This window comes from Gordonia crocea (assembly GCF_009932435.1).
In the GTDB taxonomy this organism is placed as follows: domain Bacteria; phylum Actinomycetota; class Actinomycetes; order Mycobacteriales; family Mycobacteriaceae; genus Gordonia; species Gordonia crocea.
The window spans coordinates 1,299,313-1,356,146 of sequence record NZ_BJOU01000001.1 but is presented as its reverse complement, the minus strand read 5'-3'; the positions used below and the strand labels follow the sequence as shown (position 1 = coordinate 1,356,146).

Genomic DNA, 56,834 nt, shown 5'->3' with positions numbered 1-56,834 from the left:
GGGCGGCGCCGACGAGGACGGCCAGCAGCGCCCGGGGCAGTCGGCCGTCGGTGGCATCGGTGACCGCGAGCGCGTCGAATCCCGTGCCGCGGCCGAGGAGGACGTCCCACACGGTGCCGGGGGCGACGTCGCGCGCGCCGACGAACAGGCTGGCCCAGGCCAACAGCGCCAAGAGGACCAGCGACCCGACCAGGCAGGCGGTCAGCACGCCGCCGCCGAGACGCCGACGGGGAGCATGCACGGGCGCCGCAGCGGTCGCGGTCACCGCGCTCCCGCTTGGCGCACCGCGGCGATCAGGTCGTCGATGGTCGGCGACTGGGCGATCGTCTCGAAGTCCAGGCCGGCCGCGCCGGCGGTCCGCCATTTGTCCAACAGCGCCATGAGCTGCAGCGAGTCGATCCCGCTGTCGGCGAGCATGATCCCGCCGGACAGTGCCGCCGGATCGATCATCAGCTTGTCGGCGATGTCGGCGAGCAGGTGATCGGCCACGAGCGGATCGGCGGGTGCCTCGTCGGCGGGTGTCTCGGCCTCCCCTGCCGCGTCCACGCGCTGATCCTTCTTGCTGATCTTGCCCACCGCGGTCGTCGGGAACTCGTCGACGATGAAAACGTCGTCGGGGATCTTGAACCGGGCCAGCCCCGCCTCGCGCAGGAAGCCGCGCAGGGCGAACTCGCCGGGCACCTCCCCGGCGTCGGCGGCGGCCGTGGCCGGGATGACGTAGGCGACGGTGCGCTCGCCGAGTCGGTCGTCGGGCACCCCCACCAGCGAGGCGTCGCGCACCGCGGGATGCGTCAGCAGCACGCCTTCCACCTCGCTCGGGGCGATCTTCTCCCCCGCCCGGTTGATCTGGTCCTTGTCCCGCCCGACGACGGTCAGGTAGCCCTGCGCGTCACGGACCACCCGGTCGCCGGTGCAGTAGAAGCCGTCGGCGGTGAAAGACTCCGGCGCCCCCCCGCCCCAGTACCCGCGGATCGTGTACGGCCCGCGGGTCTGCAGGCTGCCCTCTTGGCCGGGCGGCAGTTCGTCGCCGTTGGCGTCGACGACCCGGATCTCGTCGTCGGGGCTGATCGGACGCCCCTGGGTGGAGACGATCCGCTCGAAGTCGTCGTCGAGGCGGGTGTAGTTGACCAGGCCCTCGGCCATGCCGAACACCTGCTGCAGCGTCACCCGGGGAAACAGGTCGGGGACGCGGCGCGCCACCGGCTCGGCCAGCTTGGCCCCGCCGACCTGCAGGACCCGCAGCGAGGAGACGTCGTGGCGGCCGGCCTCGGGCGAGTCGAGCCACGCCGTCACCAGCGGCGGCACCACCGACACGCCGGTGATGGCGTGCTCGGCGATCGCCGACAGCACCGTCCGGGCATCGGTGGACCCGACCATGACGATCCGCGCACCGGCGTACAGCGCGCCGAGGATGCCGGGCGAACTCATGGTGAAGTTGTGGCTGGCCGGCAGCACGACACCGAAGACCGAGGACTCGTCGAGGCCGCAGATGACCGCCGACTCGCGCACCGAGTACAAGTAGTCGTCGTGGGTGCGGCCGATCATCTTCGGCGCCCCCGTCGTGCCGCCAGACAGTTGCAGGAAAGCGATGTCCGACGGGGCGCCCGAGCGGCCGGTCGACGCCGTGTTCGACGATCGGATGGCAGCCAGCGGATCGGGCCGGCCGAGCTCGGCGACGACGGTGGCGAAGGGGCGCCCGTCCCCGGTGCTCGGACGCGCCCCGGCCAGCTGCTCGGCGTGGGCGCGGTAGTCGGTGCCGCCGAAGGCGTCGACGGTCAGGAAGGCCGCGGCATCGGAACGGGTGGCGAGGTCCTCGATCTCGATCGCGCTGTGGCTCGCCAGCGCGAAGACCGGGAGCACCCCGGCGTCGAACAACGCGAACAGCACCTCGACGTACTCGACGACGTTGGGGAACTGGACCACCGCGCGGTCTCCCGCGCGCAGGCCGTGCTTTTCGATCAGGCCGTTGGCCACCCGCCGCGATCCGTCGAGCAGGTCGGCATAGGACAGCGTCCGCCGGTCGTCGAGCACCGCCACCGAATCCGGGTGCGCCGCAGCCGACTCGGCGAGCATGTCGGCGTGCGTCTGCCCGATCCAATAGCCTGCCGCGCGATACCGTTCTGCCACCTCAGGGGGATATCCAGCCACGAGCCGATCCTAGTCCATAGGCTAACCTAAGCTTCTGACGCCACCCGACCCGGAAGCGACCGCCTTGCACGAGCAACTCACCGCCGCCCAGCTCGCCGTGTGGTTCGCCCAGCAGCAAGTCGCCGACGCCCCGGTGTACCAGTGCGCCGAGCGGATCGACATCATCGGCGACTTCGACCCCGCCCGTTTCGCGGCGGTCCTCGCCGACTGCCTGGGTCAGGTCCCCGCACTCAACATGCGCTACGCCGACGAGGGCGACGGGCCCCGCGCGCTGCCCGAGCCGCGCGTCCACGACGTGGTCGTCGGCGACTCCGCCGACCTCGACTCCGGCAATGTCGATGAGGCGATCGCGGCCACGATGACCACCGCGCCGATCGGCAATTCCATTTCCGGCGACCAGCTCTCCGGCCAACAGATCCTGCGCCTGGGCGACGAGCACCACGTGTGGCTCACCCGCATCCACCACATCGGCGTCGACGGCTACTCGTTCGCCCGACTGCTGCGCTGGGTCGCCGAGTGCTACACCGCCGACCTCGGCGGCGACCCCCGGCCGTCGTCGCCGTTCGCCCTGCCCGACCGCACCGCGGCGACCGCCGACGAAGCCGACGCGGCGTTCTGGGCCGACTATGTCGACACCGCCCGGCCCCCGACGGTGTCGCAGACCGAACCGGCACTGGCCCACGAGCGGGGGTTGCGGATCCGCTACACGCTGGCACCCCGCACATCGGCGACCGACCGCGGCTGGACCGAGTCCCTGATGGCGACCCTGGCCTGTTATGTCTCCGCCCTGTCCGGCGAGTCGGCGGTCACCCTGGGCGTGCCGTGGGCGAACCGCCCCTTGGGCGCCCCGGTCACGATCGAGCCGGCCGTCAACATCCTGCCGTTGCGCCTGTCTGTGTCGCCGACGATGACGATCGACGACCTCGTCGGCGAGGTCGCCGCCCAACTGCGCGAGGTGCGGCCCCACGTCGGCCACCGAGCCGACTGGTTGCGCCGCGAACTCGGCCTGGTCGGCGCCGACACCCCGCTGTACGGGCCGAGTGCGAACCTGAAGTTCTTCACCCCGCAGCTGCGTTTCGGCGCAGCCACCGGGACGGTCACCAACATCGCGATGGGACCGGTCGACGACCTGACCCTGACCGGGTCCCCGCAGCCCGACGGCGGATTCGTCCTCGAGGTGGAGGCGAACCCGGCGCGCTACCTCCCCGCGGAGGCCCACGCCCACGGCGAACGCCTGCGCGACCTGCTGACCCGGGTCGGCGAGCTGCCCGGCGACACCCCCGTGGGGTCGCTGGCCGTGGCGACGGCCGCCGAGGCCGACCGCGAGATCGTCGGGCTCAACCAGACCGCCGAACCCGCCCTGGTCGAGGAGGCGTCCACCACCACGTTGAGCCACCTGCTCGCCGAAGCCGCGATCGAGCACCGCGACCGCACCGCCCTGGTCTGGGACGGGGGCGCCCTGACCTATCAGGAGCTGCGGATCACCGTCGGCGATCTCGCCACCGCGCTGCGCGACCGGGGCGTCGGGCGCGGCAGCGTCGTCGCGCTGCAACTGCCGCGGTCGCCGGAAACGGTGTGCGGCCTGCTCGCCGCGCTCGAGTGCGGGGCGGCCTACCTGCCGATCGACCCGACGCTCCCGCAGGCACGGGTCGACGACATGCTGGCCGACGCGCAGGCGCGGGTGCTGCTCACCCCGACCGTCGGTGACGGCGCCGATTGGCGCGTCGGAGATCTGGCGCTGACCGTCACCGCCCTCGACGGCACCCCGGGACCGGCGCAGGCGCCGACCCCGCGCGACGGCGCCTACATCATCTTCACCTCCGGGTCGACCGGGCGCCCCAAGGGCGTCGTCATCGAGCACCGCAGCATCGTCAACCGGCTGCGGTGGATGGACGACACCTTCGGCCTGCGCCCCGACGACCGGGTCGTGCAGAAGACCCCCTACTCCTTCGACGTGTCGGTGTGGGAGTTCTTCTGGCCGCTGATCCGCGGCGCGACGCTGGTCCTGGCCACGCCGGGACTCGAGCGCGACAGCGCCGGCCTCGCCGCCGAGTTCGCCGCCCACGGCATCACCGTGTGCCACTTCGTGCCGTCGGCCCTGGCCGCCTTCCTCGCCGCCGAGCCGTCCGCGGCCGACCTCACCGCGCTGCGCCTGATCGTCTGCTCCGGCGAGGCACTGGGACCGGAAGTCCTGCGCCGCGGCCACGAACTCCTGCCGGATGTGCTGATCGACAACCTGTATGGGCCCACCGAGGCCGCGGTGGACGTCACCGAGTGGGCACCGGGCGCCGACTGGGACGGCACTGCGGTGCCCATCGGGTCGCCGATCGCCAACACGCAGGTCTACGTCCTGGACAAGGCCTTACGCCCGCAGCCGCCCGGATCCGTCGGCGAACTGTATCTGGCCGGGATCCAGCTGGCCCGCGGCTATCTGCACCGCCCCGGCCTCACCGCGACCCGGTTCGTCGCGAACCCGTTCGCCGACGGGGAGCGGATGTATGCCACCGGTGACCTCGTCCACCGCGACGACGAGGGCCGCCTGCGCTACGTCGGACGCGTCGACGACCAGGTGAAGGTTCGCGGCCGGCGCATCGAACTCGGCGAGATCCAGGCGGCGCTGGCCGACCTGCCCGTCGTCGACCAGGCCGTCGTGGTGACCCGCGACGTCCCCACCGGCAACGGGACCTCGACGGTCATCGTGGGGTACGTGGTCGCCGCCGGCGACGCCGAGCCCGACCGCTTCGAGCTGCGTGAGCGACTCTCCCGGCGGCTGCCGCCGTACATGGTCCCCGACGCCGTCGAGGTGCTCGACGCGATCCCGATGACGCGCAACGGCAAACTCGACCGTCGTCGACTGCCCGATCCACATCTGGGTTCGGACACCGTCACCGCGCCGCGCTCCCCCGCCGAGATGGCGATCGAACCGCTGTTCGCGGCCGCCCTGGGCGTCGACGAGGTCTCGGTCACCGACAGCTTCTTCGATCTCGGCGGCACCTCGCTGACCGCATCGGCACTCGCGGCACGCTGCACCGAGGTACTCGGCACCGCGGTGGGCGTCGCCGACCTGTTCGCCGCCCCCTCGGTCGCCGAACTCGCCGCCCGCCTGGCCGGCGGCGAATCGGTAGATCCGTTCGGCCGGCTGCTCACCCTGCGTGCCGGCGACTCCGGGACCGCCCCGGTGTTCGCCATCCACCCGGCCGGCGGGTTGGGCTGGTGCTACGCCGGATTGCTGCCCTTCCTGCCCCGCGAGACCGGTTTGCACGCCCTGCAGGCCGGCTTCACCGGGGAGCTGCCCGCGTCGCTCACCGACGTCGCCCGCGACTACCTCGACACCATCGAGCAGGTGGCGCCCGACGGTCCGCTACGGCTGCTGGGCTGGTCGGTCGGCGGGGTCATCGCCCACGAGATCGCCGCCCAGGCCGCCAGCCGCGGGCGCCGCGTCGCCCAACTCGTCCTCCTCGACGCCTACCCGAGCGAGTGCTGGGCCGACCAGCCCCCGGCCACCCCCGCCGAAGTCCGGCGCGCCCTGCTGATCATGGCCGGGGCGGATTCGACCGCCGATCTCGACACCGACGACGACGTCCTGGTCGCGCTGCGCGACCACCACGCCGCGCTGGGCAGCCTGACCCTCGACGAGGTCCGGCGCATCACCGACGTCGTCGGCCATTTCGCCGCGCTGATGCGCACCCACCGGACCGGCCGCGTCGACGGCGACCTGGCACACTTCGCCGCCGCGCACAGCGCCGAAGACTTCCTCCCGCCGAGCGCCTGGGAACCGCACGTCACCGGCGAAGTCCACTACACCGACCTGCCGGTCAACCACCCCGGCATGGTCGCGCCGGAATCGTTGGCCGTGGTCGCCGCCGCCGCGGAGGACCAGCGGTGACTCCGAGCACCGACGCGCTCCGGTCCCGACTCCTCGCCGGGCCGGCCGACGACGATCCGGCGCTGATCGCCGAGCTCGCCGCGCACGGCACCCCGCTGGTCACCGACGACCCGGACGATCCCGACGCCCAGCGCGTGCTGCTCGCCTTCGTCGCACCGCCCGACAGCGCCGGCGTGTACGCCTGGGCCAACCGGCTCACCGACGGGCCGCGCGAGGCCCACGGGCAACTGCGCCGGTGGGGCGACACCGACCTGTGGTTCACCGAGATCACCGTGCCCCGCGGGACGATGGCGACCTACCGCATCTACCCCTACGCCGCCGACGACCCCCATCTGCGCGACGGCGCCCTGGTGTATTCGCGCACCGTCGCCGCCGCCGCGGTCAGCGACCCGGGCAACGACCAGGCCGCGTCGCCCTTCGGATCGGTGTTGCGCACCGACGGCGCACCCGACCTCGCCGTCTGGCACCGCCCCGCCCCGGCAGAACCGGCGGCGCGCGGAAGCATCGGCGACGGCCCCGAGGCCACCGGGTGGCGGTTGACCGCACCGGTGGGCGGCGGAAGCGGACCGACGCGGATCGTCGTGCTGTTCGACGGACAGAACTGGTTGGACCGGATCGGCCTGGCCACGCGCCTGGCCGAAGCCGTCGGCGAGGACGACGGCCCGATCGCCCTCCTCGGCATCGACTCGCCCGCCGAGGCCTCGGCCCGGATGCGCCTGCTCGGTCCGAACCGCGACTTCCTGGCCACCGTCGTCGACGATGTCCTGCCCCGGGCGCGCCACGCCCTCGGCGTTGCCGACAGCACCACTGTTTGGGCAGGTCAAAGCCTCGGCGCCGTGTCGACGCTGGCCGTCGTGCGCTGGTTCCCCGACGTCGTCGACGAGGTGCTCGCGTATTCTCCGTCGATGTGGTGGAAACCCGGCATCACCGCTCGCCCGGCCGAGTGGGACCCGCAGCGGTGCTGGTTGACCGAGGAATTGGCCGACGCCCAACCGCGGCCGGTTCGCCTGGCCGTGGGCCGCAACGAGCACCTGCTCGTCGAGCCGGTGGACAGACTGGCCGGTCAACTCCGCACCGCGGGGTGGCCGGTGACCCTGCGCAGATTCGACGGCGGTCACGACATCGCCTGGTGGGCACATCTGCTCGTCGACGATCTCACGACGCCGATCGGCCGGGCAGAGATCGAAGCGGTGGAGCAGTGAAAGGCAGTGCAGCAATGAGGTTCGCAACCCCGATCGCCGGCCTGGTGGCCGGCCTCCTCCTCGCCACCGGCCTCACGGCCTGCGGCGACGATTCACCGGTGGTCCCGGCCGACGGACGCTCCTACACCGACGCCGCCCACCGGACGGTGGTCATCCCCAAGAACCCGAAACGGGTGATCACCCTGGCCGAGGGGGCCCTCGACTCGGCCCTGGCCCTCGGCGTCACCCCGATCGGTTCCACGGCCGGGCGCGGGCAGCTGGGTATCCCGGGCTACCTCGCCACTGCCGCGAAGGACAGTGCCATCCCCATCGTGGCGTCGACCCGGGCCCCCAACCTCGGACAGATCCTCAAACTGCGGCCCGACCTCATCGTCGTCGACGACACGACCGGGTCGCGCAACAGCATCGACGACCTGGCGAAGATCGCGCCGACGGTCTTCGTCGCCAAGTACACCCAGGGCTGGCAGAAGTACTTCGCCGCGATGGCCGCCATCCTCGACCGGCCGGAACAGCACAAGCACGTCGTCGGCGACATCGACCGGCAGCTCGACCAGACCGCCGAGCGCGTGGCCGCCGCGCCGGGCGCCAAGCCGCTCACCGCGAGCGTCGTGCGGTGGTCGACCGAGGGCCCGACCATCGTCGGCGGCAACTCGCTGTCGAGTTGGGTGCTCAACCGGGTCGGGATGAAGCGCCCGCCCGCGCAGGCGAAGATCGACTCGGCCAACCGTGCGGGGAACAAGGTCAGCATGGAAAACCTCGATCTGATCGACGCCGACTACATCTTCTTCGGCGTGCTCGGGAACATCGACCAGGCGAGCCAGGAGTTGGCAGCCGCGCGGCTCAAGCCCGGGTTCGCCGCGCTGCGCGCCACCAAGGCCGGCCACGTCTACCCCGTCGACGGCACGCCGTGGACCAGCGGCACCGGTCCGCTGGGCGTCGAGGCCATCCTCCGCGACATCAGCAGCGCCTTCCGCTAGGCGCCCCGCCATTCCCGATCGGAGACCCGTGTCCATTCCACCGATAAGCCCGTACCGGCTGAGCGACGTCGTGCCCCGGAGCCACCCTCGGCTCGACTGGAAGGTCGACCCCGCCCGAGCGGTGTTGCTCATCCACGACATGCAGAACTACTTCGTGGACGTCTACGAGGCCGGCACCGAACCGTTGGCCACGGTGGTGCCGACCATCGTCGGGCTGCGCGACGCCTGCGACGCGGCCGACGTGCCGGTCGTGCTGACGGCCCAGCCGCCGAATCAGCACCCGTCGCGCCGCGGCCTGCTGACCGATCGGTGGGGGCCGGGGATCGCCACCGAGGAACAGGCGCAGGTCATCGAACCGCTGGCCGCCCGTCCCGGGGACATCACCGTGGTGAAGTGGCGCTACTCGGCCTTCGCCCGCACCGATCTGCGGTCGCTGATGGCCCACACCGGGCGCGACCAGCTCATCATCACCGGCATCTACGCGCACATCGGCTGCCTGCTCACCGCAGCCGACGCCTTCATGCAGGACATCCAGGTGTTCTTCGTCTCCGACGGCGTCGCCGACTTCAGCGCCCCCTTCCACGCCGGCGCCGTCGACTACGTCAACAACACGTGCGGGATCGTGCTCTCCGCCGACGAGGTGACCCGCGGACTCAAGGCCGATGGCTGAGGCGTCGCTGGCCGGCAAGCGCGCGCTGATCACCGGCGTGGCCGGCGGTATCGGCTCGGCGGTGGCGCAGGCCTTCGCCGACGCGGGGGCGCGCCTGGTGCTCACCGACATCGACCCCGCGGTGACCACGGTGGCCGATCGCCTCGGCGCCGCGTCCAGCGTTGCCGACCTCGCCGACCGCTCCGCCGTCGCCCGGCTGGTGGAATCGGCGCCGCGGTTGCTGGACGGAGAGCTGACCACGGTGGTCCACGTCGGCGCCGCCCTGGCCACCGGGACGCTCGCCGCCGTCGACGACGACGAGTGGGACCGGCTGGTCGCGGTGAACCTGACCGGCACGATGGCCCTGATCCGCGCGGCGACGGGCGTGCTCGCCGACGGGGGATCGCTCACCGTCGTCTCCTCCAACTCCGCGGCGACCCCGCGCGTCGGGCTGGGAGCCTACGGCGCGACGAAGGCCGCGGTGACCAGTCTGGTGCGCAGCGCCGGGCTCGAGTTGGCCCCGCGCGGCATCCGCTGCAACGTCATCACGCCGGGCTCCACCGACACCCCGATGCTGCGCGGGATGTGGCCCGATTCCGCGCCCGCGCAGGACAGCGCCGCGGCGGTGATCGCGGGCACCCCCGAGGACTTCCGCCTCGGCATCCCGCTGGGCCGGCTGGCCCAGCCGGAAGACATCGCCGCGTCGGCGGTCTTCCTCGCCTCCGACGCCGCGCGGCACATCACGCTGCACGATCTGCGCGTCGACGGCGGCGCCACCCTCGACCAGTAGCCCCGTCGACTGGGCCCTTCTTTTCGCCGACTGGGCCCTCATCCCCGCCGACTGGGCCCTTCATTTCGCCGAGTGGGCCCTCATCCCCGCCGAGTGGGCCCTGATTCTCGTCGAGTGGGCCCTGATTCTCGTCGAGTGGGCCCTCACCGCGTCGGTCCGACGACCTATCCACCATGTCCGAATTGATAGCGTGGCGGGGTGAAGTACGCCGTCATCATCGTCATCGCGCTACTGCTGATCATCACCGTCGCCGTCGTGTTCAACGTGCTCAGCGCCCGCGCCGCGCGCCAGGCCGAGGCTGACGCGTTGCGCAACCGGACGTACCGTCCTGGTGACCCGTTTTCCACCGCCGACGACGATGCGGTGCGCGGCGACCCCCGTCAGCTCAAGCCCGCCGACCTCGTCGACATCCGGGGCACCACCTATGCGGTTCGCGGCGTCATCCGCTTCACCCAGGACGGGTACAACTGGATCGAGGCCCACCTGGACACCGGAACCGGGCTGCGCGGGTGGCTCTCCGTCGAGGACGACCCCGACCTCGAGGTGGTGCTGTGGACCGAGCTCTCCGGCGTCATCTTGACCCCCGGCCCCGCGTCGGTGGAGTTCGAAGGCCGCCGCTACCTCCACGACGAAGACGGCTCGGCGCGCTTCACCTCCGCGGGCACCACCGGGGTGGCGAGCAGCGGAACCATGCGCTACCACGACTACCAGGCCGGGGACGCACGCTTCTCCTTTGAGGACTATGGCTCCGGGTGGGAGGCGGCCCGCGGCGAGGTCCTCGCCCGCAGCGAGTTCCGCATCTACCCGTCGACCCCGGCACCCGAGGGCCCGCGGTGAGCGATCCCCTCGAGTTGGGCGGTGCCTTCGTCGATACCCGTGCCGCCGACTTGGCGTTGAGTCTCGACGTCGACGACCAGCCCGCCTTGGCCACCCGTACGGCGCGGTTGGGGGTCTTCGACATCGAACTGCGCCTCCTCGGGGCCAGTCACCAGGTCGTCGTGAACGGCGCCGGCGGGCCGCTGCGCGAGACGGTTGCCTGCCTGCCCGGCGTTGATCCGTTCCTACCCGCGCAGTGGTCGCGCGACGACTATGCCTTTCGCGCCGACGTCTCCACCCACAACGACGAGGCGCTGACCACCCTCATCAAGCACCTCGGCCACCAGATCGACGCCGCGGACCGGCGATCGGTGGGCTTGATCGGCTGTTATCCGGGTCGGCCGCTCGCCGTCACCGCCATCCGGGCGACGCTCGACCTCGCGCAACCGGTTCTGCGCTGGGAGACGTGGCACACCTACCCCCAGGCCGGTGAAATCGTCTATACGACGAGCACCCTGTCCCAGTCGTCCGGAGACCGCCCCTGATGACCACGCCACCGTTCCCGCCGTTTCCGCCACCGCCGTTCCCACCCGACGACGACGGTCGCGGCGATGGCCTCCGGCGGGCCCGCAACTGGATCATCGGCATCATCTGCGTGCTCACCGTCGGCGCACTGGCGACGACCTGTGCGATCGACGGCGGGTTCCGCGGCCGCGACGCCCGGGCCTACGTGCAGAAGACCTATCAGCGCAACGCCGCCCTCGACGAGGGGAACGTCGTCGCCTATGTGGCCAACGCCGATCCGAAATCGGTGTCCGACGCGATCACGACGGAGGAGCGCCCCACCGATCGGCGCACCGGCGCAACCCAGGTCGGCAACATCGCCGGGTCGACGTTCCTGCAGTATCCGGACTACCTCATCGGCGTTTTCCCCTACGGGGCCGACAAGTCTCGGGTGATGGTCAGCAAGGACTACCGCACCGGGTACAACCACTATCACAGCTACGTCGGCAGCTATTGGGTGCCGACTCCGCACTACTCCGGCCGCGGGAACAGCTACCGCGGCGGCGGTAGTGGCGCCGGCAAATAGACCGATCCACGACGAGACGAGGAACAACCCATGACGACGCAGTTCGCCGACAACCTGATCGCCGCCAGCTCCTACTCGGCGGTGGGCATCACGGCCATGGCCGTCGGATTCGTGGTGCTCGACCTGTTGACGCCGGGAAACCTGCGCGCGCAGGTGTGGGTGGACCGCAACCGCAATGCCGCCACCCTCGTCGGATCCAACCTGGCCAGCGTCGCGATTATCGTCGTGGCAGCGATCATCGCCAGCGAGGGCGGACTGGCCCGCGGGCTGCTCTACACCGCGGCGTACAGCGTTCTGGGCCTGGTGGCGATGGCGGTCACCTTCGGGCTGCTCACCCTGGTGACGCCCGGCAGGATCGGCGACGCGTTGATGGACACCGAACCCAACCCCGCGGTTCGCGTCCACGCGGTCCTCCACATCGCGGCTGCGTGCATCATTGCTGCCTCCATCCTCTGACGCCGAAACGCCGACGACGACCAGGTCCACCGGTCGTCGCCGGGTTGCGCGTGCCGCACTGCTCGCCGTCGTCTTCGTCTGTGCCGCATGCGGTTTGGTGTACGAGCTCGCCCTGGTGTCGCTGGGTTCGTACCTGATCGGCAATACCGCCACCCAGGCGTCGATCGTGCTCGCGGTCATGGTCTTCGCGATGGGTGTCGGGTCGTTGGCGGCCAAACCGTTGCAGCACCGCCCGGTGGTGTGGTTCGCCGCCGTCGAGCTGACACTCGCCCTACTCGGCGGACTCTCGGTCATGGCGCTCTACGCGGCGTTCGCCTACCTGTCGCTGTACACCGCGGCCCTGGTCGTCGTCGCCTTCATCCTCGGTCTGTTGATCGGCGCAGAGATCCCCCTGCTGATGGTGCTGTTGCAACGGATTCGACGCCAAGACGCCGGATCGGCCGTCGCCGACCTGTTCGCCGCGGACTACATCGGCGCCCTCCTCGGCGGCCTGGCATTCCCATTCCTGCTACTCCCGGTGTTCGGCCAGCTTCGCGGGGCGATCGTCGTCGGACTCGTGAACGCCGTCGCGGGTCTCCTCCTGGTGCTGGTCTTGTTCCGGCGCGACCTGTCCCGTCGTGGCGCCACCGCGGTCGGCCTGGGCGCGACCGCGGTCATCGCGATCCTGGTGGCCGCCTTCGCCTATTCGACGACCTTCGAGATCACCGCTCGCCAAGCCCTGTATCGCGATCCGATCGTCGTGGCCCAGCAGACGAAGTATCAGGACATCGTGATGACCGCCAGCCGCACCCGGGGCGGCGAGGAGGACATCCGACTGTTCCTCAACGGGGACCTCCAGTTCGCCTCGGCCGACGAGTACCGGTACCACGAGGCGCTGGTCCACCCGGTGATGGCCGCGCACCCGAGGCGCGTGCTGATCCTCGGTGCCGGCGACGGATTAGCCCTGCGCGAGGTGCTGACCTATCCCACCGAATCGATCACCCTCGTCGAACTCGACCCGACGATGATCGAGTTGGCACGCACCGATCCGCGGCTCACGCGCCTCAACCGCGGTTCGATGAACGACCCGCGCGCACGGGTGGTGGCCGCCGATGCCTTCCACTGGCTGCGCCACACCGACGAGAAGTTCGACGCCGTCGTCGTCGACATGCCCGACCCGGATGAGACCGCGACGGCCAAGCTCTACTCCACCGAGTTCTACGCGCTGGTCTCCGCACACCTGGCACCCGGCGGAACCATGGCCATCCAAGCCGGTTCGCCGTACTTCGCGCCCCGGTCGTTCTGGTGCATCGGCGCAACCCTGGCCGACGCGGGGCTGCAGACACTGCCGTATCACGTCGACGTGCCGTCGTTCGGGGACTGGGGCTTCTTCCTGGCCGCGCGCGGTCGGCCCGTGCTCCGCGTGAATCCGACGACGACAACCCGCTTCCTCACCGACGACGAACTCCGCGCCGCAGCGGTCTTCCCGCGCGACCGCCCACCGTTGGCCATGCCGCCGTCGACGCTCATGGACCCGCGGATCCTGCGCTACGCACAGGGCGAGTGGAAGCAGTACTAGGGCCCACTCGACGGATTTGAGGGCCCACTCGACGGATTTGAGGGCCCACTCGACGGATTTGAGGGCCCACTCGACGGATTTGAGGGCCCACTCGACGGATTTGAGGGCCCACTCGGCGGACCGGCAGATCAGTACGCGGAGATCTGGACCGACATCCCCGGGTCGGTGGCGACGGTCAACGGCGACGGCGGGGCGCCGCCGGCGATGACGTGGGCGCCCAGCGTCGCGATCATCACCCCGTTGTCGGTACACAACCGCGGCTTGGGCACCCGCAGCGTGATCCCCTCGGCGTCGCACCGCTCCTGCGCCAGCGATCGGATGCGCGAGTTCGCGGTGGCCCCGCCGCCCAACACCAGGGTCGAGACGTCGAAATCCCGGCAGGCCCGGATCGCCTTCATGGTGAGCACGTCGGCGACGGCCTCCTGGAACGACGCGGCGACGTCGGCCATCGGCACCGGCTCGCCGCGGCGCTCGCACCCCTCGACATACCGGGCGACGGCGGTCTTCAACCCGCTGAACGAGAAGTCGTACCGGGCGTCGCGCGGACCGGTCATGCCGCGCGGGAAGGCGATCGCGGCCAGATCGCCGCCGTCGGCCAGCCGGTCGATCGCGGGCCCGCCCGGGTACCCCAGGCCGAGCAGCCGGGCGACCTTGTCGAAGGCCTCCCCCGCCGCATCGTCGACGGTGGTGCCCAGTTCCTCGATCGGTTCGCCCAGATCGCTCACCCGCAGCAGGTGGGTGTGCCCACCGGAAACCAGCAGGGCGATACACGGCGGCATCGGGCCGTGCTCCAACGTGTCGACGGCGACGTGCCCGCCCAGGTGGTTGACCGCATACAGCGGGACGTCCCAGGCCAGGGCGTAGGCCTTGGCCGCGGCCACGCCGACGAGCAGCGCCCCGGCCAGCCCCGGGCCGATCGTCACCGCGATCGCGTCGGGCTTCTCGATACCGGCGGCGGCGAGGGCGCGGCGCATCGTCGGCACCATCGCCTCCAGGTGCGCCCGCGATGCCACCTCGGGCACCACGCCGCCGTAGCGGGCATGTTCGGCCACCGACGAGGCGACCTCGTCGGCGAGCAACCGGACCGGCCCGTCGGGTGCGGCCGGGTCCCACGCCACGATCCCCACCCCGGTCTCGTCGCAGGAGCTTTCGATGCCCATCACAATCAGCGGCTCACTCATCGGGATCCTCCGGGGTCGTCCCACTCGCCTGGGACGGGCGGATCATGGTGAACGCGTCCGCCCCCGACGGTTGGTAATAGCCTTTGCGCACACCGGATTTCGCGAATCCGACGCTCTCGTACAACGCGATGGCCGGGTCGTTGTCGACGCGGACCTCGAGGAACACCGGGGCGTCGAGACGATCGGCGACGGCGAGCATCTCGTCCAACAGCAGCCGCCCGATCCCGCGCCCCCGGTGGGTCGGCGCCACCGCGATGGTGTGGATCTCACACTCGTGGTCGTCGTTGGGTCCGAGGATGGAGATCCCGGCATAGCCGATCGGCGGTGCGCCGAGGGCTTCGCGCGCGGCGAAGTAGCGGTTGTACGGTGCGTTCAGCTCGGCCCGGAAGGCGGCGGCCGGCCAGGGCGAGTCGCCGGCGAACATGGTCTTCTCCAGTTCGGCGCAGCGCCCGACGTCGGCCTTCTTGAGTTCGTCGACGACGACAGCGCCGCCGGTTTCCGCGGGGATGGTCACGGGGTCGCCCGCTTCTTCTTCTGGTCGGCCAGCTCCACCGCGTCGGGCCGCCGCAGGTACAGCGGTACGAGCGGCTCGGGGGCCTCGCCGTCGAGCACCGCCGGTGCCGCCACGGCCGCCAGGCCGGCGACATCCGGGGCGGCCTCGACTCCGTCCCACCCGGTGTCGGGCAGGAGTGCCGGCACTCCCGCGACCAGGTCGATCGATGCGCCGTCGAGCGTCTCGAGCAGTGCCGCCGGGGCCATCACACCGGGGCCGTCGACCCGCTCGCCGTCGGCGTAGCGCGCCGAGTAGACCTCGCGGCGGCGCGCATCGGTGACGACGAGGACCGACGAGGCGGCCCGGTCGCCCACCGCGGCCGCAATCGCATCGAGGCTGCACACGCCGTAGACGGGGATGCCCAGGGCATCGCCGTAGGCCGCCGCAGTGGCCATCCCGACCCGCAGACCGGTGAACGGACCCGGTCCGCACCCGACGACCACGGCATCCAGATCCGCACCCCGCCAACCGGATTCGTCCAGACACTCCCTCATCAACGACGTGAGTGTCTCGGCATGACGGCGCTGATCGGCGACGACGCGGGAGGCGGCGACGGTGACGCCCGCTGCGCCGATGACGGCCACACCGGTGACCATCGCGTGCGTCGCGGTGTCGATGACGAGGATGCGGCGGTCACTCATCGCGACCACCGCCACTGCGCGACGCGGATATCGGACTCGGGTTCCCGCGTCAGACTGACCAGCAGGTGGTCGCCGGCCAGGCGCTCGGCCACCCCGGCCCCCCATTCCACGACGACCACGGAGTCGGTCAGATCGGTGTCGAGGTCGAGGGCGTCGAGCTCGTCGAGGATTGCCATGCCGTCCCCCTCCGCGCCTCCCAGGCGATAGGCGTCGACGTGGACCATACCCGGCCGGCCGGGTCCGCCGGCACGGTGCGCGCGGGCGATCACGAACGTCGGCGAGGTGATCCGCCCGACCACGCCCAGGCCGGCGCCGATGCCGCGGGCCAGAGCGGTCTTCCCCGCCCCCAACGGACCGTCGAGGATGACGAGGTCACCGGCGCGCAACGTGGCGGCCAGCTCCCGTCCGAAATTTTCGGTGTCGGCGACCTCGGGCAGCTGAACGCGCCCGGGAGCCTCCCGGTTCACCGCCACCGGTCCCACCAGTGGTGGCGCACCGGCTCCCGCTGCGGGACCGGGTCCAGCGCGGGCATCGCGGCCACAGGCTCAGCCGCCGCCCGCGCAGCCAACTGCTCACGAACCCGGGTGACGAGTTCGTCGAGCAGTTCGTCGACCTCGGTGGGCCGCTCCATCTGCACCATGTGCCCGGCTCCCTGGACGATGGTGAGCCGGCAGTTCTCCCCCAGTGCGCCGTAGAGCGAGTAGGAGTTCGGGAACGGGGTCATGCAGTCCTCGTCGCCGCAGATCACGACGCTGGGGACCGTCGCCAGAGTGGGCAGTCCGGCCGACTCGTCGTGCACCTCGAGGACGTTGAGGAAGGACACGATCGTGCGCAGCGGGGTCTGGCGGATCATCCGTTCGACGGCCCGCGCGGCGGCCGGGCTGTAGAAGTCGGGGCCGAAACTCGCCGCCAGCAGCACCGGCTCCAGCGCCCGGCGGGCCCGGGTCCGGCCGGCCTGGATGAACCACGGCGCCCGGCGCACGGCCAGTCGGAACGCGCTGACCGCCGGGTTGCGCAGGCCCGCGCCGACCCCTGCCTCGGTGATGCCGCGGGCGGCCGTGGCCACCAGGCCCACCCCCACGACGCGACCGGTGGTGAACAGCTCCGGGTGGCGGCGGGCCAGCGCCATGGTCGCCATCCCGCCCATGGAATGCCCGATGACCACGACCGGCCCGGGCGGCGCCAGCGCGCGCAGGACCGCCGCCACGTCGTCGCCGAGCTGGGCCATCGTCGCCGACTCCGGCGGTGCGGGATCGCTGCGCCCGTGTCCACGGTGGTCGAAGAACACCAGCCGCGTCCTGTCCCCCCAGGCGCGCGCCAGCGCGGTCCGCTGGAAGTACCAGGAACTCATCCGCAGCGAGAAGCCGTGGACGAAGACCACGGTCAGCGTCGGATCGGTGTCGCCGTTGACCACGCGGGCGGCCAGCCGGACCCCGTCGTCGGCGACGACGGAGTACTCGTCCTCGCGGTACATCGAGTCGAAATGGATGTCGGCAAACGGATCGGTCTTCCCGGCGCGGGCCTGCGTCACCTGCCGGGTCACCCCGGTGGCGGCGAGACTGCCCAGGGTGGAAACCCCGGCCGACGGCTTGAGCCGCCGCCCCGGCCCGGTCATGACCGACCACCGCCCGCACCGCCGGCGGTGGGGCCGCCTACGGTGTCATCGCCGGCGACAGGGCCGCCTACGTAGCGCCGTTCGATCCGGGAACCGATCCCGGTGACGATCTCGTAGTCGATGGTCCCGGTCAGATCGGCCCATTCCCGGGCCGTCGGCCCCCCGTCGGCGCCCGTCCCGAATACCTCCACGGCATCCCCCTCGGCGACGCCGCCGCCCTCGTCGGGACCCAGGTCGACGACGAACTGGTCCATGCAGATCCGCCCGACCCCGGGGAAGTCGCGGCCGTTGATCCGCACCCGCAACCGCCCGCTCAGCGCCCGCGGCACCCCGTCGGCGTATCCGACCGGGATGACCGCGACGGTCGTGTCGGCGGGTGCGATGTAGGTGTGGCCGTAGGAGATCCCGCCGCCGGCGGGCACGCGTTTGACCAGCGACACCGTCGTCGCCAGCGTCATCGCCGGGATCAGGTCGGCGTCGCTGTGCTGCGGTACCGGGTTGAGCCCGTACAGCGCGACTCCAGGCCGGACGGCGTCGAAGGCCAGGTCCGGGCGGGTCAGGGCGGCGGGCGAGTTGGCGGCGTGGACGATCTCGGGGACGGCCCCGACGGCGCGCAGATCGGCGACGGCGGACCGAAGGGCCTGCGCCTGGTGGTCGTTGGCGGGGTTGGCGGGTTCGTCGCCACAGGCCAGGTGCGTCATCACCCCGCGCAGTGCGACGGCGCCGGCCGCCCGCGCCCGGGCGAGATCGTCGACGAAGGACTCCCATTCGTCGGCGGCCACCCCGCTGCGGTTCATCCCGGTGTCGACCTTGACCGTCACGGTCGCCGTCTCGCCGTGGCGGCCGGCCGCGTCGACGACCGCGGCGAGCTGGCGCGCCGAGGAGACCGCGATGTCGAGGCCCGCGGCGATGGCGACGGCGAAGTCGGTGTCGCGGGTGTGCAGCCACGCCGTGATCGGGCCGGGGATCCCGGCCTCGCGCAGCGCGAGGGCCTCGCGGATGTGGGCGACGCCCAGGCCGTTGGCGCCCGCGTCGACGAGGGTCCGTGCAACCGGTACCGCACCGTGCCCGTAGCCGTCGGCCTTGACCACCGCGAGAACCCCCGCCCCCGCACCGTCGGCGATGGTGCGGAGGTTGTGGGCGATGGCTGCCAGGTCAACGGTGGCGGCGCCCAGGGCGGGAGTGCTGGAGAAGGAGTGCATCAGCGCAATTGTCTCAGATCGACGCGGATACGGGGCTCATGCACCGCTGGCGCGCAACACCCTGATCGCGTCGCTGATGGCCGCTACCAGCGCCGATGCTCCGATCGGCGCGCCGGGTCGGCCGGCGGCAATGTGGGCGGCGACACTGTGGGCGCGCGCTCCCATGGCCGCGGCGAGGGCCGGCGGGAGCCCGGTGGCGAGCAGGGCGCCGACGATTCCGGAGAGGGCGTCGCCGGATCCGGCCGTGGCCGCCCACGACGACCCGGCCTCGTTGACCAGCACGGTGTCCGGGTCATCGGGGCCGGCGATCAGCGTGGCGCGCCCCTTGAGGAGCACCGTCGCACCGAGGTCGGCGGCGCAGGCCCGCACCGCCTCGACCCGGTCGGCACCCACCTCGGCGCCGGTCAAGCGGGCGAACTCCCCCGCGTGCGGGGTCAGCAGGGTCGGGGCGGACCGGGGCGCGAGAAGGTCGGGGTTTTGCGCCAGCAGCGTGATCCCGTCGGCGTCGACGAGGACGGGGACATCGGCGGCCAGCACCGTGCGCAACCGGGCGCGGGCATCCACGTCGGTGCCGAACCCGGGCCCGACGATCCAGGCCTGGACCCGACCGGCCTCCTCGGGTTCGCCGACCGCTACCACTTCCGGGTGGTGGTCGACGACGGCGGCGGCCGCGGGCCCCGCATAGCGCGTCATCCCCGACGTCGCCGCGATCGCCGCCCCGGTGCACAGCAGCGCCGCCCCGGGGTAGACCGCCGAACCGGCGACGATCCCCACGACGCCCTGGCGGTACTTGTCGTCGAACGGTCCGGGGACCGGCCAGGCGGCCCCGACCTGCGCGTCGGACAGCGACTGCAGGACCGCGTCGCGACCCGCGCCGGGGTCCAGTCCGATGTCGACGACGACGAGCCGCCCGCATTGCGGTGCGGCGAGCACGTGGGCGCGGCGCGGCAATCCGAAGGTCACCGTCAGGTCGGCGCGCACCGCCGGTTCGTTGACCACCCCGGTGTCGGCGTCGACCCCCGAGGGCAGGTCGACGGCAACCACCGTCGCCGACGGCGACAGGGCACGCGCGGCGCCGAGCACGGCGGCCGCGGCCGGGCGCAACGGCCCCGACCCGCCGATCCCGACGATCCCGTCGACGAGGACGTCGAGTTCCCCGAACTCGACGACCACCCGTCCCCCGGTGCGCCGCAGCGCGGCCAGGCCGCCCGGATGCGCTTTGGCCGGGTCCAGCAAGACCGCGGACACCGCCACACCGCGCCGGGCCAGCAGTGCCCCCGCGTACAGAGCGTCGCCGCCGTTGTCGCCGGATCCGACGACGAGGCCGGCGCGCCGGCCGTAGACCCCGCCGGTGTCGCGCAGGTGGTTGAGGATGGCCGACGCCAGCCCGTGGGCGGCGCGGCCCATCAGCACCCCGTTCGCGAGCAGTCCCGTCGCGGCCTCCGCGGCGCGGATCTGCGCGACGGTCGGATACCTGCTCACCGGCAGCACCTCCTGTCCCGGTGACCGCGTCGCCGTCATACCGACAACCATGCCCGATCGTGCCGCCACGGTCATCGATTCCGGGTACAGCGAACCGCGACGACTTCACCTGGGGTGCTGCCCGATTGCGCCAGCGGCTCACCGTCGGGCGAGAAGATCGTCGACCTGCCCAGGGTTTCGGAGAAGCCGCCACCGGTCGCCCAGGCGAAACCGGCGAACGCGACATAGGAACGGCAGGCGCGGGCGATGACGGTTCCCCGCGCGTCTTGTTCCGCGCGCTCGTCAGGCCGGTGGACCAGACCGGCCGCGTAGACGTCGACGTCGAGCGCCGTGACTGCCGCAATGTGCTGTGCCGAGCCGGTGTCCTTACAGATTCCCAATCCGATACGCCACCCGTCGACGTCGATCACCACAGGTCCGGGCCCGCGAGTGAACCGAGTCGACTCGCTCTCGCCGAGCATCTGCTTGCGATAAGCGATCTCGACGCCACTACCGTCGACGCGAAAGGTGGCGATGAATAGCTTGTTCCCGTCTCGGACGGGTGCACCCACCAGCGCGACGACATCGGATTGCGCACAAGCATCGACGATGGCGTCCAGGTCCCCGCCATCGGCGGACACCGGCGACGCGTCCAGTGCGTAGCCGGTCAACGACATCTCGGGGAAGACCACCACCCGCGCCCCGGCGGTCCGTACCGCCCGAGCGTGCTCCAGCGCGTTGGTCGTGACGGCACCCGCGCGAGTCGGCGGCTGAGCCACCGCCAGCGAGAGCGAGACCATCCGGCGCTACTCGACGGTGACGGACTTGGCCAGGTTGCGCGGCTTGTCGACGTCGTAGCCGCGTTCGTCGGCGACGGTGGCCGCGAACACCTGCAGCGGGATCGTCGACACCAGCGGTTGCAGCAGCGTCGAGGTGTGCGGGATGGGGATGAAGTGGTCGGCCACCGCGCGGGCGGCCTCGTCGTCGGACTCGGCGATGACGATGGTCTCGGCGCCGCGCGCCTGGATCTCGCGGATGTTGCTGACCATCTTCGAGTGCAGCACCGAGCGCCCCTCTCGCGACGGCATCACGACGAACACCGGCAGACCGGATTCGATGAGCGCGATCGGCCCGTGCTTGAGCTCGCCGGCGGCGAAACCCTCGGCGTGGATGTAGGCCAGCTCCTTGAGCTTGAGCGCCCCCTCCAGGGCCACCGGGTACCCGACGTGGCGCCCGAGGAACAGCACGGTGTCCCGGTCGGCCATCGTCCGGGCCAGTTCTCGCACCGGATCCATCGAGTCCAGCATCTCCTGGACCGCCGTGGTCACCGCCTCCATCTCGGCGAACTCGCGGGCCACCTCGTCGGTGAACTTGGTGCCGCGCGCTTGCGCCAGCGCCAGCCCGACCAGGTAGGCCGCCACGATCTGCGCGAGGAAGCACTTGGTGGAGGCGACGCCGATCTCGGGGCCGGCGTGGGTGTAGAGCACCGCGTCGGACTCGCGCGGGATCTGCGCGCCGTTGGTGTTGCAGATCGCGAGGACCTTGGCGTTCTGGTCCTTGGCGTGGCGGACCGCCTCGAGGGTGTCGGCCGTCTCCCCCGACTGCGAGATCGCGACGACGAGGGTGGCGCGGTCCAGCACCGGGTCGCGGTAGCGGAACTCGCTGGCCAGCTCGACCTCGACGGGCAGCCGCGTCCAGTGCTCGATGGCGTACTTGGCCAGCATCCCGGCGTGGTAGGCGGTACCACAGGCGACGACGAACACCTTGGTGACGTCGCGCAGGTCGTCGTCGGAGATCCGCTGCTCGTCGAGGACGATGTGACCGTCGCGCAGGTGACCCATCAGCGTGTTGCTCAGCGCGTCGGGCTGCTCGGCGATCTCCTTCTCCATGAAGTAGTCGTAGCCGCCCTTCTCGGCGGCGGCGAGGTCCCAGTCGATGTGGAACGGCTTGCCGGTGCGCGGGGCGCCGTCGAAGTCGGTGATCGTATAGCTGTCGGCGGTGATCACCACGACCTCGTCCTGGCCGAGCTCGACCGCGTCGCGGGTGTGCTCGATGAACGCGGTGACATCGGACCCGACGAACATCTCGCCGTCGCCGACGCCGACGACGAGCGGCGTCGAGCGGCGGGCCGCGACGATGGTGTCCGGGTGGTCGGCGTGGGTGAAGACGAGGGTGAAGGCCCCCTCCAGGCGCCGCAGGACGGCGTAGGCGCTGGCGACGAAGTCGCCGGCGGTCTTACCCGAGAGGTAGGCGCGCTCCACCAGGTGCACGGCGGTCTCGGTGTCGGTGTCGGAACCGAATTCGACGCCGGCGGTCTCCAGTTCGGCCCGCAGCGGCGCATAGTTCTCGATGATGCCGTTGTGGACCACCGCGACCTTGCCGTCGACGGAGGTGTGCGGGTGCGCGTTGCGGTCGGTCGGCTTGCCGTGGGTTGCCCAGCGGGTGTGGCCCATACCGGTGGTCCCGGTCAGGCGTGCGGGGTCGACCGAGGCGATCTGCTTGTCGAGGTTCTCCAGCCGGCCGGCCTTCTTCTCCACGACCAGGCCACCGGCACCGTCCAGGATCGCCACTCCGGCGGAGTCGTAACCGCGGTACTCCATCCGACGCAACGCGTCCACGACGATCTGCAGCGCCTGGCGCTTGCCCACGTACCCGACGATTCCGCACATAGCTATCCAGGGTACCTAGCGTCCGCGTAGCGCCCGAATCGCCGACAGCGGCCCGCCCTTCTGCGCGGTGATCGGCCCGCTGAGCAGCTTCTCCACGTGGGGCCGGTCGTCGGTGTCCGGTTCATCGGGGTCGACGTTGACCACGGCACCCAACACCTCGTCGGCGTCGGTGAACGCCGCGTACTCGTCGTCGCCGCCGATGGTGGCCAGGAAGAACCCGGTCAGCAGGGTGCGCACGGTGGCGTGGGTGGCCTTGTCCGCCCCGTTGATGCCGATCAGCGATTTGATCCCGCGCCGCTGCAGCAGGCCGCGCTCGGAGGCGCCCGGGATGACGCGCAACGTCACCGGGCCCGCCAACTCCCGTGCCAGCGGGAGCGGGTTGGCGTCGACGGTGTCGAGGTGGCCGTCGACGGCGAGCACCATGGCCGGCGCGCCGACGGTCGGGGCGGCCGCCGCGGCGGTGGCGGTGGACGGTGCCGGGAAGACGGCGGCCAATGCGTTCACCGCAACCGGCTCGGTGGCCGCCAACACATCGGTCCCGGCGGCGAGGACGGCTGCCGAGGCACCGAATCCGTGTCCCGCGTAGCCGCGCCGACCGGCGTCGACGGTGATCGATTCGGCCAGGCCGAGCCGCACCGTGGGCAGGGTTGCCGCCGCCGTGCGCAGACCGGCCGCGAGCGCCACGTCGGAGGGTGCCAGACCCCGCTCGACGTCGGGTGCGGCGACGACGATGCCGTGTGTCGCCAGGTGGAACAGCAGGTCGCGGTAGCGGGCGGCGTCGGCCATCCAGGCGTGGGCGAAGACCACCAGGGGCAGGCCGGTCCCCCGATCCGGGGTAAATAGCTGGCCGGGGACACCGACGAAGCCGAGGTCGCCGCGCAACACCTTGTGCGGTCCGCGCCGGGCGAGCCGGGTCATCAGTTCGTCGGGCGGCGGTGCGGGTTCACTTCTTCTGCCGAACACCCCTCAAAGCCTAGGCCCATCGGCTGGCCGGGGTGCAGCAGACGGTCCTGCGGGTCGTCTGAATGCGGACGGTTCCGTCTGCCGCAGAACCGCGTACGTCGGTCAACACCATGCTGGTGGCGCCGCCCTCCTCAACTCCGGGCACCAAGCCTCAATACAGCGCGGGGACGGTACCGAACGCCTTCGGCGGGCCCTCCAATCCGCCGGCACTGTGGGCGATGATCATCGCCTACGTCAAAGGCCGAGTGGCCCAACGGGCACCAGGACCAACTGCGCGCCGCAGCCAACGCGTGGCGCGAAGCTGGCCGCACGATCACCGCTTCGGTCCAGTACCTCTCCGGGGCGTTGGAGAAGCTGCAAACCCAACGGGCCCCCGAGATCGCCGACATCACCACCGCCTTCACCACCCTCAACCAGCAATGCGTGGCGGTCGGGCAGCAGTTCGAAGCAATCGCACAAGCATGCGACGACTACGCGACCCACCTCGACAATGCTCACCACGAGATCATCCAAGCACTGATCGAATTCATCGCGATCACCGTCGCAATCGAGGCTGCTGCGGCCGCCGCAGCGGCAGCCTCCGGCGGCAGCTCCGCCGCAGCGGCACAAGGCCTCAATGAGGTCGAACTTGCCCTCACCGGCACACGCATCGCCCGCATCATCGACCTTTTCTGCGGCATAGTCAGAGGCCTCAGCCTCTTCGGCGGCAGGGTCACCCCCGCACTGGAAGCCTCCACCGCCAAACTCGCCAGCAAAGCTCATCTTTCTCCACGGAGGAAATCCCCGTCACAAGGATCTACATGGCGGCGACACCATGAGCTTCCTGGAGATGCTTGGCCCGGATTCACCAAAAGGTGAGTTGCTCAATTTCTTCCGTGGGCATGGCGTCGAATGACCGCCACACCCGACCGCGCAGGACGACTCCCCATCCACGCTTAGGCCCACCAGGCCGCGGAATGCAGCAGTCGCCGCGATGGTGAACCCGCCACCTGCCCGCGAGCGCCCGTCAGTAGCTCTGGGCCGCCGATCGTCGCCTCGCCGGTGTGCGTTTGTCCGGCTCGCTCGACGTCCTCGATCGCTGCCACTGTCTCGGCGACCACGGCCCGGATATGTGCGGTGACCTCCGACCCGCGCATCAGTGCCCGCCGATCAGGACCAGCTCCCCGTCGAGCTCGCCGAGTGCGCGATCGATCTGTTCGACGCCGGCGTGCGCGGTCCCGACGATCAAGCCGGCGGATTCGGCCGGGTCGAGGACCGGACCGTCGACGGAGTCCGGGTCCTCGGGGAATGTGTCAGCGGCCCCGCCCAGTGTCTCGGCGGCGACCCGGGCGACCCGTTCGCACACCGCGGTGACGCCCTGCCATGCCGCCTCGACCGCCGATCGGATTCCGTCGAGGACTTCCAGGTCGGCCCGCAACTTGTCCGGCAACGCGGCCAGCACGGCCAGCGGATCGTCATCGGCAGTGCCGGCCAGCTTCGTCGTACCGGCGTTGGCGCGCAGGGCGACCGTGTCGGCCCACTGGTATCGGAGTTCCCCGGCCGCGCTTCGCAGCAGACCGGCATCGGCGGCGAAGGCATCGAGATCGACGCCAACGATGCGCTGGGCCTCGGTCACCGGGTACCACCCCGTGACCGACTGGCGAGGTCGAGGATCCGGTGCGCCGCAGCAGAGTCGGCATCGGCGACGGCCCGACACTGTGCGGTGAGACCACGAGCGGCGCAGCGCAATTCGTCGGCGCGCTCAGACAACCGGGCCACCACCGCGTCGACGGCCGGCCGATAGCCCGGCGAGCCGCGCCGCAACCCGCCGTAAGCGCCGCCACGCAGAAGTGCGACCTGTTCGTCGATCGCGTCGGCGACGCGCCGACAATCCGCCGCCAACCGCGCCGCCTCGCCCGCATCGACCATGACCCCCGTTAGCGCCCCCATATCCCTTAGACGCAGCGCGGCGCCGAACGGTTCCATGTCGGGTCCCGGCGATTCGGGTGGATTCGGGTAGTGGACTACTCGTTCACCTCGACGCGCGGCACCCCATCCTCGGTTTACGGATCACACAACCGCGATCCCCGACAATCAGGAGGCATCATGCAAACCCGTGGCTTCGCAGCAATTCTGGCAACCGGCGCGGCACTGACCGGCGTCCTGTTGGGTACCGGCCAGGTGGCCGCCCAACCGGTGTTCACCGCATACGGCGGGGTCCGTAGCGTCACCGTCAACGCCCGCAATGACCAGCCCTACAACATCATGTGCGAGACGTGGATCGTGGGACAGAAGACGGGCGGTGACACGTTCACCGTGAACGCGCGGTCACGCAAGCAGGTCCGCCTCCGCACCACTCCCGGATGGAAAGAGGCGTGGCTGCACTGCGGCCGCGGTTCGGTGGGCGGCCCCGAGGTTGTCCGCCGCAGCCTCGGCCAGGTTCGGGTCCTCTGACCCTTCGATGCTCGGGGCGGCGGAGGGCATTTAGCCGCGGGGCGGCGGAGGGCACTAGCCTCGAACCGTGGTTACCAATGCTCTCCGCTCCCTCGCGGGCGGGTCCCGCCGACTCGCCACCCACGCCGCCCTCGGCCGCGCATTCACCGTGCACGACGTCGCCGACGCCATTGTGCCGGTCGACCTCAGCGGGAAGCTGGTGCTCGTCACCGGCGCCTCGTCGGGTATCGGCGAGGAGGCCGCCCGCCAGCTGGCCGCGCACGGCGCGGTGCTGATCCTCGTCGCACGCGGTGTCGGCGACCTTGAGCGCGTCGCCGCCGAGATCACCGACGCCGGCGGAACGGCCCATGCCGTCCCCGGCGACCTGTCCACCGAGCAGGGCGTCGGCGACCTCCTCGACGCCGTGCTCACCCGTTTCGGCACCCCCGACATCGTCGTCAACAACGCCGGGCGGTCGATCCGGCGCACCGTCGCCGACTCGACCGGACGGATGCACGACTTCCAGCGCACCATGGCGATCAACTACTTCGGCCCGGTCGGCCTGACCCTGGGTGTGCTCGACGAGTTCCTGCGCCGCGACAGCGGACATTTCATCAACGTGTGCACCTGGGGTGTCACCAGCGGTGCGATGCCGAAGTTCGCCGCCTACGGCGCGTCGAAGGCCGCGCTGGCCACCTTTGGGCGCAGCCTCGCCGCCGAGCTCATCGACACCGGGGTGTCCGTGACCAACGTGTGTTTCCCGCTGGTGGCCACTCCGATGATTGCACCGACCACCGAGTACGCGAACGCACCCACGCTGTCGGCATCCGACGCCGGGGAGTGGATCGTCCACGCGGCCAAGCATCGACCGCTGGAGATCATGCCGCGCTACGCCAAGGCGCTACGGGGAATCACCGCCCTGTCGGCGTCGTTGTCCGACCGGATCCTGGCCCGCGGCTCGATCTGAGCGCCGCCGGGCCGCGCGTTCAGGCCCCGTAGACCCAACGGCCTCGGGCACACTGCATGGCCTTGCCGCCCGGTCCCCGCGCGGTGGTGTACTGGCCCGTGCACTTGCCACCCGGCTTGCGCACCTGCGGGTCGACGCCGGAGATCTTCACCCACCGGTGCTTGCCCGACCCCATGTTCGCGCACACCATCATCCCGTGTTGCGTCGTGCGAATCCGGTTGATCTGGGCCTTGCCGCACACGCGGCCGACGCCGGGCAGAGCGTTGCTGCGAGGTTTGGCCTTGCTGTGGGGTTTGGTCTTGCTGTGGGGTTTGGTCTTGTGCCGCGGTGCGGCCTGGTGCGGTTGGCCGGGCTTGGCCTTGCCCGCCTTCGGCTGCTTCTTGTCGGCCTTCTTGGCCGCCGGCGCCGGACCGAACGGGTTCTGCGACAGCGACCCGAAGTCGAGGATCTGGCGCGCGACCGGCACCGGCGCGGACCCAGAACCGCCTACGACGGCCACGCCGCCGATCCCGAGGCCCGCGACGACCACGGCGGCACCCACCGCCCGGGTCAGCAGGGTCTTCTTGTTCCGCAAAGTCACACCAGTCACAGAAACAACATTAGTTACCGCGGTAGCCGCTGGACCAGCCCCGATGGCACTCCGAAGTCCAATCGCAACCGTCCCGCGACCAAGGCGCCGGGACCGCTCCGCTACTCGACACTTTTCCCTCGCCGAACAGCGGTGGAGGATGTCTCGCATTGGCAGATCTGCCGCTGTGCTTGACTGAACGACATGCTCGATCAGCCCTTGCAGCCGCGACCCGACCCGATGGACCCCTACCTGGACAGCGGCGCGTTGTCACGGCTGCAGCGCGAGATCCGCATCGACGCGGTCCGACCCGACGGACACGTTCGGTTCGACGCCGTCGCCCGCTACCTGCAGGACGCCGGACACGACCACCTCAAGGCACTGGACTACGACACGATCCATCCGCACTGGATCGCCCGGCGCACCGTGATCGACCTGCGCGCGGCCGGAGTGTGGCCGGAGACCGTCACGACGCTGCGGTGGGGGTCGAAGATGGGGTCGCGCTGGTGCAACGTGCGCATCGACCTCGACGGCGACGCGGGTACGCGGGTCGAGACCGAGGCGTTCTGGGTCAACTTCAACGCCGAGACCGCCACCCCGTCGCGGCTCGACGACCGCTTCGTCGAGGTATTCGGCTCCCCCGCCGAACCCGGCCCGCTGCGCTGGAAGGCCTGGCTGGACCCCAACCCGCACCCCGACGCCGAGCCGATCGGGTTCACCCTGCGCGACGCGGACCTCGACGTGATGCGCCACGTCAACAACTCGGTCTATTGGGCCGCACTCGAGGAAGCCCTCGGCCGTCACCTCGACCTGCGCGATCACACCCCGCTGCGCGGCATCGTGGAGTTCAACTCACCGCTCGTCCCGGCCGACGCCCCGCGCCTGCTCATCCACCGCGACGGCGACCAGCTGTCCGCGTGGCTGATGGCCGGAGACCGCAATGCGGCGGCCTTGGCCGCGCGCAAACTCGACTAGCGCTCAGGCCCCGGCGGCGGCGACCACGTCGGCGATCCGCGCGGCGATGCCGTGCGCCGCGTCGGCGGTCGGCGCCTCTACCATCACACGGACCAACTGCTCGGTGCCCGACGGGCGCAGCAGCACCCGGCCCTGGCCGGCGAGCTCGGCCTCGGCGGCGGTGACCGCCTCCCGTACGTCGGCGGCGGCGGCCACGGCGTGCTTGTCGGCGACGCGGACGTTGATCAACTCCTGCGGCAACACCGTCATGATCGATGCCAGGTCGGCCAGCGGCTCCTTCGTCGCGGCGATCTGCTCCATGAGCAACAGCCCGGTGAGGATGCCGTCGCCGGTGGTACCGGCCCCCGGAACGACGATGTGCCCGGACTGCTCGCCGCCGAGCGCGTAGCCCCCGCGGCGCAACTCCTCGAGGACGTACCGGTCGCCGACGGCGGTGGTGCGCAGCTCGATCCCGGCCTTCGTCATGGCCAGGTGCAGCCCGAGGTTGCTCATCACGGTGGCGACGAGCACCCCGTCGGTCAAGACTCCGCGATCGGCCATCGCGGTGGCCAGGATCGCCATGATCATGTCGCCGTCGATGATGTCGCCCTTGGCGTCGACGGCCAGGCAGCGGTCGGCGTCCCCGTCGTGGGCCAGCCCCAGGTCGGCGCCGTGCTCGAGGACGGCGGCCGACAGCTTGCCCATGTGCGTCGACCCGCACTCGTCGTTGATGTTGAGTCCGTCGGGCTCGGCGAAGATCGAAATGACCTCGGCCCCCGCGGCGCGGTAGGCCTCTGGGCCGAGTTGTGCGGCGGCACCGTGGGCGCAGTCGACGACGACGGTCAGGCCGGTCAGATCCGTCTCGATCTGTGCGGCGAGGTGGTCGAGGTAGCGTCGCGCGGCGTCGGGCGCCTCGCGCAGGCGGCCGATCTCGGCACCGGTGGGCCGGGTGACGGTTTCGACGGTGGCCATGGCGGCCTCGATGCGGTCCTCGACGGTGTCGTCGAGCTTGTGCCCGCCGGGGCCGAAGATTTTGATGCCGTTGTCCGGCATGGGGTTGTGCGACGCGGAGATCATCACGCCGAAGGTGGCGTCGTACTCCGCGGTGAGATAGGCGACGGCCGGCGTCGGAACGACGCCAACGCGGATCGCGTCCACCCCGTGGGCGGCGAGGCCGGCGCACACGGCGGCCTCGAGGAATTCACCGGAGGCGCGCGGGTCGCGGCCCACCACGGCGGTGGGACGGACGGCGGTCGAACCGGGTTCTACGTCGTGCAAAACTTCCGCGGTGGCCGCGGCCAGGCGCAACGCGAGCTCGGCAGTGAGCTCGGCGTTGGCCCGGCCGCGGACGCCGTCGGTTCCGAACAGTCGGGACACGCGGTCAGCGCTTGCTGTACTGCGATGCCTTACGGGCCTTCTTCAGGCCGTACTTCTTGCGCTCGACGGCACGCGGGTCACGCGTGAGGAAGCCGGCCTTCTTGAGGGCCGGACGGTCCTCCGGGCTGACCTCGACCAGCGCGCGGGCGATGGCCAGGCGCAGCGCGCCGGCCTGTCCCGACGGGCCGCCGCCGTGCAGGCGGGCGTAGATGTCGAACGACTCGGTGCGGTCGACGGTCACCAGCGGCGACTTGACCAACTGCTGGTGCACCTTGTTGGGGAAGTAGGTCTCCAGGTCGCGGCCACCGTTGAGGTGGAACTCGCCGGTGCCGGGCACCAGGCGGACGCGCACGACGGCCTCCTTGCGGCGGCCGACGGTCTGGATCGGGTGGTCCAGGACGATCGGCGCACGCTCCACGGGAGCCTCGGCCGGGGCCTCGGACTCGGTGGTGTAGTCGTCGGTGGCGATCTCCACGTCGTCGACCTCGATGTTCTCAGTCACGTTCTCGTCGCTCACTGGGCCACCTGCTTGATCTCGAAGGGAACGGGGCTCTGGGCCGCGTGCGGATGGTTCGGGCCGGCGTAAACCTTGAGCTTGGAGCCCATGGCGCGACCGAGCTTAGTCTTGGGCAGCATGCCCTTGATGGCCTGCTCGACGACACGCTCCGGCTTGGTGGCGAGCAGCTCGCCGATCGACTGCGACTTGAGGCCGCCCGGGTGGCCCGAGTGGCGGTACTTCATCTTGTCGGCCGCCTTGTTGCCGGTGAGGGCGACTTTCTCGGCGTTGACGACGATGACGAAATCGCCGCCGTCGATGTGGGGTGCGTAGGTCGGCTTGTGCTTGCCGCGCAGCAGCGTTGCGCTCTGCGTGGCCAGGCGGCCGAGCACCACGTCGGTGGCGTCGATGACGTACCACGTGCGCGTGATGTCACCCGCCTTCGGGGTGTAGGTAGACACGGTTGATCCTCAACTCTTTGTCGTGACTGCTGGTCAAGTGCAGCGGCAGGATGATTCTCGGCGACCAGTTGGGACCCGGGAACCCCGCGAAAACGCCGAAGCACCAAGGAGCCAGGGTACGGGAGCGCCCTGGTCAGGGTCAAAACCGCCGTCGCCGCTGAGAATGGGCCCCTGGCGCACCGCCGAGGGAAATACTCCCTCCGTAGATCATCACGGGCCCATTCTCAGCAGCAATCCGAGCCACGACCCCGCTAGGGTCGACGTCATGGATACCGTGACACTCGGCCCGGACGACGGCGAGTTGGTTCTCACCACCGACAAGACCGGACCGGCGGCCAAGACCGGACACCGGCTGACCATCACCTTCTCCGACTGGACCGGGACGGTCGATTTCGACGGCACCGAACCCACGGCCGTGTCCCTGACGGTGGTGCTGGAATCGCTGACTGTCCTCAGCGGCGAGGGCGGCCTCACCCCGATGACCGCCCCGGAGAAGGCGATGGCCCGCACCAACGCCCTCAAATCGCTCAAGGCGTCGAAGTTCCCGCAGATCACCTACCGCAGCACCGGCGTCTCCCCCGTCGACGGCGGGTACCGGCTCGACGGCGAGTTGACTGTGGCCGGAAAGACCATCGGCAAGCAGGTCGACGTCACCGTCGGCGAAACCGGCAGCGGGTGGGACGTGGCGGCGGCGACGACGGTCAGCCACAAGGCCGTCGGGTTGAAGCCCTACTCGCTGGCGATGGGCGCGCTCAAAGTCGCCGACGAGGTGGGCCTGCGGTTCCACGCCGCCGTATCGAAGTAGCCGCGTCCTACTCCCCGGCGCTGGCCACCGCGCGCCGACACACCCTGTCCACGTCGGCCTCCCCGGAGTCTTGGCAACCGACGCTGAGCTGGACCCGCCCCCTCGCCACGTCGAGGATGCGGACGTACCAGCGGATCGGCGCCCCGGAATCGGGGGTCTCGCGGTAGGCGGTGACCCGTTTGCCGGCGAATTCGGCGTGGGCGGCGAACTCGCCGACCGCGTCGTCGCCGCGCTGACGGACCCGCTGCGCCAGGCTCGCCGCAACCGAATCGGCGCTCGCGTCCCGGCGCAGCGGGCTGACGGCCACGACCACCCGGCCACCGGTCGCGGGGTCGACGAACACCGCACGCGGCGCCGGCTCGCCGGACAGATCGGTGCGCCGCCACTGCTCCGGGACGTCGACGCGCACCCCGCCGACCGTCGTCTGGGTTCCCGCCTCACCGGGGCGCGACCACCACACGACCCCGGCCACTCCGGCGATCACCAGCACCGCGGCGGCGGCACCCGGCCAACGCCGCGGCCGGGCCCGCGCGAATGCCACGACGCCCGGTGGCAGCGGCGGGAGCGGCCGGTGCGCCCCGAAACGCTGCAGCAGCGCGGGGTCGACCAGGACCAGCCGTGCGGTTCCGATGCGACTCGACACCGCGCGCATCACCGGGCGCAGGTGCTGCGGCGGCGTGTCGACGACGACGAGGTCCACGCCCGCCGCGCTCGCCGCCAGTCCGGACAGCACCCGCTCGGCCCCACCCCGGAGCACCGGTTCGGCCGCCGTCGCAGCCGCACCCGCGACCAGGTGCACCACCCATTCGCGACCGTCGGTGGCGATCACGAGCACGGCCGCCACGCCCGCGTCGGCATGGCTGCGCGCGATCGCCAGCGGACGGCTCACGATTGGCTCGCGACGTGGATGACCTCGCTGCCCGCGCGGGTGACGAACTCGCCCCGACCGGGGATCCGCCGCGCCATCCGGGTCTGGCCGACGATGTAGCCCTCGTCGCGGTCGCCGCTCATCAGCAGGGTGTCGGTGGACAGATCCCGCAGACGGGCGATGACCGGGTCGAACAGGGCGCGCGACACCCCGCCGGAACGGCGCGCGAGGATCAGGTGGAACCCGATGTCGCGGGCGCTGGACAACAGGTCGACGAGCACCAGCAGCGGGTTGCCACTGCTGGTGGCGACCATGTCGTAGTCGTCGACGACCAGGTACACATCCGGTCCGCTCCACCAATCGCGGGCCGCCAGTTGCCCGGGCGTGACGTCGTCGGGCGGGAGCCGACCCTCCAGCAGGGTCGCGAGCTCGGTCATCAGCGGGCCGGCCGACGACGCGGAGCTCGCATATCCCGCGAGATGGGTGTCGGGGACGCGGCCGAGCATCGTCCGCCGGTAGTCGACGACGACGAGCTTGACCTGCGTCGGATCGGCCCCGGCGACCAGGCCCGAGGCCAGGGTGTCGAGCACCGTCGTCTTACCGTGCTCGACGTCGGCGAGGACGAACAGGTGGTGCCGCGCGGTGAAGTCGAGCAGGACCGGCGCGAGGTCGGACTCGCCGACGCCGATCGGCACGACGCCGGCGGGCAGCCGGGTATCGGTGGCGTCGAGGTGCTCGCGCAGCTGGGCCAGGTCGAGCCGCGTCGGCAACAGCGGGACCGGCGGCGCCCGGTGCCCGCCGTGGTGGCGGACCACCGCGTCGACGAGGTCGGACAGGCCCGCGTCGCGGGCCAGGCCGGGCAGGGCGACGAGCAGGTGCAGGCCCTCGGCGGTGATCCCCCGACCGGGCCGGTTGACCGGCACAAGTTCGGCGTCGCGGCGGCTCATCTCCGAATCCAACGGATCGCCCAGGCGCAGTTCCAGCCGCGAGCCGAGCAGGTCGCGGACCGACGGGTGGATCTGTGCCCACCGCGTCGCGGTGAGGATGACGTGGACGCCGTAGGAGAGTCCGCCCAGCGCGATGGCCGCCAGGTCCGCCTCGAGTTCGTCGAACTCGTCGCGCAGCACGCCCATGCCGTCGACGACGAGGAACACATCGCCGTGCGGATCGTCGTCGAGGGCGTCGGTCCCGTCGTCGCGCATGCTCCGGAAGTGCCGCATCGACTCGACGCCGAGCCGGGCGAAGTCCGCCTCGCGGCGCGCCATGATCGTCCGCACCTCGGCGAAGGTCCGGCGAATGCGCTCGGGGTCGGAGCGGGTGGCCACCGAGCCGACATGGGGCAATCCGGCGACCGCGGCGAGCCCCCCACCCCCGAAATCGAGGCAGTAGAACTGGACCTGCGCGGGGGTGTGGGTCAGGGCGGCCGCGCAGATCAGCGTCCGCAACGCGGTCGACTTCCCCGACTGGGGACCGCCGGCGATGGCCGCGTTCCCGGCGGCACCGGACAGGTCGACGAGGAGGAGTTCGCGGCGCTGGTCGTAGGGCCGGTCGACGATCCCGACGGGCAGTCGAAGCGCGCCGGTGATGCCCGGCGACTCGGCGGGAAGCGGGGTCACGATGTCACCGATCAGCGGCGACTCGTCGAGCGGCGGCAACCACACCTCATGCGCCGCGGGGCCGTGTCCGGCCATGCGGGCGACGAGTACGTCGAGCAGGGTCGGGCCCGTGCGCCGCTGCGCCCGGTCGTCGTCGGGCCCAGTCGACGAGATCGAGGGCCCACTCGACGAGATCGAGGGCCCAGTCGGCGGGAGTGGCGCGGGTGGGGCGGCGGTGAAGTCGAGAACCAGCCCCGAACGCCGGCGCGGCCCCGGCGAACCCGCTTGTTCGGCCGTGTCGGCGATCTCGTCGGCGACCGGGCCGGAGACGTAACAGGTGTTAAACCGGCGCGGGGAGGACGAGTCGCACTTCAGGTACGCCGAACCCGGCACACTCGGCAGGTGATAGGCATCCGGGACGCCCAGCACCGAGCGGGATTCGTTGGCAGAGAACGTCTTCAACCCGATCCGGTAGGACAGGTGCGAATCGAGCCCGCGCAGCTTGCCCTCCTCTAACCGCTGCGACGCCAGCAGCAGGTGGATGTGCAGCGACCGGCCCAACCGGCCGATCATCACGAACAACTCGGCGAAATCCGGCTTCTGCGCGAGCAATTCGGAGAATTCGTCGACGACGACGAACAGGGCGGGCAACGGCGGCAGGGCCGCACCGTCGGCGCGGGCCTGTTCGTAGTCGGTGACGTTGGCGAAATTGCCCGCCGCCCGCAGCAACTCCTGGCGGCGGTTCAGCTCGCCGCGCAGCGCATCACCCATCCGGTCGACCAGTGCCAACTCCTGCTCGAGGTTGGTGATGACCGCCGACACGTGCCGGCTCTTCTCCAGTCCGAGGAAGGTGGCGCCGCCCTTGAAGTCGACCAGCACCAGGTTCAACTCCTCCGGGGAGTGCGTGGCCATCAAGGCCAGCACCAGCGTGCGCAACAGCTCCGACTTCCCCGAACCGGTTGCGCCGACGCACAATCCGTGCGGCCCCATGCCCCCGTGGGCACTCTCTTTCAGGTCCAGCTCCACCGCGTTGCCGTCGGCGTCGTAGCCGATCGGCACCCGCAACCGTTCCCGGCCGGCCCGCCCGCGCCACCGCAGCGACGGTTCGAAGGCGCGGGGGTCGCCGATGTCGAGCAGGGCCGCCAGGCCCGGGTCGGGACTCGGACCGACCTCGCCCAGGTCCGTCAGTGCGGCCAAAGCCGTCGACGGGCGGTACGGCGCCATCCGGCGGGCGAATGCCGCGGCCTGGGCCACCGAGAGCCCGTCGGCAACGGCGAACTCCTCCATCCCGAGCGCGGTCCGCGCGGCCAGCACCGCACCGTCGACGTGCAGCGCCAGCCCGCGGCGCATCGCCACATCGACCAGCGCCCCGCCGAGGGCGATGATCGCGACCCCGTCGATACCGGCGTCGCCGGCCAGCCGCTCCTCACCGCTCACGTGCGCGCCGTCGAGCACGATCACGATGTGGGGCCGGGCACCGGTGCCCGGCTCGCCGCGGGTGAACCGGGTGCGTTCGGCGAGCTGCGGAGCCAGGGCGGTCTCGACCTCGGCCAACGATGCGACGAGCAGCGGCCGTTCCAACGGGCCGTCGTCGCGGTCGGTGCGCGCGGCATGCGGCAACCACTTGACCCAGTCCCACCGCTCCCAATGGTCCGGATGCGCCGCGACGGCCACGCGCACGTGGTCGGGCCCCTGCCACGCGGCCAGTTGCACCAGCACCGCCCGCACCAACGCCGCCGCCTCGGCGTCCCCGCCGTCGACGGCCACCACCGGGAACCCGCGCAGCGACACCGCGATCGGCAGGCGGTGGACCGCGGCATGGGCGCGCAGGAACCGGCGCAACGCGACCATCGCGACCGGTTCCAGGTCTTCGGGCGGGGCCATCTCCGGCGGTACCAGTCGCGTGGCCAGGCGCTGCGACCCGACACCGACGCGCACGTGGACGAAATCGGCGTCGGCGTGGCGACGCTCCCACATGCGTCTGGACCCGGTGATCGCACTCAGCACCGCCGGGGCCGGGTGCCGCCACCGCAGCGACGCGGACTGTTCGGCGACGGTGGTCGCCACCTGCCCGCGCAATTGGGCCAGATAGCGGAAGTAGTCGCTCCGCTCGGCCGCCAACTCGGCCGACCGTTTGCCGCCGCCGCGGCCACCGGTGGCAAACATCCCGACCATCGACATCAGCATCATCATCGGGAACATCAGGAACAGCGGGTTGGCCAGTACCGATCGCCCGCCGGTGACGAACATCAGCGCGATCATGCCGACGACGGCGATGACCATCACCGCGGGCAGGGCCGTGGCCGCGAGGCCCGCCGGGACCGGCTTGGTGACCTCGGGCGGCGCCACCAGGTCGATGTCCCCGCCGGGCGCCGGTGGCGCCGCGATGCGGGCCTCGCGCACGAACAGTCGCGTCGAATCAGCCATGGATCCCCCCAGATCGTGTCGGCCGCGGCCCGTGTTCCCCCAGTGATCACGGACTCTCGCGCAGAGTAAGCCCGGTGACGCCGCGGCGACGGCGAAACCAGCCAAACCGTCCGTTTCGGCCCCCGATCCGACGGCGGGCTGGTAAACCCGACGACCAGGGGCTTCATCTGGGGGGATGATTCATGACCGCTTGGGCACGTGTTTGTGTGGCCGGTCCGACGTCGAGCATCGACGTCGGATTGCCGGCCGATCTGCCGATCGCCGACTTCCTCGACGAGTTGGTGCAGCGGCTGGCCGGGCCGCCCGAGGTGACCGAGGATCCACCGATGTGGGCGCTGTCGCCCCTCGGGCGGGAGGCGCTGGCGGCGCATGAGACGTTGCGCGACGCCGGCGTCGACGACGGGACGTGGCTGGTGTTGCGGCGGGGCCCCGCCGAGGATCCCGCCGTCCTGGTGGACGACACCCTCGACGCGCTGACCGAGGTGACCGACGCCCGCCACCGATCGTGGTCGCCGCGGACCGCCGTGGTGACCGCGGCCGTGACCGCCACCGCGGCCACCCTGATCGCCGCCGCCGGGCTCGTCGTCGGCCGCGGCAGCGCAGGGCCCTCGGCACACCTGGCTGCCGCCACCGCCGTCGTCGTTGCGGTCGGCACCGTCCTCGCCGCGGTCTACGCCGGGCGGAAACATCCGGCGAACCCGCTGTCGGCAGCGCTGTGCGCCATGGCGGTGATGTGCGTCGGTGCCGCCGGATGGTGCGCGGTACCGGGGGTCCCCGGTGCCGCCAGCGCACTCTTGGCGGCGGCCGCCGCGACGGTGTGCGCCGCCCTCACCCTGCGGACCACCCACCTCGCGCCGATCGCCCATCTGGCCGTGATCACCACCGGGAGTCTCGGGATCGTCGCCGCGGTCGCCGGGCTGGCCGGGCTGGACCGGCCCCGGCTCGGCGCCCTCGTCGTCGTGGTCGCGCTGCTGGTGGTGCTCGCCGCACCGCGGCTCACCATCGTGCTGGCGAAGATCCCGTTACCGCCGGTCCCCTCCCCGGGCGAACCGGTGGATGCGGTCCAGGCACCGCTGTTGCCCACGATCGAAGCCGTCGACGCGATCTCGTTGCGCGCCCTGCCCGATGTCGATGCGCTGGCCCGACGGGCCGAGCACGCACGGGAGTACCTCGCCGGCCTCTGCCTAGGGGCGTCGGCCGCTGCGGCGGTGGCCGCCACCGCTGTCGGCGTCGAGGCACCGGACTGGCGGTTCACCGTCCTGGCCGTCGGGGTCGGCGCCGCACTGGTCTTGCGCGGGCGCTCGCACACCGACCTGCTCCAGGCAACGGGGTTGATCGCCGGAGGCATCGCCGCCGTCCTCGGCTTCCTATGTGCCGCAACGGTGTCGCCACTGATCGTCGACGGTGCGGCCGCACGCCCGTTGTCGGCCGCCGTCGCCGCGCTGGCCGTGGCGGGGATCGCCCTGGTGGTCGGCGGGTGGGCCGTCGGGCACGCCTTCTCGCCGCTGCAGCGCCGCGCCGCCGAGCTTGCCGAGTACGGGCTCCTCGTCGTGTTGATCCCGCTGTTGCTGTGGGTGCTCGAGGTGTACCGGATGATCCGGGAGGCATGGTGAGCCCGCTGCGGCGGTGGCTGCGGTGCGGGGTGGTCGCGGCAGTGATTGGGCCGAGCGTCCTGGTGGGCGCCGCCCCGGTGATGGCGGTGCGCCCACCGGCCATCGCCTCGGCCCCGCCCGGTGACGCGGCCCCGCCCGGCCGGGCCGAACAGCGGACCACGTGCGCGGTCCCGGTCCCGACCGATCGCCCCACCGTCGCCGCCCGCGACGCGGCCGCCCTCCTCGACATCGACCGAGTCCACCGGATCGCCACCGGCCGCGGCCAACGCGTGGCGGTCATCGACACCGGCGTGACCCCGCACCCGCGGCTACCGCGGATCGTCGACGGTGGTGACTTCGTCACCGGAAGTAGTGGATTGACCGACTGCGACGCCCACGGGACCCTCGTCGCGGGTCTCATCGCCGCCCGCGCCGATCCCGCCGACGGCTTCGTCGGCCTGGCCCCCGACATCTCCCTCATCTCGATCCGCCAGTCCAGCGCCGCGTTCGCGCCACCGCGCCGCGACGACGATCCGGCCGCGACGGTCGGCAGCGGATACGGCTCGGTGGCCGGTCTCGCCGCCGCGGTGATGCGCGCCGTGCGCCTCGGCGCCACCGTCATCAACATCTCCGAGGTCGCGTGTGCCCCGGCGTCGTCGAGCGCGAAGCTCGACGACGCCGGGTTGGGCGCGGCGCTGCGGCATGCCGTCGACCACAACGTCGTCGTGGTGGTGGCGGCCGGGAACGTCAGCGCCGACGGCGGCTGCCGCGACCAGAACCCGCGCGGCCCTCGGGCTGCGCAATGGTCGACGGTGCGGACCGCCGCGACCCCGGCCTGGTTTGCCGACGACGTGCTGGCCGTCGGCTCGGTGGATTCCGGTGACGGCCGTCCGTCGGCCTTCAGCCTCGCCGGCCCGTGGGTGCGGATCGCCGCCCCGGGCACCGAACTGACCAGCCTCGACCCTCGACCCGGGCGCACCGGTTTGGTTGCGGCACTCGCCGGGGCCGACGGGGCGATACCGATCAGCGGGACGAGCTTCGCCGCCGCCTACGTCAGCGCCACCGCCGCCCTGGTCCGCGAGCGCTTCCCGTCGCTGGACGCCCGGGCGGTCATGCGGCGCATCACCGCAACGGCCACCGGCGGCGGCGACGGACCCGATCCACGGATCGGCTTCGGCGTCGTCGACCCCCTCGCCGCGTTGACCGCCACCACCACCGATCAACCGCGGACGCTGACTGCCCGGTTCCACCCGGCCCCGGCCGAACCACCCCCGAGCCGACTGCCGATGATCGTGTCGATCGGCGGTACCGTGCTGCTGGGCGTGATGCTGGCGGTGACGTCGCGGGTCGCGCGCCCCCGGGTGGCGCCGCACCACGACGACGGGCTCTAGCGCTGCTGAGATTCGGCCCGTACGGAGCGACGGACGTGATAATCACGCCGCTGTCCTGGGATCGGACAAATCTCCGCAGCTATTTGGCGGTGCGCGCCGGACGCAGCTCGCGCGGGAGCGCGAAGGTCAGCGTCTCCTCGGCGGTGTTGATGGTCTCGACGTTGTCGTAGCCGTACTCGGACAAGAAGTCGAGCACGCCGCGGACCAAGACCTCGGGCACCGACGCCCCCGACGTCACGCCCACGGTGGTCACTCCGTCGAGCCAGGCCGGGTCGATTTCACGGGCATAGTCCACCAGGTAGGACGCCGAGGCGCCGGCCTGCAGCGCCACCTCGACCAACCGCACCGAGTTCGACGAGTTCTTCGACCCGACGACGATGACCAGTTCGCAGTGCTTGGCCATGGCCTTCACCGCGACCTGGCGGTTCTGCGTCGCGTAGCAGATGTCGTCGCTGGGCGGGTCCTGCAACTGCGGGAACTTCTCGCGCAGCCGCTTGACGGTCTCCATCGTCTCGTCCACCGACAGCGTCGTCTGCGACAGCCACACCACCTGGGCGCCGTCGCGGACGGTCACGTCGTCGACGTGGTCGGGGCCGTCGACGATCTGGATGTGTTCGGGTGCCTCGCCGGAGGTGCCCTCGACCTCCTCGTGGCCCTCGTGGCCGATGAGCAGGATGTCGTAGTCGTCGCGGGCGAAGCGCTTGGCCTCTTGGTGGACCTTGGTGACCAACGGGCACGTCGCGTCGATGGTCATCAGGTTGCGCGTCTTGGCCGATTCGTGGACCGCCGGGGACACGCCGTGGGCGGAGAAGACGACGATCGCCCCCTCGGGCACCTCGTCGGTCTCGCCGACGAAAACGGCGCCGCGCTCCGAGAGCGTGTCGACGACGTGGCGGTTGTGCACGATCTCCTTGCGGACGTAGACCGGGGCACCGTGCTTGTCGAGCGCACGCTCCACGGTTTCGACGGCCCGGTCGACGCCGGCGCAGTAGCCGCGCGGCTCGGCGAGCAGGACACGCTTGGAGGACATGGCTACCAGGGTACGGACTCAACAGCGCGGTGGCTAAACGTGCAGATGAGTGATATGGCACAGTTGAGTCATGACGCAAGCTCCGTACACCGTTCGCCTGGCCACCGGCCTGATCGTGACCGCGCTGGAAGAGACGAAGAAGCTGCCCACGCAGCTGATCACACTGCCGATGACCGCGGTGAGCAATGCGGTCCAAGCCGGCATGCGGTTCCAGCAGAACGTCGCCGAACTGGTCATCAAGGGCGACGCCACGCTCAGCGCCCTCTTCGACAAGCCGGAGGAGCAACCCGCGTGGGCCGTCTTCGACGAGGACGACGACGAGCCGGCCGACGTCGCCCCCGCGGCACCGGTGGGGTTGCGCAGCACCCCGGAGCCCGCCGCCAAGCCCGCCCCGAAGCCGGAGGCGAAGCCAGAGCCAGAGCCGGCGGCCAAGCCGGAACCGAAGGCTGCGGCACCCGCCAAGAAGGCACCGGCGAAGAAGGCCCCCGCCAAGAAGGCCGCCGCGAAGAAAGCGCCGGCGAAGAAGGCTCCGGCCAAGAAGGCCCCCGCCCCCGAGGCTCCCGCCGACGGTGCCGCCAAGGCGTCGGACACCGACGCCGCGGCCGGCCGCTTCGCCTTGTACAGCTCCGTGCCCGCCGTGACCGACACCCCGGCGGCCGCGCCGGCCAAGCCGTCGGGCCCCACGCCCGAGGTGGCCGAGTTCCTCGACTACGACAACCTCACCCTGGCGCAGTTGCGCGCCAAGATCCGCACCGTCGACGTCGAGGACTTGCGCGTCCTGGCCGCCTACGAGCGCGACGGCCGCAACCGGGTCCCGTTCGTGACGATGCTGGACAACCGCATCGCCGCGAAGGACAGCTAGCGCCGACGAGGTGACCGCCGCCAACTCCGCGCAGGAGCCGTGGCCGGTCCGCACCGTCAACGTCAAGATCGCGGACTGGATCCACCGGCTGGGCCAGATCTGGGTGGAGGGGCAGATCACGCAGCTGTCCCGCCGCCCGGGCACGCGGACCGCCTTCATCACCCTGCGCGATCCGGCCGCCGACATGTCGTTGACGGTCACCTGCCCGCCGGAGGTCATCGACCGCTCCCCCGTGCCGCTGACCGACGGGACGCGCGTGATCATGTGCGGCCGCCCGTCGTTCTACACCGGCCGCGGCACGATCTCGTTGCGCGTCACCGAGATCCGGGCGATCGGCATCGGCGAACTCCTCGCGCGCATCGAGCGCCTGCGCCAACTGCTGCACGCCGAAGGACTCTTCGACCCCCGCCTCAAACGGCCGTTGCCGTTCCTGCCCCGCGGTATCGGCCTGATCAGCGGCCGCGCGTCGGCCGCCAGCCACGACGTGGTGTCGATCGTGCAATCGCGGTGGGCCGCCGCGCTGATCGTCGTCCGCGACGCCCCGGTGCAGGGCCCGTCGGCGGTGCCCCGCATCCTCGGCGAGCTCAAGATGCTCGACGACGATCCCGACGTCGACGTCATCATCATCGCCCGTGGCGGCGGCAGCGTGGAGGACCTGCTGCCGTTCTCCGACGAGCAGCTGTTGCGCGCGGTCGCCGCCTGCACGACACCGGTGATCAGCGCCATCGGGCACGAACCGGACAACCCGCTGCTCGACCACGTCGCCGACGTGCGGGCCGCCACCCCGACCGATGCCGCCAAGCGGGTGGTACCCGACGTCGCCGCCGAACTCGCCGGCATCGCGACCATGCGCCGGCGCAGTGCGGGCGCGCTGCGGAACTGGGTGCAGCGGGAGCGCCACGTCGTCGACGGCCTGCGCGCCCGACCGGTACTGGCCGATCCGCTGCGGCTGATCGACTCCCACGCCGGCGCGGTCGAACGCCACCGCGCCGACCTGCGCCGCGACGTCGCGCGCCTCGTCGAACGCGAAACGCACCGGCACGAGCACCTCGCCGCCCGGCTCGCGACGCTGGGTCCGGCGCAGACGTTGGCCCGCGGTTACGCGATCGTGCAGAATCTCGACGACGGCGCCCGCGTGGCACACGACACCGCCGACCTGCCCGACGGTGCACGGGTGCGGATCCGTGTCGCCGACGGTGCGGTCACCGCCCAAGTAACCGGACAAGAGGAGACGTCGTGAGCATCGACCCCGCACAGTGGTCCCCGGTCGCCGAACTGGGCTATGAGCAGGCCCGCGACGAACTCGTCGAGGTGGTCGGGGCGCTCGAGCAGGGCGGCCTGGACCTGGACACGTCGCTGAAGCTGTGGGAGCGCGGCGAGGAGCTGGCCAACCGCTGCGAGGAGCACCTCGACGGTGCGCGCGAGCGGATCGAGTCGGTCCTCAACCCCGAGGACGACGACGAATAGCGGTCCCGGACTTCCGAAGCGGTCAGCGACTCGTCGACGCGATCGGGACGGCCAGCACCACCGCGCGCGCCAGTGTCGTGAAGTCGGCCTCGGTGGCCTTGCCCGACAACCCGATGCGCACGTCGCCGAGATCGGCGATCCACACCTTGCGCACCCCGTCACTCGGGGCCAAGCGGTCGCCGACCACATAGGTCACCCACCGGCGGCCGTCGATCTCGCGAGTCCCGGTGCCCGACAGATCCCCGTCGGTCTCCCGGTTGGGGTTCAGCGTCGGCAGCAGCGCGGACTCGGCGGCGTCGGTCTGCGAGAGACCCAGGTAGAAGCCGCTGGGCGTGACCCACCCGACGGTGCTCACCAGCTTGTCGCCGATCTGGTCGCGGGTCCCGGAGTTGGGCTTCCAACTCGACGGCAGCGACGGCTCGCGGATGGGAAAGGACATCGACGCCGCGTCAGCCTTCAGCGCCGCCTGGACGTTGAACGGCGGGATCTTGTCGTCGCCGGCGCCGCCGGTGAGCCCGACCGAGCAGTTCCGCGACGAAACCACGACGAGTGCGACCAGCGCGAGCAGCGCCAGCAGGGACATGATCATGTCCCTGCTGCTGTTGAGGATGCGCGGTTTGTCAGCCATGTCGGCCAGTATCCCAGGTGAGGTGCACACCGCCGGCGGGCGCCATGAAAAGATGGAGACATCCACCACTGCTCTACCCACCTCGACCACACACCGTCGAGCTACGAGAGGCGCACGCATGTCCGGTACCAATGAAGCCCCCGACCGCAACCTGGCGATGGAACTGGTCCGCGTGACCGAGGCCGCCGCCTTGGCCGCCGGACGCTGGGCCGGGCGCGGCGACAAGAACGGCGGCGACGGTGCCGCGGTCGACGCGATGCGCGAACTCCTCTCGACGGTGTCGATGCGCGGTGTCGTCGTCATCGGCGAGGGCGAGAAGGACGAGGCGCCGATGCTCTACAACGGCGAGGAAGTGGGCAACGGCGAGGGCCCCGACTGCGATGTGGCGGTCGACCCGATCGACGGCACCACGCTGATGGCCGAGGGCCGCCCGAACTCGATCGCGGTGATCGCGGTCTCCGAGCGCGGCACGATGTACGACCCGTCGGCGGTCTTCTACATGGACAAGATCTGTGTCGGCCCGGAGGCCAAGGGTCACATCGACATCACCAAGCCGGTCGCCTGGAACATCAACTCCGTCGCCAAGGCCAAGGGCATCGAGGTCGCCGACACCACCGTCGTCGTGCTCGACCGTCCGCGCCACACCGACCTCATCGCCGAGATCCGCGAGGCCGGCGCGAAGGTCCGCCTCATCTCCGACGGCGACGTCGCCGGTGCCATCGCCGCGGCCGATGACACCAGCTCGGTGGACCTGCTGCTGGGCGTCGGCGGTACCCCCGAGGGCATCATCACCGCCGTCGCCATGAAGTGCATGGGCGGGGAGATCCAGGGCAAGTTGTGGCCGCGCAACGAGGAGGAGAAGGCCAAGGCGATCGCCGCCGGTCACGACCTCGATCAGGTGCTGACCACCGACGTCCTCGTCCGCGGTGAGAACACCTTCTTCGCCGCCACCGGCGTCACCAACGGCGACATGCTGCGCGGTGTCTCCTACCGTGCCAACGGCGCCACCACCCGCTCGCTGGTCATGCGCTCGAAGTCGGGCACGATCCGCCGCATCGAGAGCATCCACCGCCCGGCGAAGCTGCGCGAGTACGCCCGCATCGAGTTGTAGCGGAACGACGATGCACACGATCGACTTCCGCGTCGAGCGCGAGCTCGGCGGAGCGATGGAGATCACGCCCCTCGTCGATGGCGACTCACTCGTCGACCTCGTCGAACAATTCGAAGTGGGTCGTCGATTCGATCCCGCCGGCGCGTACGGCGGACTGATCCCCGAGTTCTACGACTTCGGGCCTCTCGAGGACTTCTTCGTCAGCGGTTTCCCCGCCTGGTCCGACGGCTCCGAGGCCGTCCGCATCCCGGTGCTCGGCTGCGGCGACTGCCGCGAGTGGGGCTGTTGGCCGCTCGAGTGCACCGTGACCGTCGACGGCGGCGACGTCACCTGGGACGGCTTCGCGCAACCACACCGGCCGGAGTGGGACTACACCGGTTTCGGTCCGTTCCGGTTCGACTGCGTCGCGTACCGCGCAGCGGTGGCGCGGATGGCCGCTGCGCTGTCCCGTTAGGTCAACCTGACCACTGCCGGAGGAGTGCGGCGGCGATACGCTCACTGCCGTGAGCACTCCAGCCCAGGCTCCGGATTTCTTGTACTCCGACCTGCTTCCGACCGGTCCCGACGAGACGCCCTACCGTCTCATCACCACCGAAGGCGTGTCGACCTTCGACGTCGACGGCCGCCAGTTCCTCAAGGTGGCCCCCGAGGCACTGCAACGGCTGACCGCCGAGGCGATGCACGACATCAGCCACTATCTGCGCCCGGCGCACCTGGCGCAGTTGCGCAAGATCATCGACGACCCGGAGGCGTCGGGTAACGACCGCTTCGTCGCCCTCGACCTGCTCAAGAACGTGAACATCTCCGCGGGCGGCATCCTGCCCATGTGCCAGGACACCGGCACCGCGATCGTGATGGGCAAGAAGAGCGAGGGCGTGCTGACCGGCGCCGACGATGCGCAGGCCATCAGCCGCGGCGTCTACGACGCCTACACCAAGCTCAACCTGCGCTACTCCCAGCTGGCCCCGCTGACGACCTACGAGGAGAAGAACACCGGGACCAACCTCCCCGCCCAGGTCGAGATCTATGCGACCGAGCAGGGCCCCAAGGGGCCGGAGTACAAGTTCCTGTTCATGGCCAAGGGCGGCGGCAGCGCCAACAAGTCCTTCCTGTTCCAGGAGACCAAGGCGATCCTGAACCCCAAGCGGATGCTGGAGTTCCTCGACGAGAAGATCCGCTCGCTGGGCACCGCGGCCTGCCCGCCCTACCACCTGGCCGTCGTCATCGGCGGGACGTCGGCGGAGTTCGCGCTGAAGACCGCGAAGTACGCCTCGGCCCACTACCTCGACGAACTGCCCACCGAGGGGTCGATGTCCGCGCACGGGTTCCGCGACCGCGAACTGGAAGAAGAGGTCTTCAAGCTGACCCAGTCCTTCGGGATCGGGGCACAGTTCGGCGGCAAGTACTTCTGCCACGACGTCCGGGTGGTGCGCCTGCCGCGCCACGGCGCGTCGTGCCCGGTGGCGATCGCGGTGTCCTGCTCGGCCGACCGCCAGGCGTTGGGCAAGATCACCGCCGACGGGGTTTTCCTCGAACAACTCGAGACCGACCCGGCGCAATACATGCCCGACGCCGGGGTCGCCGAGGACATCGAGGGCGGCCAGGTCGTCTCGATCGACCTGAACCGGCCGATGCCGGAGATCCTCGCCGAGCTGTCCAAGTACCCGGTGAAGACCCGGCTCTCGCTGACCGGTCCGCTCGTCGTCGCCCGCGACATCGCCCACGCGAAGATCAAGGAGCGCCTCGATGCCGGCGAGCCCATGCCGGACTACCTGCGCGACCACCCGGTCTATTACGCCGGTCCGGCGAAGACCCCCGAGGGCATGGCGTCGGGCTCCTTCGGCCCCACCACCGCCGGCCGGATGGACTCCTACGTCGAGCAGTTCCAGGCCGCCGGCGGTTCCATGGTGATGCTCGCCAAGGGCAATCGCTCCCAGCAGGTGACCCGGGCGTGTGAGAGCCACGGCGGCTTCTACCTCGGATCGATCGGTGGCCCGGCGGCACGCCTGGCGCTGGACTGCATCAAGAGCCAGGAGGTCATCGAATACCCCGAGCTCGGCATGGAGGCGGTCTGGAAGATCGAGGTGGAGGACTTCCCCGCGTTCATCGTCGTCGACGACAAGGGCAACGACTTCTTCACCGACCCGTCGGGGGCCGTCAACGTCCCGATCAGCGGCGTGCGGATCCGCTCGAAGGAGCGCGGTCAGCGCTTGTAGATGCTGCGGAAGTCCGACACCACGAAGGTGACGCCACGGCCCGAGCAAGTCGCCCCGGTACCGGCCGACCCGACCTTGCAGGTCACGGTGTGTCCGGCCTCGGTGAAGGTCCGGGGCCGGCTGTCGATGCCCTCTCGGGCGTACCGCTCCGCAATGCGCTTGGCGGTGGCACAGCTGACGCCGCTCGGCGCATAGACGCCGTAACCCTGGGAGGTGCGCGCACAAGCCGCAGCGTCGGCCGATGGCGCCACCGCTGCCGACATGCCGATGGTTCCGGCGGCCATCGCGGCCCCGGCCAGAACGGTCATGATGCGAGTGTTGGAGCGTGCCATTGTCTTACCCTTCGTCGTCGGAACCCAGGCCAGATGCCGGGGCGGCCGTGCTGTGAACGCGGCCAAATTGAAGGCTAGGTAAGCGAAAAAGGGGCTGCAACCAGGTAAAAGCACTGGTCAGACTGGCTAAGCTCGAGCATAGCAACAGGTGTAGTAGTGGTGTATAGCTATGCATTTTGAGCTTAGCATGCACTGTCAAGAATCCAGAATGTGGCGTACTTCACATTTCCGGGTCGTCAGTCCCGGGCGTCGCGCGGTGCCGACGACGACACGAGACGATTGAGCTCGTCGGAGACGGCCGCTTCGATGTCCTCGCGGACAAACGTCTGGAAGGCCGCGTCGGGAACCGTGCCGACGCCCATCAGGGACGCCAGACGCCGCGCCTGCTTACGCTCAGCCTTCTCGATGACGTTGCGGACCAAGCGCGCGTTCCCGAAGGATCGAAGTCTCATCACTCCCCTGCGTTCGGCATCGGCGAGCGCGGCGTGGAGGGCCTCCGACGCGTCGGAGGCGAGGGCATACCCTTTGTCCGCGGCCATTCCGGTGGCGATCTCGACCAGCTCGGCCGGCCCGTAGGGCTCGAAGTGGATCGTGGTGGAGAATCTGGACCTCAGGCCGGGGTTGGCCTCCAAGAACTCCTCCATCTCCTCGGAATAGCCAGTCGCGATGACCACGAACTCGTCCCTGGCATCCTCCATGCGCTTGAGCAACAGGGCGATGACCTCGTCGCCGAACACATCACCACCGGAGTAGCCCTCCCCCTGGTGGGTGTACGCCTCGTCGATGAGGAGGATTCCGCCTTGCGCTTTGTCCAATACCTCAGTGGTCTTCGCCTGGGGCGAACCCAGGACCTCGCCGACCAGGTCCGCCCGGTCGACTTCGACGACGTGCCCCTCGGCGAGCACCCCGAGCGCCTTGTACAGTCGGCCGACGAGCCTGGCGACCGTCGTCTTTCCGGTTCCGGGCGGACCGGCGAAAACCATGTGCTGGGTGATCCGCGCATCGCCGGAAAGGCCGCGCGCCCGACGCTCCTGTTCGACGCTGACGAGGGCGACGAGGTCCTCGATCTCGCGTTTCAAGTGGTGTTGCCCGACATGGTCGTTCAGCTCGGCGAGCACCTCATCGACTGTCTCGTCTCCGACGAGGTCATCGACCGTCTCGTCGCCGACGGGCCACCGGTTCCCGACGGGCACCGCCGCCGGTCGATCCGCGCGCGGCGGCCCCGCAAGATCGGGGATCTCCAAGGTGGGAATCTCTCGTTGCGCGGCCGCGAAATGCGCCTTCGCCTCATCGAGGCGGCCCTGGTTCCCCACCGCGAACCCGAGACCGTACTGCGCGTGTGCACGAATCCCGGGATCCTGCGCGCCGTCGACGATGGGCCCGAACCGCCGCTCCGCGGACACATGGTCGCCGGCGAGAAGCAACGACTGTGCCGCCGACAGACTCGCCGCCTCTTGCAGTGAGAAGCTTCCGCGCCCCCGGACGGAAACGAAGAACCCCAGCGCCTGCTGGTATCGCTCCTCGGCCAGCGCTATCCTCCCCCACAAGAAGGCGACCGGACCGCTCTGGGTGGCGTCGGGCGGCAGCACGTTCACCGCGGTGGCCAGGTCGCCCCGGTTGACGCAGTCCGCCGCGACCGCGCACCGCAAGTCCTCCGTGGTCTGCAGCGCGCACCACCCGTATGACTCGTGCAGTGCGGGAAAACGCGATTCGAAGTCGTGGTCCAGGCGCGCGCCCGTCGCCGAACCGGGAGATGCTGCGGTACATCGCCCACAACGCCCGCCGACGACGCTCCCCATTCGCCGACCTGATATCAGATTCTGCATCATCGACCGGCTCTATGCCGCTATGAGCAGACCCGTCACGCGCGGCGCCGACCCGCGCGGGTACGGTGACAACAAAGGGCAACCTAATAACCAATTCAGGAGGACCGGGCCCATGGCTGAGCAGGAATACCGCATCGAGCACGACACCATGGGCGAGGTCAAGGTCCCCGTCGACGCGCTGTGGCGCGCGCAGACCCAGCGCGCCGTGGAAAACTTCCCGATCAGCCACCGCCCGCTCGAGCGCACCCAGATCCGCGCGCTCGGCCTGCTGAAGGCCGCCTGCGCCCAGGTGAACAAGGACCTCGGCCTGCTCGACTCGGAGAAGGCCGATGCCATTATCGCCGCCGCCTCGGAGATCGCCGCCGGCCGCCACGACGACCAGTTCCCCATCGACGTCTTCCAGACCGGGTCGGGCACCAGCTCGAACATGAACGCCAACGAGGTGATCGCCTCGATCGCCAAGGCCAACGGCGTCGAGGTCCACCCCAACGACCACGTCAACATGTCGCAGTCCTCCAACGACACCTTCCCCACCGCCACGCACGTCGCGGCCACCGAGGCCGTCGTCACCGATCTCGTCCCGGCCCTGCAGCACCTGCACGAGGCACTGGCGGCCAAGGCGGCCGAGTGGCGCGAGATCGTCAAGAGCGGGCGCACCCACCTCATGGACGCCGTGCCGGTCACCCTCGGCCAGGAGTTCGGCGGGTACGCCCGCCAGGTCGAGGCCGGCATCGAGCGCGTGCAGGCCACGCTTCCCCGCGTCGGCGAACTGCCCATTGGCGGTACCGCCGTCGGCACCGGGCTCAACGCCCCCGACGGTTTCGGCACCAAGGTGACCGCCGAACTGGTGAAGCTGACCGGCGTCGACGCCCTGGTCCTCGCCGCCGACAACTTCGAGGCGCAAGCCGCACGCGACGGCCTCGTCGAGCTCTCCGGCCAGCTCAAGACGATCGCCGTCTCGCTGACCAAGATCGCCAACGACGTCCGGTGGATGGGTTCGGGTCCGCTGACCGGACTCGGGGAAATCCAACTCCCCGACCTGCAGCCGGGCAGCTCGATCATGCCCGGCAAGGTCAACCCGGTGCTGCCCGAGGCGGTCACCCAGGTCGCCGCGCAGGTGATCGGCAACGACACCGCGGTCACCTGGGGCGGCGGCAACGGCGCCTTCGAGCTGAACGTCTACATCCCGGTGATGGCGCGCAACGTGCTGGAGTCGATCACCCTGCTGGCCAACGTCTCCCGACTGTTCGCCGACCGCTGCATCAGCGGACTGGTCGCCAACACCGACCGCCTGCGCACGCTGGCGGAGAGCTCGCCGTCGATCGTCACCCCACTCAACAGCGCCATCGGCTACGAGGAGGCGGCCGCCGTCGCCAAGCAGGCGCTCAAGGAGGGCAAGACGATCCGGCAGACGGTCATCGACCGTGGCCTGATCGGCGACGACCTCAGCGAGGCCGAACTCGACAAGCGCCTCGACGTGCTCAAGATGGCCAACCTCGACCGGGAGCGCTGAGACCGGCCTCGCCCCGCCGGCGCCGCCTGCGACTTACTGTGGAGTCGGAGGTGCATCATGTCCACGGCATTCGTGCTGTCCGGCGGGGCCAATCTCGGGGCCATGCAGGTGGGGATGCTGCGCGCCCTCGCCGAACGCGGAGTCAACCCCGACACCCTGGTCGGGACGTCGGCCGGGGCCCTCAATGCCGCCTATATCGCCAACCGCGGCACCACCCCCAACGTCGTCGAATCCTTGGGCGAGGTGTGGCGCTCCCTCAGCGCGTGGCGGTTGTTCCGGCCCAGTGCGCGGCAGTTGCTCAGCGCGATTGTCGGCCGCCAGTCCGCCTTGTTCGGCTCGGGCGGGCTGCGTTCGCTGGTCGACACGCATTTGGACTTCGACCGGATCGAGCAGGCCGCAACACCGCTGACCGTCGTGGCCACCGACCTGTTGACCGGTGAGCAGGTCGACATCGACCACGGCCCCGCGGCCGAGGCGATCCTGGCCAGCAGCGCCATCTCCGGGATCTTCCCCGCCGTACGGATCGACGGGCGGATCCTCGTCGACGGCGGCGTCGCCGACAACACCCCGGTTTCGCGCGCCGTCGAATCGGGGGACGACACGGTTTACGTCCTGCCGTGCGGTTATCCGTGCGCGGTGACCGAGCCGCCGACGACGGTGGCGGCCACCATCCTGCACACCATGTCGTTGTTGATCCAGAAGCGTTTGGTGCGCGACATCCGTGAGTACGCCGACGACGCCGACCTGCGCGTGTTGCCGCCGCCCTGTCCGATCGACATCGGGGCACTGGACTTCTCCCGGGCCGACGAACTCATCACCCGCGGCTATGAGTCGGCGAGCCGCTTCCTCGACGTCGACGAGGGCCGCCGCGCGGCGCCGGCCGATCACGTCGACCTCCATGTCCACCCCATCCACCGTTGACGTCGGTAGCGTGGGCCCATGGCCGACCTCGCTGATTCCGCCCTCGCTGATTTCCCCGACGACTGGCACACCGCACTGATCCTCGTCGCCCACCCCGACGACCCGGAGTACGGCATGTCCGCGGCGGTCAACCGCTGGACGAACAGCGGCCGCCGGGTGGTCTACGCACTCGCGACGAGCGGCGAGAAAGGGATCGAAGGAATGGCGGCAGCCGAGTGTGGCCCGCTGCGCGAAGGCGAGCAACGCGCGTCGGCGGCCGTGGTGGGCGTCGACGAGGTCGAGTTCTGGGGATTCCCCGACAGCGAGGTGTTCAACACCGCCGAACTGCGGGCCAAGATCGCCGAGACCATCACCCGGATCGCGCCGGAGGTCGTCGTGGCGACCTACGGCGGCGCCGAGTGGGCCCCCGGCTTCCCCAACCAGCGCGACCACATGGAGTTCGCCGCAGCCGTGGCCGACGCGTGTGCCGGCCTCGGCGATGACGGCCCGCGCTGGCTGTTCGTGAACGGCCCGAACGCCACCCACGCGGTCCCGGTGGAATCCGGCGACATCGACGCCGCGGTGCACTCCTTGGCCGAACACCGCGCCTACCTCAGCGTCCTCGATCCGGATACCCCGGTGGGCAAACAGGCCGCCGACCAGGTCGAGCGGATGACGCCGGTGCGCCCCGACTACGGCGACCGTCGAGCCGTCGCCTTCGAGTTGGTGCTCGAGCGTCCAGCTACCGCTTGAGTGGACTGTAGAAGACCAACCCGTTGCCCTTGTTGTCGTAGACCACGGCGCGACGCTCGTGCGCGTCGTCGTACGGCCCCTTGATGATGCCGCCACCGCCCGCCTCGATCGCCTTGGCGGCCGCGTCGACGTCGGCGGTCTTCACGCCGACGACGACCTGGCCGTGGATCGGGTGGTCGACCTGCGTCGCCAGGGCCAGGGTGACCGGCCCGCCGTCGAGGGCGGCGAAATGCGCGCCGTCGCGGAATTTCAGCGATAGGCCCAGCCCCTCGTAGAAGGCGATGGACTCGTCGAGGTTGTCGGTGGACAGGATGACCATCTTCACTTCGTAGTCGCTCACGGCGATCTCCTCCTTCACATCCGGACGCCTTCCACGCTAGTGAGCACGCCCCGGCCGGGATAGGGCTAAGAGTCCCGCGTTTGCCCGGCCTCATCCGGTGGCCCACGTCACCCGCTTGACCAGATCAACGCTGCACTGTGACCTCGACGTGACTGAATGGGCGGAATCCGCTGGCACACTGAAATGGTGCTGAAGTTACTGCAGAGAAATTTGAGACCAATGGGACTCGCCGTCGCGGCCGCCGCGACCGTGCTGATGGTCCCGGCAGTGGCGAACGCTGCGCCGGGAGCCCCCAGCACGGGAAACGGATCGGTTGACTCGACGCTGAACAGCCTGCTCGACGCGCTGGTCGGCGGCGGTGCCCCTTCGCCCAACGGAAAGCCGACGTCACAGCTCATCGTCGCCACCGGTAAGAACGCCACCGACACCACCGGAACGCTGACCGCCTACGAGCGCGAGGCCAACGGCCAGTGGAAGGTCGTCGTCCAGCCGGTCAAGGCCTTCTTCGGGGCCAAAGGCCAGGGTGAACCCCAGGACAACGTGTCCCGCACGCCGAGCGGCACCTTCGCCCTGGACCAGGCCTTCGGCCGCAAGGCCAACCCGGGCACCAAGATGCCCTACCGCCAGGTCACCGCGAAGGACTGGTGGGACTCGGACATGAAGTCCCCCACCTACAACACGCTGGTCACCAAGGACTCCAAGCCCAGCGCCGAGGCGGAGAATCTCTACAACTCCGGCCCGGTCTACGACTACGCGGTGAACATCGCCCACAACGCCGCGCGCACGCCCGGCAAGGCGTCGGCGATCTTCCTGCACGTGACCAACAATTCGCCGACCGAGGGCTGCGTCGCGGTCCCCGAGTCCTCGATGGTCCAGATCCTCAAGTGGCTCGACCCGGCCAAGTCGCCGAAGATCACCATCGGCGTCAACGCCCAGGCCCCCTCCGGCGATGCCGGCGGAGCCAGCCCGCAGGAACACAAGGACTCGCCCAACGGGGCCGGGGCCGGCATCCTCGGCGGACTGACCGAGTCGCTGACGAACCTGATCCCCCAGGTCCTCGGGCAGGTCACGCAGAGCTGACCACCTGATCGAACACAAGACTCCCGCAGCATCCCTCAGGGTGCTGCGGGAGTCTTTGTCGGTGTTTAGGTGAACTCTTCGAGCATGTCGGTGACCAAGGCGGCGATCGGCGAACGCTCCGAACGGGTCAGCGTCACGTGGGCGAACAGCGGGTGCCCCTTCAACTTCTCGATCACCGCGGCCACACCGTCGTGGCGGCCGACGCGCAGGTTGTCGCGCTGCGCCACGTCGTGGGTGAGCACCACCCGCGACCCCGACCCGAGCCGCGACAGCACCGTCAGCAGCACGTTGCGCTCCAGCGACTGCGCCTCGTCGACGATGACGAACGAGTCGTGCAACGACCGCCCGCGGATGTGGGTCAGCGGCAGCACCTCCAGCATGCCGCGCGAGGCGACCTCGTCGATGACCTCCGTCGACGCCAATCCCTCCAACGTGTCGAAGACCGCCTGCGCCCACGGCCCCATCTTGTCGGCCTCACTGCCCGGCAGGTAGCCCAACTGTTGGCCGCCGACCGCGTAGAGCGGGCGGAAGACGACGACCTTGCGGTGGGTGCGCCGCTCGAGCACCGCTTCCAGTCCCGCGCACAGGGCCAGCGCCGATTTGCCGGTACCCGCCTTGCCGCCCAGCGAGACGATGCCCACGTTGTCGTCGAGCAGAAGGTCCAGCGCGACGCGCTGCTCGGCCGAACGCCCGTGCAAACCGAACGCCTCGCGGTCCCCGCGCACCAACTGGACCCGCTTGTCGGCGTTGACTCGGCCCAGCGCGCTCGACCGGCCGCTGAGCAGCCGGATACCGGTGTGGCAGGGCAGGTCGCGGGCGTCGTCGACGTCGACGACCCCCTCGTCGAACAGGGCGTCGATGATGTCGGACCCGACCTCGAGCTCGGTCATCCCGGTCCAGCCGGAGACGACCACGTCTTGCGCGTGGTACTCGTCGGCGGCCAAGCCGACCGCACCCGCCTTGACCCGCAGCGGCGTGTCCTTCGTGACGAGGGTGACGTCGCGGCCCTCGGCCCGCAGGTTCAGCGCGCACGCCAGGATGCGCGAGTCGTTGTCGTCGGTGCGGAAGCCGCTCGGCAGGACGGTGGGATCGGTGTGGTTGAGCTCGACCTGCAAGGTGCCGCCACACTCCCCGATCGGAATGGGCTCATCGAGCCGCCCGTACTCGCCGCGCAGGTCGTCGAGCAGGCGCAGCGCCTCTCGGGCGAACCAGCCCAGTTCGTGGTGGTGGCGTTTGCCCTCCAACTCGCTGATGACCACCAGCGGCAGAACCACATGGTGCTCGTCGAAGCGGGTCACGGCTTTCGGATCCGAGAGCAGTACGGAGGTGTCGAGGACGTAGGTGCGAGTAGTCACGTGGGACTCCTTCACCGGTACGGCACCCGCGCCGGCGAGTATGGCAGGTGACCGGTCGGTCCGTGCTGCGCGGCCAGGCTAGCCGTGCGAGCCGAGGACCGGGGCCGGTCCCCTCGTGTCGATAATCTCCACGAACTTCGGACCTCCCGGATGAACCACTTCCCCTGCGGTCCATCAACTGCGACGCTACGCCGCGGATCTGGCGATAGCCGATGGCACGCCGTGCGCCATGTGAACTTTAGGAAAACCATCGGTGCCTCCAGGTGGCCCGAGGCGACGCACATGGTCTATGAGTTCAGCGTGTGACACCGTCGTGATGAGATGAGGGTGTGAGTCGCAGCAAACCGCGGGTAAAGCCCCTGCCGTCCGATGCTCCGCACGAGGTGGAGTTCTTCAAGCGGCACCGCGATGACGACAAGGCACAGACGATTCCGGGCCTGGAAGCCCTTCTCAGCTTCCCGGTCAAGGTCCGGGCGCGACTCCTCGCGACGCTCTCCGCTGTGGCCAAAGCTCCGCCCAAGCGGTTCGCCGGCGGCGGCCAGTGGGAAGCGATGCACGGCGAGATGACGGGTTACTTCGAGGCTCGCATCACCTCAAGCACCCCGAACGGAAAATGGCACTACCGGCTGTTCTGCATCCTCGACTACGCCGCGCAGGAGAAGAACACCCCGCTGCTGGTAGTGATCGACGGAGCTGCGAAGCGGTACCAGACCACTCTCACAAATGCGCGTTACGGCGAGGTCCGGGATCTGGGCGACGAGTACCGAAAGCGAAACCCGCGATCGTTCGCCACGGCCGAGGATGTCAGCGCGGCGCTTGGTACAGGTTAGGCACAGGCCCGCATGGGCTCGGTGATGCGGCTGCGCTCATCCTCCGACATTGGCGTGAGCGTGACCTTCATCCCCAGCGCAGCCGCGACCTCAGCGATAGTGCTGAGCGTCGGGTTCACCGACTCCGAGGACAGCAGACGCCGAACAGTACTTGCGTCGGAGCCGATCGCGCGGGCCAACGCCGCCTTGCTCAACTTCTCGGTGTCGCGGGCCTCATCGAGCGCATTGATGATGGAGTCGATCGCCTCGATACGCGCGGTCTCCGCGGCGTACGCACGCGCGAACTCGGGGTCACGGGCTTCGATTTCGAGCAGCGAGTTGAACGCGTCGTTCATGGCTTCCCCTTCCTGTCGGCTACACGGATCACGAACACGGAAACCGTAACATAAATGCCACGGTAGCTGGTAGTGTCCTCGAACACTGCGCCACCCGCTTGCGGTCCAACGCCGATGGCGGAAGCGCGCTCGGCTTGCCGGAGGTCTCGCAGAAGATGGGATCAGGCCTGCGCCGCCAGCGCGAGGATGCGCTCCTTGCCGGCCTGGGCCTCCGGCGAGAGACCCTCGACGCTCTCCAGCTTCAGCTGGTCGACGATCGCCTTGGCAATCGCACCGCGCGTGCTGTCGTCCTCGTAGTGGGCGAAGAGTTTGCGCTGCTCGTCGAAGTCCTCGACGTCGGCACCGATGGTGTCGATGTGGTTCAGCGCCCAGTCGATGGCGGTGACCGTCGCATCCTGGTCGGCGACGAGACCGGCACCGAGGAAGCCGACGAAGTACCGCGCCTGCGACGCGTCGTCGGCCTCGATCTTGGCGAGGATCTGCGCG

The 56,834-nt window shown here is 70.5% G+C and carries 55 protein-coding genes and 1 pseudogene (2 of these 56 only partly in view); 28 read left to right on the top strand and 28 right to left on the bottom strand.

Annotation, left to right across the window (positions count from 1 at the left end; genetic code table 11):
• Nucleotides 1-265 carry the start of a FecCD family ABC transporter permease gene (locus tag nbrcactino_RS06440; protein WP_228460710.1) on the bottom strand. 785 nt of this gene lie to the left of the window's left edge, so the window shows 265 of its 1,050 coding nt (coding positions 1-265); the start codon lies at nt 263-265; the stop codon falls past the left edge of the window.
• Nucleotides 262-2,127: a (2,3-dihydroxybenzoyl)adenylate synthase gene (locus tag nbrcactino_RS06435; protein ID WP_228460709.1), complete on the bottom strand. Its 1,866-nt coding sequence runs from the start codon at nt 2,125-2,127 to the stop codon at nt 262-264. Before nbrcactino_RS06435 ends, nbrcactino_RS06440 begins: the two co-directional genes overlap by 4 nt.
• An 85-nt stretch (nt 2,128-2,212) precedes the next feature.
• Between nbrcactino_RS06435 and nbrcactino_RS06430 the strand changes: the two genes are divergently transcribed.
• From nbrcactino_RS06430 to nbrcactino_RS06385, 10 genes are all read left to right on the top strand, one after another.
• On the top strand, nt 2,213-6,034 hold the full coding sequence (locus tag nbrcactino_RS06430; RefSeq protein ID WP_228460708.1) for a non-ribosomal peptide synthetase: 3,822 nt from the start codon (nt 2,213-2,215) through the stop codon (nt 6,032-6,034).
• Nucleotides 6,031-7,236: an alpha/beta hydrolase-fold protein gene (locus tag nbrcactino_RS06425; protein ID WP_161926604.1), complete on the top strand. Its 1,206-nt coding sequence runs from the start codon at nt 6,031-6,033 to the stop codon at nt 7,234-7,236. Before nbrcactino_RS06430 ends, nbrcactino_RS06425 begins: the two co-directional genes overlap by 4 nt.
• A 14-nt stretch (nt 7,237-7,250) precedes the next feature.
• Nucleotides 7,251-8,213 carry an ABC transporter substrate-binding protein gene (locus nbrcactino_RS06420; protein WP_161926603.1) on the top strand — a complete coding sequence of 321 codons (963 nt, stop codon included), beginning with the start codon at nt 7,251-7,253 and terminating at the stop codon, nt 8,211-8,213.
• 70 nt (nt 8,214-8,283) lie between these two features.
• Nucleotides 8,284-8,883 (top strand): isochorismatase family protein, encoded by a 600-nt coding sequence (locus nbrcactino_RS06415; protein WP_228460707.1) that lies wholly within the window; start codon nt 8,284-8,286, stop codon nt 8,881-8,883.
• Nucleotides 8,876-9,652, top strand: a complete 777-nt coding sequence (locus nbrcactino_RS06410) for an SDR family oxidoreductase (RefSeq protein ID WP_161926601.1) — start codon at nt 8,876-8,878, stop codon at nt 9,650-9,652. Before nbrcactino_RS06415 ends, nbrcactino_RS06410 begins: the two co-directional genes overlap by 8 nt.
• A 198-nt stretch (nt 9,653-9,850) precedes the next feature.
• Entirely contained in the window at nt 9,851-10,489 is a 639-nt protein-coding gene (locus tag nbrcactino_RS06405) for a DUF4178 domain-containing protein (RefSeq protein WP_161926600.1), read from the top strand.
• Nucleotides 10,486-11,013 carry a DUF2617 family protein gene (locus tag nbrcactino_RS06400; protein WP_228460706.1) on the top strand — a complete coding sequence of 176 codons (528 nt, stop codon included), beginning with the start codon at nt 10,486-10,488 and terminating at the stop codon, nt 11,011-11,013. The genes nbrcactino_RS06405 and nbrcactino_RS06400 overlap by 4 nt, the downstream gene beginning before the upstream one ends.
• Entirely contained in the window at nt 11,013-11,558 is a 546-nt protein-coding gene (locus nbrcactino_RS06395; protein WP_161926599.1) for a DUF4247 domain-containing protein, read from the top strand. Before nbrcactino_RS06400 ends, nbrcactino_RS06395 begins: the two co-directional genes overlap by 1 nt.
• Before the next feature lie 30 nt (nt 11,559-11,588).
• Complete coding sequence (locus nbrcactino_RS06390; protein ID WP_161926598.1) at nt 11,589-12,014, top strand: DUF350 domain-containing protein; 426 nt, start codon at nt 11,589-11,591, stop codon at nt 12,012-12,014.
• Nucleotides 11,995-13,572, top strand: a complete 1,578-nt coding sequence (locus tag nbrcactino_RS06385; RefSeq protein ID WP_371864495.1) for a polyamine aminopropyltransferase — start codon at nt 11,995-11,997, stop codon at nt 13,570-13,572. The genes nbrcactino_RS06390 and nbrcactino_RS06385 overlap by 20 nt, the downstream gene beginning before the upstream one ends.
• 128 nt (nt 13,573-13,700) lie before the next feature.
• Here nbrcactino_RS06385 and tsaD read toward each other — a convergent pair whose 3' ends face one another.
• The 10 genes from tsaD to nbrcactino_RS06335 all read right to left on the bottom strand — a co-directional run bounded on the left by tsaD (nt 13,701) and on the right by nbrcactino_RS06335 (nt 23,857).
• Nucleotides 13,701-14,741: a tRNA (adenosine(37)-N6)-threonylcarbamoyltransferase complex transferase subunit TsaD gene (gene tsaD / locus nbrcactino_RS06380; RefSeq protein ID WP_161927624.1), complete on the bottom strand. Its 1,041-nt coding sequence runs from the start codon at nt 14,739-14,741 to the stop codon at nt 13,701-13,703.
• A gap of 4 nt (nt 14,742-14,745) precedes the next feature.
• Entirely contained in the window at nt 14,746-15,267 is a 522-nt protein-coding gene (rimI, locus tag nbrcactino_RS06375) for a ribosomal protein S18-alanine N-acetyltransferase (protein WP_228460705.1), read from the bottom strand.
• Entirely contained in the window at nt 15,264-15,947 is a 684-nt protein-coding gene (tsaB, locus tag nbrcactino_RS06370) for a tRNA (adenosine(37)-N6)-threonylcarbamoyltransferase complex dimerization subunit type 1 TsaB (protein ID WP_161926597.1), read from the bottom strand. Before tsaB ends, rimI begins: the two co-directional genes overlap by 4 nt.
• Entirely contained in the window at nt 15,944-16,414 is a 471-nt protein-coding gene (tsaE, locus tag nbrcactino_RS06365; protein WP_161927622.1) for a tRNA (adenosine(37)-N6)-threonylcarbamoyltransferase complex ATPase subunit type 1 TsaE, read from the bottom strand. Before tsaE ends, tsaB begins: the two co-directional genes overlap by 4 nt.
• Nucleotides 16,411-17,562, bottom strand: coding sequence for an alpha/beta fold hydrolase (locus nbrcactino_RS06360; RefSeq protein WP_161926596.1), 1,152 nt, complete (start codon nt 17,560-17,562; stop codon nt 16,411-16,413). The genes tsaE and nbrcactino_RS06360 overlap by 4 nt, the downstream gene beginning before the upstream one ends.
• The gene (alr, locus tag nbrcactino_RS06355; RefSeq protein ID WP_161926595.1) at nt 17,559-18,764 is read right to left on the bottom strand and encodes an alanine racemase; all 1,206 of its coding nucleotides are present in this window, start codon (nt 18,762-18,764) and stop codon (nt 17,559-17,561) included. The genes nbrcactino_RS06360 and alr overlap by 4 nt, the downstream gene beginning before the upstream one ends.
• A gap of 36 nt (nt 18,765-18,800) precedes the next feature.
• On the bottom strand, nt 18,801-20,252 hold the full coding sequence (locus nbrcactino_RS06350) for an NAD(P)H-hydrate dehydratase (protein WP_161927621.1): 1,452 nt from the start codon (nt 20,250-20,252) through the stop codon (nt 18,801-18,803).
• 65 nt (nt 20,253-20,317) lie between these two features.
• A complete protein-coding gene (locus nbrcactino_RS06345; RefSeq protein ID WP_161926594.1) occupies nt 20,318-21,025 on the bottom strand; it encodes a carbon-nitrogen hydrolase family protein in 708 nt (235 codons plus the stop codon).
• A 6-nt stretch (nt 21,026-21,031) separates the two neighbouring features.
• Nucleotides 21,032-22,894 (bottom strand): glutamine--fructose-6-phosphate transaminase (isomerizing), encoded by a 1,863-nt coding sequence (gene glmS / locus nbrcactino_RS06340; RefSeq protein ID WP_161926593.1) that lies wholly within the window; start codon nt 22,892-22,894, stop codon nt 21,032-21,034.
• Between the two features lie 15 nt (nt 22,895-22,909).
• The gene (locus nbrcactino_RS06335) at nt 22,910-23,857 is read right to left on the bottom strand and encodes a dienelactone hydrolase family protein (protein WP_228460704.1); all 948 of its coding nucleotides are present in this window, start codon (nt 23,855-23,857) and stop codon (nt 22,910-22,912) included.
• Between the two features lie 252 nt (nt 23,858-24,109).
• On the opposite strand from nbrcactino_RS06335, the pseudogene nbrcactino_RS06330 reads away from it, so the two are divergent.
• Nucleotides 24,110-24,715, top strand: a pseudogene (locus tag nbrcactino_RS06330) (WXG100-like domain-containing protein); the annotation flags it as partial.
• Nucleotides 24,716-24,992: 277 nt separating this feature from the next.
• Here the strand turns inward: nbrcactino_RS06330 and nbrcactino_RS06325 are convergent.
• The gene (locus nbrcactino_RS06325; RefSeq protein WP_161926591.1) at nt 24,993-25,472 is read right to left on the bottom strand and encodes a hypothetical protein; all 480 of its coding nucleotides are present in this window, start codon (nt 25,470-25,472) and stop codon (nt 24,993-24,995) included.
• Nucleotides 25,469-25,765, bottom strand: coding sequence for a hypothetical protein (locus nbrcactino_RS06320; RefSeq protein WP_161926590.1), 297 nt, complete (start codon nt 25,763-25,765; stop codon nt 25,469-25,471). The genes nbrcactino_RS06325 and nbrcactino_RS06320 overlap by 4 nt, the downstream gene beginning before the upstream one ends.
• A gap of 177 nt (nt 25,766-25,942) precedes the next feature.
• Between nbrcactino_RS06320 and nbrcactino_RS06315 the strand changes: the two genes are divergently transcribed.
• Both nbrcactino_RS06315 and nbrcactino_RS06310 read left to right on the top strand, forming a co-directional pair.
• Nucleotides 25,943-26,290, top strand: a complete 348-nt coding sequence (locus nbrcactino_RS06315) for a hypothetical protein (protein ID WP_161926589.1) — start codon at nt 25,943-25,945, stop codon at nt 26,288-26,290.
• A gap of 67 nt (nt 26,291-26,357) precedes the next feature.
• The gene (locus nbrcactino_RS06310; RefSeq protein WP_161926588.1) at nt 26,358-27,236 is read left to right on the top strand and encodes an SDR family NAD(P)-dependent oxidoreductase; all 879 of its coding nucleotides are present in this window, start codon (nt 26,358-26,360) and stop codon (nt 27,234-27,236) included.
• A 19-nt stretch (nt 27,237-27,255) separates the two neighbouring features.
• Here nbrcactino_RS06310 and nbrcactino_RS06305 read toward each other — a convergent pair whose 3' ends face one another.
• Nucleotides 27,256-27,816: a hypothetical protein gene (locus nbrcactino_RS06305; RefSeq protein WP_161926587.1), complete on the bottom strand. Its 561-nt coding sequence runs from the start codon at nt 27,814-27,816 to the stop codon at nt 27,256-27,258.
• A gap of 192 nt (nt 27,817-28,008) precedes the next feature.
• On the opposite strand from nbrcactino_RS06305, the gene nbrcactino_RS06300 reads away from it, so the two are divergent.
• Nucleotides 28,009-28,779, top strand: a complete 771-nt coding sequence (locus nbrcactino_RS06300) for an acyl-[acyl-carrier-protein] thioesterase (protein ID WP_161926586.1) — start codon at nt 28,009-28,011, stop codon at nt 28,777-28,779.
• A 3-nt stretch (nt 28,780-28,782) separates the two neighbouring features.
• Here nbrcactino_RS06300 and glmM read toward each other — a convergent pair whose 3' ends face one another.
• From glmM to rplM, 3 genes are read right to left on the bottom strand one after another with little or no spacing between them, the layout of a single operon-like run.
• A complete protein-coding gene (gene glmM / locus nbrcactino_RS06295; RefSeq protein WP_161926585.1) occupies nt 28,783-30,135 on the bottom strand; it encodes a phosphoglucosamine mutase in 1,353 nt (450 codons plus the stop codon).
• A 4-nt stretch (nt 30,136-30,139) separates the two neighbouring features.
• On the bottom strand, nt 30,140-30,652 hold the full coding sequence (gene rpsI / locus nbrcactino_RS06290) for a 30S ribosomal protein S9 (RefSeq protein ID WP_161926584.1): 513 nt from the start codon (nt 30,650-30,652) through the stop codon (nt 30,140-30,142).
• Nucleotides 30,649-31,092 (bottom strand): 50S ribosomal protein L13, encoded by a 444-nt coding sequence (gene rplM, locus nbrcactino_RS06285; protein ID WP_161926583.1) that lies wholly within the window; start codon nt 31,090-31,092, stop codon nt 30,649-30,651. The genes rpsI and rplM overlap by 4 nt, the downstream gene beginning before the upstream one ends.
• 265 nt (nt 31,093-31,357) lie before the next feature.
• Between rplM and nbrcactino_RS06280 the strand changes: the two genes are divergently transcribed.
• Nucleotides 31,358-31,897 carry a YceI family protein gene (locus tag nbrcactino_RS06280; protein ID WP_161926582.1) on the top strand — a complete coding sequence of 180 codons (540 nt, stop codon included), beginning with the start codon at nt 31,358-31,360 and terminating at the stop codon, nt 31,895-31,897.
• Nucleotides 31,898-31,904: 7 nt separating this feature from the next.
• Here the strand turns inward: nbrcactino_RS06280 and nbrcactino_RS06275 are convergent, their stop codons facing one another.
• Complete coding sequence (locus nbrcactino_RS06275; RefSeq protein ID WP_161926581.1) at nt 31,905-32,786, bottom strand: type VII secretion-associated protein; 882 nt, start codon at nt 32,784-32,786, stop codon at nt 31,905-31,907.
• A complete protein-coding gene (gene eccCa / locus nbrcactino_RS06270) occupies nt 32,783-36,787 on the bottom strand; it encodes a type VII secretion protein EccCa (RefSeq protein WP_161926580.1) in 4,005 nt (1,334 codons plus the stop codon). Before eccCa ends, nbrcactino_RS06275 begins: the two co-directional genes overlap by 4 nt.
• Nucleotides 36,788-36,969: 182 nt before the next feature.
• On the opposite strand from eccCa, the gene eccD reads away from it, so the two are divergent.
• Both eccD and mycP read left to right on the top strand, forming a co-directional pair.
• Nucleotides 36,970-38,400 carry a type VII secretion integral membrane protein EccD gene (gene eccD, locus nbrcactino_RS06265; RefSeq protein ID WP_161926579.1) on the top strand — a complete coding sequence of 477 codons (1,431 nt, stop codon included), beginning with the start codon at nt 36,970-36,972 and terminating at the stop codon, nt 38,398-38,400.
• Nucleotides 38,394-39,770: a type VII secretion-associated serine protease mycosin gene (gene mycP, locus nbrcactino_RS06260; RefSeq protein WP_161926578.1), complete on the top strand. Its 1,377-nt coding sequence runs from the start codon at nt 38,394-38,396 to the stop codon at nt 39,768-39,770. Before eccD ends, mycP begins: the two co-directional genes overlap by 7 nt.
• A gap of 79 nt (nt 39,771-39,849) precedes the next feature.
• Here mycP and nbrcactino_RS06255 read toward each other — a convergent pair whose 3' ends face one another.
• On the bottom strand, nt 39,850-40,800 hold the full coding sequence (locus nbrcactino_RS06255; RefSeq protein ID WP_161926577.1) for a 4-hydroxy-3-methylbut-2-enyl diphosphate reductase: 951 nt from the start codon (nt 40,798-40,800) through the stop codon (nt 39,850-39,852).
• A gap of 70 nt (nt 40,801-40,870) precedes the next feature.
• On the opposite strand from nbrcactino_RS06255, the gene nbrcactino_RS06250 reads away from it, so the two are divergent.
• The 3 genes from nbrcactino_RS06250 to nbrcactino_RS06240 are packed head-to-tail and all read left to right on the top strand — an operon-like array spanning nt 40,871 to nt 43,129.
• Nucleotides 40,871-41,662 (top strand): lipid droplet-associated protein, encoded by a 792-nt coding sequence (locus nbrcactino_RS06250; protein WP_161926576.1) that lies wholly within the window; start codon nt 40,871-40,873, stop codon nt 41,660-41,662.
• A gap of 10 nt (nt 41,663-41,672) precedes the next feature.
• Nucleotides 41,673-42,902 (top strand): exodeoxyribonuclease VII large subunit, encoded by a 1,230-nt coding sequence (xseA, locus tag nbrcactino_RS06245; RefSeq protein ID WP_161926575.1) that lies wholly within the window; start codon nt 41,673-41,675, stop codon nt 42,900-42,902.
• Complete coding sequence (locus nbrcactino_RS06240) at nt 42,899-43,129, top strand: exodeoxyribonuclease VII small subunit (RefSeq protein WP_161926574.1); 231 nt, start codon at nt 42,899-42,901, stop codon at nt 43,127-43,129. The genes xseA and nbrcactino_RS06240 overlap by 4 nt, the downstream gene beginning before the upstream one ends.
• 22 nt (nt 43,130-43,151) lie before the next feature.
• On the opposite strand, the gene nbrcactino_RS06235 is transcribed toward nbrcactino_RS06240, so the two are convergent.
• Nucleotides 43,152-43,757 (bottom strand): DUF4245 domain-containing protein, encoded by a 606-nt coding sequence (locus tag nbrcactino_RS06235; RefSeq protein WP_161926573.1) that lies wholly within the window; start codon nt 43,755-43,757, stop codon nt 43,152-43,154.
• A gap of 118 nt (nt 43,758-43,875) precedes the next feature.
• On the opposite strand from nbrcactino_RS06235, the gene glpX reads away from it, so the two are divergent.
• Genes glpX through nbrcactino_RS06220 form a run of 3 tightly spaced genes read left to right on the top strand, consistent with a single transcriptional unit; the run spans nt 43,876 to nt 47,084 of the window.
• A complete protein-coding gene (gene glpX, locus nbrcactino_RS06230) occupies nt 43,876-44,868 on the top strand; it encodes a class II fructose-bisphosphatase (protein WP_161926572.1) in 993 nt (330 codons plus the stop codon).
• A gap of 10 nt (nt 44,869-44,878) precedes the next feature.
• Nucleotides 44,879-45,322 carry a hypothetical protein gene (locus tag nbrcactino_RS06225; protein WP_161926571.1) on the top strand — a complete coding sequence of 148 codons (444 nt, stop codon included), beginning with the start codon at nt 44,879-44,881 and terminating at the stop codon, nt 45,320-45,322.
• Between the two features lie 49 nt (nt 45,323-45,371).
• A complete protein-coding gene (locus nbrcactino_RS06220; RefSeq protein WP_161926570.1) occupies nt 45,372-47,084 on the top strand; it encodes a fumarate hydratase in 1,713 nt (570 codons plus the stop codon).
• Here the strand turns inward: nbrcactino_RS06220 and nbrcactino_RS06215 are convergent.
• A complete protein-coding gene (locus nbrcactino_RS06215) occupies nt 47,072-47,392 on the bottom strand; it encodes a hypothetical protein (protein WP_228460703.1) in 321 nt (106 codons plus the stop codon). The two genes, nbrcactino_RS06220 and nbrcactino_RS06215, sit on opposite strands and share 13 nt — an antisense overlap.
• A gap of 260 nt (nt 47,393-47,652) precedes the next feature.
• Entirely contained in the window at nt 47,653-49,215 is a 1,563-nt protein-coding gene (locus nbrcactino_RS06210) for an AAA family ATPase (protein WP_371864493.1), read from the bottom strand.
• Between the two features lie 139 nt (nt 49,216-49,354).
• On the opposite strand from nbrcactino_RS06210, the gene nbrcactino_RS06205 reads away from it, so the two are divergent.
• From nbrcactino_RS06205 to nbrcactino_RS06195, 3 genes are read left to right on the top strand one after another with little or no spacing between them, the layout of a single operon-like run.
• On the top strand, nt 49,355-50,755 hold the full coding sequence (locus tag nbrcactino_RS06205; RefSeq protein ID WP_161926567.1) for a class II fumarate hydratase: 1,401 nt from the start codon (nt 49,355-49,357) through the stop codon (nt 50,753-50,755).
• Between the two features lie 57 nt (nt 50,756-50,812).
• Complete coding sequence (locus nbrcactino_RS06200) at nt 50,813-51,676, top strand: patatin-like phospholipase family protein (RefSeq protein ID WP_161926566.1); 864 nt, start codon at nt 50,813-50,815, stop codon at nt 51,674-51,676.
• Nucleotides 51,677-51,694: 18 nt separating this feature from the next.
• The gene (locus nbrcactino_RS06195) at nt 51,695-52,408 is read left to right on the top strand and encodes a PIG-L deacetylase family protein (protein WP_161926565.1); all 714 of its coding nucleotides are present in this window, start codon (nt 51,695-51,697) and stop codon (nt 52,406-52,408) included.
• Here the strand turns inward: nbrcactino_RS06195 and nbrcactino_RS06190 are convergent.
• Entirely contained in the window at nt 52,398-52,748 is a 351-nt protein-coding gene (locus tag nbrcactino_RS06190; protein WP_161926564.1) for a VOC family protein, read from the bottom strand. The genes nbrcactino_RS06195 and nbrcactino_RS06190 overlap by 11 nt on opposite strands.
• Before the next feature lie 219 nt (nt 52,749-52,967).
• Between nbrcactino_RS06190 and nbrcactino_RS06185 the strand changes: the two genes are divergently transcribed.
• Nucleotides 52,968-53,828 carry a L,D-transpeptidase family protein gene (locus nbrcactino_RS06185; protein ID WP_161926563.1) on the top strand — a complete coding sequence of 287 codons (861 nt, stop codon included), beginning with the start codon at nt 52,968-52,970 and terminating at the stop codon, nt 53,826-53,828.
• Between the two features lie 65 nt (nt 53,829-53,893).
• Here nbrcactino_RS06185 and phoH2 read toward each other — a convergent pair whose 3' ends face one another.
• Nucleotides 53,894-55,183, bottom strand: a complete 1,290-nt coding sequence (phoH2, locus tag nbrcactino_RS06180; RefSeq protein ID WP_161926562.1) for an RNA 5'-3' helicase PhoH2 — start codon at nt 55,181-55,183, stop codon at nt 53,894-53,896.
• A gap of 329 nt (nt 55,184-55,512) precedes the next feature.
• Between phoH2 and nbrcactino_RS06175 the strand changes: the two genes are divergently transcribed.
• Nucleotides 55,513-56,013, top strand: coding sequence for a hypothetical protein (locus nbrcactino_RS06175; RefSeq protein ID WP_161926561.1), 501 nt, complete (start codon nt 55,513-55,515; stop codon nt 56,011-56,013).
• Here nbrcactino_RS06175 and nbrcactino_RS06170 read toward each other — a convergent pair.
• A complete protein-coding gene (locus nbrcactino_RS06170) occupies nt 56,010-56,348 on the bottom strand; it encodes a helix-turn-helix domain-containing protein (protein ID WP_161926560.1) in 339 nt (112 codons plus the stop codon). The genes nbrcactino_RS06175 and nbrcactino_RS06170 overlap by 4 nt on opposite strands.
• 161 nt (nt 56,349-56,509) lie before the next feature.
• A protein-coding gene (locus nbrcactino_RS06165) for an acyl-ACP desaturase (protein ID WP_161926559.1) crosses the window boundary here: on the bottom strand, nt 56,510-56,834 show its 3' portion. 545 nt of this gene lie beyond the right edge of the window; 325 of the gene's 870 nt are visible here — the last part of the coding sequence; the start codon falls outside the window, past its right edge — the gene reads right to left on this strand; it ends in the stop codon at nt 56,510-56,512.

Excerpts from the sequence above, each read along its gene's own strand:
- alr (WP_161926595.1), bottom strand. The coding sequence starts at position 18,764 with ATGCACTCCTTCTCCAGCACTCCCGCCCTGGGCGCCGCCACCGTTGAC.
- nbrcactino_RS06215 (WP_228460703.1), bottom strand. The coding sequence starts at position 47,392 with ATGACCGTTCTGGCCGGGGCCGCGATGGCCGCCGGAACCATCGGCATG.
- nbrcactino_RS06205 (WP_161926567.1), top strand. The coding sequence starts at position 49,355 with ATGGCTGAGCAGGAATACCGCATCGAGCACGACACCATGGGCGAGGTC.
- nbrcactino_RS06320 (WP_161926590.1), bottom strand. The coding sequence starts at position 25,765 with ATGGTCGATGCGGGCGAGGCGGCGCGGTTGGCGGCGGATTGTCGGCGC.
- nbrcactino_RS06210 (WP_371864493.1), bottom strand. The coding sequence starts at position 49,215 with ATGGGGAGCGTCGTCGGCGGGCGTTGTGGGCGATGTACCGCAGCATCT.
- nbrcactino_RS06300 (WP_161926586.1), top strand. The coding sequence starts at position 28,009 with ATGCTCGATCAGCCCTTGCAGCCGCGACCCGACCCGATGGACCCCTAC.
- nbrcactino_RS06255 (WP_161926577.1), bottom strand. The coding sequence starts at position 40,800 with ATGTCCTCCAAGCGTGTCCTGCTCGCCGAGCCGCGCGGCTACTGCGCC.
- eccCa (WP_161926580.1), bottom strand. The coding sequence starts at position 36,787 with ATGGCTGATTCGACGCGACTGTTCGTGCGCGAGGCCCGCATCGCGGCG.
- tsaB (WP_161926597.1), bottom strand. The coding sequence starts at position 15,947 with ATGAGTGACCGCCGCATCCTCGTCATCGACACCGCGACGCACGCGATG.
- nbrcactino_RS06410 (WP_161926601.1), top strand. The coding sequence starts at position 8,876 with ATGGCTGAGGCGTCGCTGGCCGGCAAGCGCGCGCTGATCACCGGCGTG.
- nbrcactino_RS06185 (WP_161926563.1), top strand. The coding sequence starts at position 52,968 with ATGGGACTCGCCGTCGCGGCCGCCGCGACCGTGCTGATGGTCCCGGCA.
- nbrcactino_RS06235 (WP_161926573.1), bottom strand. The coding sequence starts at position 43,757 with ATGGCTGACAAACCGCGCATCCTCAACAGCAGCAGGGACATGATCATG.
- nbrcactino_RS06315 (WP_161926589.1), top strand. The coding sequence starts at position 25,943 with ATGCAAACCCGTGGCTTCGCAGCAATTCTGGCAACCGGCGCGGCACTG.
- nbrcactino_RS06170 (WP_161926560.1), bottom strand. The coding sequence starts at position 56,348 with ATGAACGACGCGTTCAACTCGCTGCTCGAAATCGAAGCCCGTGACCCC.
- nbrcactino_RS06420 (WP_161926603.1), top strand. The coding sequence starts at position 7,251 with ATGAGGTTCGCAACCCCGATCGCCGGCCTGGTGGCCGGCCTCCTCCTC.
- mycP (WP_161926578.1), top strand. The coding sequence starts at position 38,394 with ATGGTGAGCCCGCTGCGGCGGTGGCTGCGGTGCGGGGTGGTCGCGGCA.
- nbrcactino_RS06360 (WP_161926596.1), bottom strand. The coding sequence starts at position 17,562 with ATGACCGGGCCGGGGCGGCGGCTCAAGCCGTCGGCCGGGGTTTCCACC.
- eccD (WP_161926579.1), top strand. The coding sequence starts at position 36,970 with ATGACCGCTTGGGCACGTGTTTGTGTGGCCGGTCCGACGTCGAGCATC.
- nbrcactino_RS06280 (WP_161926582.1), top strand. The coding sequence starts at position 31,358 with ATGGATACCGTGACACTCGGCCCGGACGACGGCGAGTTGGTTCTCACC.
- nbrcactino_RS06225 (WP_161926571.1), top strand. The coding sequence starts at position 44,879 with ATGCACACGATCGACTTCCGCGTCGAGCGCGAGCTCGGCGGAGCGATG.
- nbrcactino_RS06195 (WP_161926565.1), top strand. The coding sequence starts at position 51,695 with ATGGCCGACCTCGCTGATTCCGCCCTCGCTGATTTCCCCGACGACTGG.
- glpX (WP_161926572.1), top strand. The coding sequence starts at position 43,876 with ATGTCCGGTACCAATGAAGCCCCCGACCGCAACCTGGCGATGGAACTG.
- nbrcactino_RS06345 (WP_161926594.1), bottom strand. The coding sequence starts at position 21,025 with ATGGTCTCGCTCTCGCTGGCGGTGGCTCAGCCGCCGACTCGCGCGGGT.
- glmS (WP_161926593.1), bottom strand. The coding sequence starts at position 22,894 with ATGTGCGGAATCGTCGGGTACGTGGGCAAGCGCCAGGCGCTGCAGATC.
- nbrcactino_RS06250 (WP_161926576.1), top strand. The coding sequence starts at position 40,871 with ATGACGCAAGCTCCGTACACCGTTCGCCTGGCCACCGGCCTGATCGTG.
- nbrcactino_RS06390 (WP_161926598.1), top strand. The coding sequence starts at position 11,589 with ATGACGACGCAGTTCGCCGACAACCTGATCGCCGCCAGCTCCTACTCG.
- nbrcactino_RS06200 (WP_161926566.1), top strand. The coding sequence starts at position 50,813 with ATGTCCACGGCATTCGTGCTGTCCGGCGGGGCCAATCTCGGGGCCATG.
- nbrcactino_RS06395 (WP_161926599.1), top strand. The coding sequence starts at position 11,013 with ATGACCACGCCACCGTTCCCGCCGTTTCCGCCACCGCCGTTCCCACCC.